Below are 57300 nucleotides of genomic sequence, written 5' to 3'. Positions count from 1 at the left end.
TTGTCCTTTCACCTCATTCGCACGTTGGTTTTTATGTGCAAATCGACGCACATCGACCAATCCCGAGAAAATAGAAAAGCAGATGGGAGTAACTCCCACCTGCCTGACTTTTCTACATAGTTTCCTTCTGGTCTTTTTTCTCTTTTTCATGTCTCGGGAAAACGACTTTTTCAAAGCTGCCATCCACCATCTTTTGCACCATCGCAGTCAATTCCTCGCTGCGCTTGTCAGCTTGCTCTTGTGTGAGCTTGCCTGCCTTAACTGCTTCTTTTAGCTTGGTTTCGTGCTGACCTACCAAGAGCTTGATAACGTCATCCACTTCTACACCTTGCTCCTTAGCGATAGTCGCCAACGATTTTCCTGCTTTTTGCTCTTCCTTCAGCTTGTCTGCATCCAGCTTGAGGAGGGACAGCAGTTCTTCATTTTTCTCGATACCCATTCCTTTACCTGGTCCACGTCCATGATGCGTATTTTGCACCATTTCTTTTACTCGCTCACTGGCATTCTCATTCATTTTGTCGGCTTGTTGCTGTGTCAGTTTCCCGGCGGTTACCGCCTCTTTCAGCTTGGCTTCCTGTTGTTTTACCAACAGAGCCACCAGATCATCCACGGATACGCCTTGGGTCTCTGCGATTGTAGCCAGCGATTTGTCGGCTTTCAGTTCTTCTTGGAGTTTATCGGCATCCAGCTTCAAGAGAGACAGCAGTTCTTCGTTTTTCTCGAAGCCCATTTCTCTACCCGGTCCACGTCCGTGACGCGTATTTTGCACCATTTCTTTTACTCGTTCGCTCGCTTTTTCATTCATCTTGTCGGCTTGCTCCTGAGTGAGCTTGCCTGCCGCTACTGCCTCTTTTAGCTTGGTTTCCTGTTGTTTTACCAACAGAGCCACCAGATCATCCACAGATACGCCTTGGGCTTCTGCAATTGTAGCCAGCGATTTGTCGGCTTTCAGTTCTTCTTGGAGTTTATCGGCATCCAGCTTCAAGAGAGACAGCAGTTCTTCGTTTTTCTCGAAGCCACCGATGAAGCCTCCTCTGCCGAAGCCTTTATCCGGTTTCGAGTTTTCTACCTGTTCTTTTACGCGGTCGCTCAGATTTTCAGACAGCTTATCTGCCTGCTCCTGCGTGAGCTTGCCTGCTGCTACTGCTTCCTTCAGTTTGGCCTCTTGCTGGTCAACCAGAAGTGCCACGACATCTGCAGTGTCAACTCCTTGGGCTTTTGCAATCGCTGCGAGTGTTTTCCCTGCCGCAAGCTCTTCTTTCAGCTTGTCAGCATCCAGCTTTAACAGCGAGAGCAGCTCTTTATTTTCTTTGAAGCCCATCCCACCGTGGTGGCCCATCTTGCCGGTTTTGAATTTTACTTCTACGGGTTTATTCAATGAAGTTGGTTTAGCTGAATCGGCTGCCATTGCTCCGCCTATGCTACCCAGACTCAAAACTACTGCCATCGTACCCATCAGCATTCCCATTTTCGTTTTGCTAAACATATACACTCAACCCTTTCGTCTATGCTCGTGTAGTGTGCTTGTTCTTTGTTACAAGACCAAGTGTACATGGGTATTTTTAGATTCCCGTTTGAGAAAAAAGGAAAACTTGAGGGAAAATCGTAGAAAACTATGTCAACATAGTGGAGGAAAAGAAAAAGCACAGTTCTCTTCGACTCTGACACGCCAACTGGGGGGATTCACTGGCCGTCTCCACTCCAAAAAGGGGACCGTCGATCCAAAGCCACCCTACGGGCGGAAGTTTCTCAGGGAGGAAGTGTTCGACAAGCGTGGTCCCCTTTTTGGAGTTCCGACTGGGTAGGCGTTGTCAAGGTCTGAACTACTCCCCTAGAAATAGACAGTATTTAAAAAGAGCCTGTTGCAAATTAAGCAGCAATGAGATGATTCCTGGTTTCATCAGGAGTCATCTTTTTTAATGTCCACTGATAACGCTCTGAATTGTAATAGGTTACATATTCGTTGACGCGTTGACGCAACTCTTGAAGTGAAACACAGTCCTTATATTCGAGTTCGTCTTTCATATGACCGAAGAACGATTCCATTGAAGCGTTGTCCCAGCAGTTACCTTTGCGAGACATCGACTGCTTAAAACCAGCCTCAGCAATAAGGCGCCTCGTTGTAAGATGAGTGTAGTGCATTCCTTGATCCGAATGAAAAATAGCATCAGGATGGACGTTACCGTCCAATCGTTTGATTAATAAGTCTAGTGTCCGTTTCACTAGTGATAACTCCAATGTCGAAGACAGATAGTGTGCCAAAATCTGTTTGGTCGCCCCATCTTTTACGCAAGACAAATATGCCCATTGACCAGTACCATAGCGCAAATAAGTAATGTCAGTAAGTAGAACCTTCTCGGGTATACCTTGATCAAACTGACGTTTAAGTAGGTTTGGGCATGTGCGGTGTTCCTGAGTAGCCTTGGCCATTTTTCGATACGGATTCGCTTTCCGAATAAGAGTGACTAGCTTAAACTTTTGCATAAGACGACGAATCTTTTTATGATTCATCACGACACCGTTCATTCGCTCCAATCTCATTTTAATGACCAGCACTCCTGCTCTCCCTTTTCGAGTTTCGAAATGCTCCTTGATGAGCAGGAAGTCTCGTTCGTCGGCTTCTTCTCGAATTTGTCGCTGTTCCTCAGCACTACACCAGCGATAATAGCCACTTGAGCTCACTTCAGCAATCTGGCATAGATAACGGGTTACACGCTTCAAGCCATGTTTACGAAGAACTATGCTAATAAGCTGAAAGCGCTCGGGAGACGATAACGTCTTATTGGTTTGTCTTTCGAGCGCTTCTAGCTTTTTTAAAAGTTCGTTCTCTGCTTCCAGAAGCCTAATTCGTGCTTCAGCACGTCTCAGTTTTTCTTTTGCTGATAATTCTCCCTCTGACTTTCTACCGGTGCTCCCCTTGCCTCTGCGCTCCTCAATTAATCCAGCTTCACCAAAAGTCGTACATACTTTTCTCCATCGATGTAAGCATTTTTTTGGTGTATGACGACCCATTATTTCTAAGGGGAAACCTGCCTGAAGAAATATCTCAATCGGCGTTTGTCCCTCTCGATATGCCTGTACAGCGGTAAATTTGAACATAGGAGAATACGTGATGTTTTTCCCTGTTACTCGAAGTACATTTTGATTTTTTTCTAACATATGTATCTCATGTTCCGTAAAACTTATTCTGTTTTTACTCATCTAACATATCCCCACTCATTTCTCGTTAATGATGATTAAAACACAAAAAACCGTTAGACGGTCACTTTTTTCAAAGTGTCCATCTAACGGGTAGTAGTTCATCAGTCTGCGAGCCCTGTGCTTTTTCTTTTCGCCAGCTTTTTGGGTTCATCGATTCTTTAAAAACTTAGGAAGATCATCCTTTGAGTTTCAACAGGGGGGATTTTTCTTAGATAGTAGAACAAAGCCGCTTGGGAAGAAGTGTATTTCCAGTCCAAGCGCCTCTGGAGCCCGACCCAGTTTCGAAATAAATGACGGGGGTTTTCAGCTTCAACCTCTGCGAATCCTTCATCGAGATGACTACTTTTGAAGCGCTCCCGTCATTTATTTCGGAACGGACAGTCCAACCTACAGCGGGGCGTAGACTGGAAATGCGCTTCTTCCCCTCCGCTACAGCCACTTTCTAATGCGAAAACAAAAGAGGACGGCATTCACCGTCCCCTCTCCCACGCTTTTATTTCGCGCTGAGGCCATATGTCGACTGTGCGACATTCACCATTTCTTCCTCAGGAAGATCCCCCGCGATTGTATATTCGATGCCGTCGAGCTCCCACGTCAGAAGTCGCTGATTTTCACCTGTCTGCGCAAGCACACCAACCGTAAAGCCGAGGTTCACAGGCATACCTTGCTCATACGATACAGATGCTGCTGTCGGGCGACCTTCGATTACCTTGTAGTTGTAAGTCCCTTTGTAGGTTAAGATAACCTTTCTCTCTCCATCACGGGTGACTGGCTCGATATCTTTTTGCTTAACCCCTTCTGGCATATACGTAGGGACGATAACACCGAATTGGCTGTTCGGTTGCTTTACGACCTGTCCATTTGTTTGCGCCATTGTTGGGATCGTTGTCAGCGAGCTTGTTGTCATATTGCGCTCTTTGTCAAAGGCGTCTTTGTCAAACATAGGGTTGAACGAAAAATCAGTGAAATCAATTCGTACGAGCGGATTCATGCTAGCATCCATAATTTCGGCGTGCGTTGGTTTGAAATCTTCTGTCAGCCAAATTTTTTGTTTGGTCAAAGAACGATTGCCGCTGTAGTTCGCTTTCACTTCGAATACATACTGTTTTTCATCCATCTTCATTTGGCGCTCAGTGTCATCGATAATGCTCTTGGCCAGCGTTTCGTATAAATATAACGGTCCGTTGTTCTCAGGCCAGCCACTTTGGAAGCGGAAGCTCTTGTTCAGATGCGGGGTCAGTACAAAGACTCCTTCATTGTTTCGCAAGATGATTTGTGTAATGCCACGCTGCTTCGAGGTGAGAGCTACCCGATAGTTGGTTGGCTTTTCGTACCAGACCTGAACATCGTACTCCATGGGGGTAGAGCCTGTCTGCATGGTCAAAACTGCCTGAGACTTGTACCCAGTCATTTTTCCCAGCGCACCGTTCAGGTCGCTCACCACATCTTCTGGTGTTTTCTGACCAAAACAACCGCCGAGGAACAGGGTGAAAACCAACAATAACACCAGTGGTAAAGCTACCCGTTTCATTCAATGAACTCCTCCTTGTCAATATTTTCGACAAAGAAGGGCATCCCTGTCTATTTCCTGGGAAATCTGTCAGTCTCTCGCCCATGCAGCGCACATCGTGTCAATAGTTGCAAATGGTTACGAAGTTGGCGACATATCGCTTGGATCGGCTACAGACTTAGCCTTCCTGTGTAAGAGCAGGTAGTCCCTCCTGATCTACGCGATATAAATGTATGTCCATCCTCGTCCCAATATGCAGACAAGTTTATCTGTTTTTTTCAGATATCTATTGTTCTTCTACAATGACTTGCGCAATCGCATGCGACTGGCTATGCGAAATGCTCACATGAATATGAACCCGAGTGGGGTCCAGATCAAGTTTGCTGTACACCTCGTTATTTATGGTCATGACCGGCTTGCCCAAATGATTCGGGAGGATTTCCATATCCAAAAAGCTGAGTATAGCACCAATGCCTGTGCCAAGAGCTTTTGCTCCCGCTTCCTTGGCAGCAAATCTGCCTGCAACCATTTCCGCCTGTCTCGTCTCTGATTTTCCATGCAGGAGCTGTTGTTCATCTGTGGTCAAAAAGTGTTTGATTGCACGCTCTTGTCTTTTTATCAAAGTAGCGATTCGCTCTATTTCCACAATGTCTACGCCTGTTCCAATGATCATGAGCATTTGCCTCCTAGTGGGCTGATTTACGAATCACAGTATCATCCACTTCCACGCTTTTGCAAGTGCGAGGATAGAGACCACATTGCATGCATAGACTTTACATAAAAAAATAAAACCCCCGCAAATTGCGAGGGCTTTTGTCCGCTGGCTCCTATTCAGTAACTTGGCCAGAAGATTGTTGTGCAGCCGATTGTTGGTTCTGACGGCGAACTTCCGCAACATTTGTCTCACTTGCGAACTCAGTCGCAGCGCCTTGGGAAGCAGCGCGTTGTGCGGATTGTTGGTTCTGACGACGAACCTCTGCTGCGTTTGTTTCACTTGCGAATTCAGTCGCAGTGTTAGCTGCTTGGCTAGCTTGGTTCGCTTGGCCCATACCCGCTTGGTTGTTTTGTTTAGGCATCGTTAACATTCACCTCCTCGACGTCACTGAATATAATTTGTACAGCCCCCTACATGCGTATCCATCCTCATTTTTCCAAATCATGCTGTTGTTTACTTGCTTTGTCTCGACCGATCATTCATATTGGAAAGGCAAGGCTTTTACTCTGCTTTTGAAAGGAGCAATTCTGTATGGCTCACAAGGTTATTATCTATACCCAAGTCACTTGCGGTCCTTGTCAGGAAGAAAAAATGTGGCTGACTTCAAACAACATTGCTTTCGAAGACAGAGACATCCGTCAAAACGAGGCTTTTTTCCAGGAAGCGATTCAGTTAGGCGCCAGCATGACACCTGTAACCTACATTGAAAAGGAAAACGGCGAGCAAATCGTTATCCATGGATTTGACAAGGAAGAACTAAAAAAAGCGTTGGATCTCAATTGATCCAACGCTTTTTACGACTGATCAGCCAAATGAAGGTTCACTTGCAGCTGATTTTTGTTTGACGACTGGCGACATGTCCGGCAAGTTAGACAAAATTTGCTTCACTTCAGGACTGCATTCCGTATTAACGGAGTAATAAACCCATGGTCCTTTCCTGCGCTCTTTGACCAAACCATGCGTTTTTAACTTAGCCAGGTGCTGGGAAACAGAAGGCTGGGAAGTTTGCAAAATTTCCACGAGATCACGGACACATAAGGACTGTACTTGCAGGAGAGCCATGATCGTCAAGCGCGTCTTGTCACCAAGTAGCTTATAAGTCTCTGACAAAAACAGAACCTGCATCAAATCCATTTCCATAAGGATACCCACCTTTGCCTTACATATCTGTTTATCAGTATACTATATGGCTTATATGATGGGGAAGATAGAACGCAAAAGTTATGTGAACCCCGCCTATACATCTTGCTTTTTCATTGCCTCAATGATCTTGTCTGCAGTGCGAGCAGCCAGCGCCATGACTGTATTTGTGGGATTGCTACCACTTGAGGTAACAAACGTAGAAGCACCTGCTATGAAAAGATTGGGTATGTCATGTGACTGCCCGTATTCATTCACAACAGAGGTTTCCCTGTCATTCCCCATTCGGCATCCCCCCATGAGATGAGCGGTATCAGACACCACATGCTCCGGATGTCCCCCCATCGCTTCAATAATCCGGTTCATTTGCCCAATGGCGTGCTTGTAAAGCTGTTTGTCGTTCTCCTGATAACTGAACGTTACCGTAGGGATCGGCATTCCGTATTCATCCTTTTCCCCTGAGAGCGTCACTCTGTTATCAGGATGAGGCAGTACTTCCCCTACCAAGGTGATTCGCGCATACATATTGTAATCCAGCATGGTCTCTCGAAGCTGTTTTCCCCATAAATACGAGCCGTCTTCCCTCTCGGCAGCAATGGCAGAAGCCATCCCGACCGGACGTGACCCGTGTGCACTCAATGTATATCCGCGGGCAAATCCTCGTTCCCGGTCCGTCTTATAAAAATGCTGCGTCAAGGCAAGGACAGGTGTTCCTTTATACAATCGCACTTCCTCCGGGAGTCGTCCGTATACATCATGACTGGAGTGGGGCATAATTGCTTTTCCTACCCATCCGCTCGAATTCGCCAGCCCTTGCGGAAACTGAGCATTCGCCGAACTGAGCAGCAATCGGGGAGTCTCCACCACAAACCCGGCCAAAATGACAACACGAGCCATCTGCTTGTGCGTCAAGCCATTATGGTTAAACAACACACCGCTGACCCGGTCGCCTGCCATCAAAATTTCCGTCACCATGCAGTCGGACAGTACCTCTACCCCCTCCGCTATCGCTTTGGGGATATGATGAATCAACCCGCTGTACTTGGCATTCGGCATGCACCCTTGATTGCAAAAGCCACGATTGATACAGGGGGGACGCCCATCAAAAGGCCCCGATAAAATCGCCAGAGGGGCGACCACACTCTCGATCCCCAGCTTCTCGCACCCTTCGCGGAACAGTTGAGAATTGGCGCTGATGGGCTCCCGAACCGGGTACGGATACGGGCCTTGAAAGGAACCCCATGGAAAATGATTAGGACCTGAGACCGCAATCTCCCGTTCGATCTTGTCGTAGTACGGGGCAAGATCCTGATATGTAATCGGCCAGTCCTCCCCTACACCGTCTACGGTCTTCGTCTTAAAATCACTCTCGTGGAAACGCAGAAACACCCCCGTAAAATGCACGGTGCCTCCCCCAATTCCCCGTCCTGAGTTGTTATGCCCCAAACGCAGCGGGTCTTTGCCTGCTACCAGCCTCGTTTCCTGCCAGGCTAATCTCCGCATCGACAGCTCATCACTGGCGAAATCGTGCTGCGGGTCCCAAAACGGCCCCGCTTCCAGTACGACAACGCGCAACCCGGCCTTTGCCAGCTCATAAGCCAGCACGCCACCTGCCGCTCCAGCACCTACGATGCATACATCTGCGTCATTGGCGTATTTTCTTTGATCCACAGGAGTGGGGCGATGAGTAATCGTATGATGGTCATGACTCGTCATTTGTTTTCGCCTCCCATGGGTCCGTCAATCCTTTTTCCACCCGTACATAGCCACGCGGATATGCTGGTCCGCCATAGCCGATATCCGACCAAACTAACGGATGTGAATAGTACGCACTGACTGTGTCATGCAGCAACCGCTTGAAAAAATCTGCGGGAGCAAAGTCTTTCCACGCCTCCTGGTTTTGGATGCCTCCATTCGCGACGTGCTGGAGAACGGCTTCTTGCTGGTCTAGCTTCAACGCAACAAAATCAGTTCCATAAGCGGCATGACTCTCCGCATCAATCCCTTTCAAGCCCGAGCGATAGAACTCTTTTTTGGGTGGAATTCCGACCTTTCGCTGTGATTCGCCGATATTACTAGCCGTCGTATTATCCAGATGCTCCACAACAAAGGTCAGCACCTCCAAACGGTGATCATTGACCAATACGCCTACGACTGTCTGCAAAAGCAAGGATTCAGGCTTCGTAAAAAATTGATTGGCAATCGCGGGCATTCGTCTGGCGCCTACCACTTTCCTGGTGTGAGCATCCCACTCTGTATGCTGGCCCCAAACATCATAGGATGGGTAACGTTTAGGCTTTTCCATGTCCTCTCACCCCTTTGAAAACGATTTTTACCAAAACAGCGCAAGAAGCCCCAATGCAGACATGGCCGTGATCAGTAAAGGAAGAATCACAGGAGGACCGACGAGAAAATTTTGACCTTGTGAATAACCTCCCACACGCTGCCCAACCCCGACCGTATGCAAATAGGCCCCGTACAAACCACCAACCATGCCGACTACCATCATCAAGGCAAACACCCAACGCAGCCACCCCGCATTCACAAACGATAAAACAATAGCAGTAACCGCAAATACAGGGAGCTCAAGCACGGGAATCCACATTGCCCAATGGCGGAAGTTTTGTCTTGAGTGAAAAAGTGTGACCTGAACCGCAATCAGGGCGAACGCCAACCCAGCAAAAAGTATCAGTACGCGTTCGATCGGCCAGCCATGCCACATGGAAACATCCTCCTTTTTACGTACATTGCGCCTATTTTTTCCGTCCTTGTCAGGTCCTATTCTGCCTATTTCACTACAAGCAGCATGATGAATAGAAAAAAGCCTGCTACTAGCCAGCAGGCTTTTCATTCCCTATGAAAAATAAACCAATGTCAAATACAAACCGAGCAAAGTGAACATCAATGTCGGTACGGTCAAAATAACCCCCGTCCGAAAATACTGCCCCCACGTAATCGTCACGTCTTTGCGTCTCAAGACGTGCAACCAGAGCAAGGTCGCAAGCGATCCGATCGGCGTCATTTTCGGCCCCAAATCGCTTCCGATCACATTCGCGTAGATCATTGCTTCCCGCAACACTCCATCTGCTTGTGTCCCTGCAATTGCCAACGCGTTGAAGATGACTGTCGGTAGGTTGTTCATGACAGAGGAAATAGCAGCAGCCAGAAAGCCTGTTCCCAAGGTCGTTGCCAATAAACCATGCCCCATGAACCAATCCAAGGCGTCCTTGACCAAGTCAGTCAATTTCGCGTTGTGCAGCCCCCACACCACCACATACATGCCAATTGAAAAAACAACGACTACCCACGGTGCTTCTTTCATAATCCGCCGCATGGCGATCGCTTCACTTTTTCTTGCAGCCAAGCATAAAATGATGGCTGCCCCCGCAATGATGATAGAAACGGGCGTATGGATGGACTCGCTAATAAAAAAACCAATCAACAGGACCGCAAGAATCGGCCACGCCAGGCGAAACATTCTGTGGTCGCGAATCGCTTCCTCCGGATTTTTCAGATGGGAAAGGTCGATCTGCGCCGGGATGCTTTTGCGAAAATATAGGTACAAAACCAGCAGGCTTCCACCAATCGAAAACAAAGTCGGAATGATCATTTTGGCCGCATACGCAGCAAAGCCAATATCAAAATAGTCAGCAGAAACAATATTCACCAGATTGCTAATCACAAAGGGCAATGAACTCGTATCTGCAATGAACCCGCTCGCCATGACAAATGCCAAAACTGTTTTCCCATCCAGCTTTAGTGCCCTCACCTGTGCCAACACAATCGGCGTCAAGATTAGGGCTGCCCCATCATTCGTAAACAAAGCGGATACGAGTGAACCAAGCAGGATCACATAAACGAACATCAACCGCCCATTCCCTTTGGCAAAACGGGCCATATGGAGCGCAGCCCATTCAAAGAAACCGACTTCGTCCAATACGAGCGAGATGATGATAATCCCAATTAACGCGAGCGTCGCATTCCAAACAATGGAGGTTACCTCTGCAACATCACCAATCGTGACTACCCCAATCGCCAAGGCCAACAGTGCACCACCGACAGCCGGATAACCAATTGACAGCCCCCGCGGTTGCCAGATAACCAATGTCAACGTGATCAGAAAAAGGAAAAATGAAATCCAAACCACTGCAAGTACCTCCTTTCCAAAAACCAAAAAGAGCGGGCCTCAAAAAGTCCGCTCTCCTACCATACTACAAATTGAAATGATCTGAAACGTCAAGAAATGGAATCCTTTAAAGTAAAATGTGGCCACCTTCTACATGAAGTACAGTTCCGGTAACAAAACTATTTTGGAGCAGGTATAGTACGCTTTGTGCGACGTCTTTCGCTTGTCCAACTCTCTTCACAGGGAGTTTGTCTGCCAATGTTGCATAGAAATTTTCGCGCACATCTTCAGGCATTTTACTCCGTGATGGCGTATCAATAATGCCAGGTGAAACGATATTCACTCGGATTGGTGCCAGTTCCAAGGCGAGGGTTTGCCCCAGATTCGAAACCGCCGCATTGACTGCACCTAGGGCAGACGAACCAATCATCGCTTTGTAGGCGACAACCCCGGAGAATAAGGTGATGGAACCGTTTGTGGAAATCTTCGGCGCTCCGTACTTCGCCGCGTAGTATTGACCCCAAAATTTGTTGTCGAACAGCTTCCGCGCTTGGGCTGTATCCGTTTGAAGGAATGAACCACCCGATGTTTCCGCTGCGCTGACGACCAGATGATCAAACGTGCCTACTTTTTCAAAAAAGGCCTGAACCTGCTCCTCATCGGTGGTATCTAGCGTATACGCCGAGGCTTTGGAGCCAAGACTCTCTTTTGCCTTCTGCAATTTATCTTCGGAGCGGCTGGCAATGATCACTTCTGCTCCTAGCGCTACTGCCTGTTTGGCTGTCTCCAAACCAATTCCGGAGCTTCCGCCGATGATGACTATCTTTTGATTGTGCAACATGATAGGATCTTTCCCCTTTACTGTGAGATTTTCATTAGAAGCTCAATACCTGTTTGAGATGCGCCTCGAGTTCGGATACAAATCGGTCGATCTGCGGATTTTTTATGACATCATAGCAAGCAAAGCTCTTTACAGGTTGCATGCCTAAAAATTCGTGTACGCGGTGCAAATGGCTGATTGTATCCTCCAGGCTTTCCCCTTTAAAAAATTGGGTCGGATCGTTAAATGCTTTTTCTGGGGCATTCCAAGTCGTCGAGAACATATATTTTTTGTCGGTTAATAAACCGCCTCTACCGTACTGATTAGCCCCCTTGAAAAACAAACCGTATGCATATACTTCATCCATATAGCTTTTCATTAACCCAGGGACACTGAACCAGTAGATAGGGGTTTGATAAATGACCATATCTGCCCAGAGAAATTTCTCGTGCTCTTCTTCGATTTGGTATCCGTTTTGAATAATGGTAGTTCGTACATGGTTCTCTTTTTCGAGCAGACTCACCATATGATCCGTCAACGTTTGGTTTAGTTTTCCCTCTGATGAGCCATATTTTTGGTGGCCATTGATAATTAGGATTTTTTTCATTTTTTCCATCTCCTTTATGTTAGGACGTTCAATTTTCCGCTAAAACACCAATTTGTTGCATAAAAGTTAAATTGTCTTCCAAGTGCCAGTCTTCAACGAGTTTCCCATCCTTGATGCGCAAAACATCAATTGCCATAAATTGAATGGGCTTCCCGGCCAGAGGTTTTCCCATAAACTCGCCTTTGCTCGAACCCGTAAAGGAAAGACGAGCTGTCACCTTGTCCCCCACTACCAGTAAATCCTCAATCTTGCATTGCAAGTCGGGAACTGCTTTACGGAAGTTGCGAGAAGCAAATAACAAGCCATCGGGGCCTTGAGGTCTTCCTTTCGGCAACGTGTTATCTATGAAACTTGGGGAAACGGTTTGTGCAATGAGATCCTCATTCCCCGTGTTCCAGAATCCGTAGAAACGTTGTGCAGCCTGTACCATCTCGGTAGCTTTCGTTGAACCCAAAGAGGAATCAATCGTCATCGAAACGGGTTGAGGAAGATCCTTCAATAGTTGTACGTCTGTCTTGGCGGACAACACAGCCGTTTGTTTATCATAAGCAGACGTTTTCGAATCAGTAGCGCATGCTGTCGTGAGCAGCATCGTCCCAAAGATGACAGCAATACCAGCTATCGAACTCATTTTTTTGGTAAGTGGAATCATGTCGTTCTAATCAGCTCCTTATTTAGAGGGGAAGTATCGGTTGATATTGCTATTGTAATGACACTAACTTCATTTATGGAAGTAGTGATATTTATTTCATATAGTTTCCCAAAAGATACTATTGCGCTATAATAGCCAAAAACCCTAATAATTTTTTTGGAGGATATTCCGATGAACGTTCTTGAGCCAATCGAACTGAACAAAGGAACCCCAGGGCAACCTTGCCCCATTGCCAAGACGCTTGACGTAATCGGGACCAAATGGACCTTTTTAATCATTCGGGACCTGCTTATAGAAGGAACGCTGCGTTTCAGCGACCTGCTGAAATCCATGGATGGGATTAGTCCAAAAACACTGTCGCTCAGACTGAAGGAATTGGAGGAGCACGGTATATTGGAGAGAAAGGTGTTTCCGGAAGTACCTCCGCGCGTGGAATATACGTTAACGGAGAAGGGGAAACGATTGGAAGGTATTTTCATTGAGTTAAAGAGGTTTGGCTTGCATTTATAAACGTTTTTCAAATCAAAAAGAGCGGACCTCGAAAAGTCCGCTCTTTTACCATCATGCTTATTGAATTATCCGAAACGTCCGGTAATGTAATCCTCTGTTCTTTTGTCACGAGGATTTTGGAAGATCGTCGGGGTGCTGTCAAACTCGACTAGCTCTCCATTCAAGAAAAACGCAGTCTTATCGGAAATACGTGCCGCCTGCTGCATGTTGTGCGTCACGATTACAATCGTATAACGGTTCTTCAGCTCTTCCAACAGCTCTTCGATTTTGGCTGTCGAAATCGGGTCTAATGCAGAGGTTGGCTCATCCATCAAAATGATCTGTGGCTGAACAGCGAGTGCCCGTGCGATACAGAGGCGTTGCTGCTGTCCACCGGAAAGCCCTGTTGCTGGCTTTTTCAGTACATCCTTCACTTCATCCCAAAGGGCTGCTGCCTTGAGGCTTGTCTCTACCAGCTCGTCCAGCTTGTTACGATCATTCATGCCGTGGAGCCTCGGCCCGTACGTGATGTTATCATAAATGCTCTTCGGAAATGGATTCGGATGCTGAAACACCATGCCGATATTTTTGCGAAGTCGCTCAACTTCTACACGAGAGCTATAAATATCCTCGTCGAACACTTTTACCGTTCCCGTAATTTTGGTGTTCGGTACAGAGTCGTTCATTCGGTTCAACGTCCGTAAAAATGTAGATTTACCACAGCCAGACGGACCAATTAAGGCTGTAATGGAATCAGACTCTACATCCAGATTTATATGATAGAGGGCTTGCTTATTACCGTAGAAGAGATTCAACTCTCTCACCGAAATAACACTCATACGGTCTTCGCTCCTTCGTGGTTGTTACGTCCTTTTACTTCCCCACTATAGCGCACCAATGTTAGGTTTCCGTGTGGTGTTTATTAAGTTTCGATAAAGATTTCGACTTAGGACTTTTTACATAGGTCATCTTACATTAATTTATGGTAAATCTTGTCGATAAAGCATATACGCTCCTCTAGGTACCCCCTACAATAAAGCTGAACGTTTTGTTAAGGGGAGAACAATTAATGCCAGACATAAGAAAACCGTGGGGTCGCTCGTCGTTTCATTATCGTTCAATTTTCACCAGGCTGTTCGCAGGAATCATGGGAATGGTTATCTGCATGATGGCAATTGCCGCTTTCTTCATCAGCTATCAATCCGAAGCCACACTCAATGAAAAAACAAAGCAGCAATTACACGAAGCATCAGGTGCAGCTCTACAGAAAGTACATAGCAGGGTCTATGACATCGTAACAGCCTTGCAATCATTTGCCTCCACTTATAAAAACAGCAAGATCACGAACAGTCAGATCTTTGGCATTTTTACTGATTTGTCCACAAGCAATCCTACGATTTCCGAATTACAGATCGTCACCACAGACGGAAAGTATTTGACCTTTCCGGGATCACCCCTCGACAGTTCCTACGATCCGCGAAAAATGGACTGGTATGAGGGAGCATTGAATCAACCGCAGCAGGGGGTTTTTGTCTCAGATGTCTTCCAGTTTTCCAAGACGGAGTTTCCCAAAATTGCCGTCTCACTCCCTTTGCGCAATGAAGATGAGGAGCCAGTAGGCGTCGTCGTGGCATTCGTCTCTGTTCCGAAGCTGAGCGAATCAATCGGGCAGATTAAACTGGGCGAAACCGGGTATGCCATGATCGTTGATCAACAAGGCAAGCTGGTCGCTCATCCCGATCAATCCTACGCGTTGCAGCGCCCTCTTCTCTCGGAGCTTGCTATCGTGCAAAACGTCATCGCTGGTCAATCTGGGTACGAGCCGAGCAGGATCAATGGTGTGGATTCTTTTGCCGCCTATCAATTTGCCCCTTCTCTAAAATGGGGAGTGATCGTGGCACAGTCGGTATCCGAGGTAAAGCAAGAGGTTCGCCGCCTTCAGTTAACTATTTTGGCCGTCTCACTCGTCGGACTTGCTGCACTCGCACTCATGTTGTATGTGTATGTTCGCCGAATCATCAAGCCGATTAAGGAAGCACAACAAAAAATGTCCGCCTTTAGCGAGGGTGATCTGCTGCAAACCATGCACGTTCAAAGTAATGACGAAATTCGCCAGCTAGCTGACAGCTTCAATCGAATGAGTGAACAAATCCGGACGATCATCGGTAAAATCCAGTACGTCATCTCAGACGTCAAACAAGTAGCCGATCATGTAGGAAAAGGCTCCCGCCATTCTCACGCCATGCAGTCAGAAGTCGTATCCGTAACAGAGCGGCTTGCCCAAGAAATGGACAACCAGCAGGAGCAGATCGATGATATCCACGCCACGATGGCCGGCATTACACAAGAAATGTCTCGGATCACAGACTCCATGGAAAAAGCAATTGTACAAAGCCAGGAATCACGTCAGCAAAATGCAAAAGCAGCAACCTCCATCGATTTACTAAAAGAAAATATGTACAGCATCTCAGAAGATATGAAGGCATCTATGCATGCCATGTCTTCCATGAGAGAAAGCATGGGCGACATTAACGAAATGCTCGGTCTGATTTCCGCTATCTCCAAGCGAACCAAGCTTTTGTCCTTCAATGCTCGAATCGAAGCTTCCAGGGCTGGACAAGCCGGAGTCGGCTTCAGCGTCGTAGCAGACGAAATTCGCTTGCTGTCCGACCAGACAGAAGAGGCATCCTCCCGTATTCAAAAGGTAATTGAATCAGGGGAAGAACGAATGGAGCATGTAGCCGCCTGCTTGCAGACGACCGATCATGCTACTGTAAATGGCATTCAAACCTTGCACCAGGCCGCTTCTATCTTCCACAATACAATTCAGCTCAGCGAAGCGTTGACTGCCCAATTTGAATCGATCAGAATGCTCACAGGAACAATCTCGACACAGAGCCTAGCCATTTCACAGCGGGTAGACAATCTGTCTGCCTCTGCACAGCAAGTAGTATCAGGCACACAGCAAGCTGTAGCCGCCAATCAAGAAAGCCTATCTTTATCGGAACAATTTCTCGATGACTCCCTGCGCCTGACAGAAATCGTGGAGGATCTGGAGCAAACCATCAAATTTTTCCGAGCGGGAGAAACAACCCCTTCTTTGAAAAATTCATGATATCATAAAGTGAATGGGAACTTTTCACAAACCTATCCTACGAAAGGGGATGTCTGGGCCTTGGATAAGCGTTCCATTCACTTTTATGTCATTGCCCTATTTGTACTGCTAGCAATGTCCCTCGTAACCTTTATCAAGGTCTTTGTTCATAGCCACTATCTGCGTTACTTGTTTGTGGCGATATTTTTTGTTGGCTTGATCGTCGGTTATGTTCGATATTTGATGAAGGTCAAAAGCGAGAACATGAAGCATCAAAGCAAATGGTACAGGTATGGATTTTTACTTGCTTTTGCCCTTATCTATATGGCTATCAAATATGGTGTAAAAGCTGTTGTAGGCTATGAAGCTTCCAGCGAAGACTACGGCACTGTCATCGCGTTCTTCTTCTTGGGTCTGTTTATTACCTATTATGGTTTTTATTCACGATATCTACGGAAAGCCTGAAGAACACGAAGCCCTCCTGCAAGCTGATTTGCTTGGGAGGGCTTCGTGTTCTTGTCTATTCACTCTTAGCCAAAACGTCCGCTAATATAATCTTCGGTTTTTTCGCTTTCAGGTGATGTAAAGATTTTTCCTGTCTCATCCATCTCGATCAGCTCACCCATCAGGAAGAAGGCGGTTTTCTCAGAAATTCGCGCTGCCTGATGGAGGTTATGGGTAACGATCACGATCGTATATTCATCTTTTAGCTGCATGACCAGCTCTTCGATTTTCATGGTAGAGATCGGATCGAGAGCGGAAGCCGGTTCGTCCAACAGCAAAATAGTTGGCTGCATCGCAATTGCACGCGCGATACAAAGCCTTTGCTGCTGTCCACCAGAAAGGGAGAGCGCTGAGTCGCGAAGGCGATCCTTTACCTCATCCCAAAGCGCTGCTTTTTGCAGGCTCGACTCAACCAATTCGTCCAAATCACGTTTATTGGTCATCCCGTGGAAACGCGGTGCAAATGCGATGTTTTCATAGATCGATTTAAAAAATGGATTCGCTCGTTGGAACACCATTCCTACCACTTGGCGCAGGCTCTCGATGTTTACTTGCGAGCTGTTAATGTCGATACCATCAACAATAATGGAACCCTCTACCCGACAAGAAGGAACCAGATCATTCATCCGGTTCAAGCTCCGCAGAAGCGTCGATTTGCCGCATCCGGATGGGCCGATAAAGGCCGTCACGGAGTTTTTTTCAATATCCATGGATATATTTTTTACGGCGTGCTTCTCTCCGTAGTATACATTCACGTTATTCGTATGAATGATCGTTTCTTGCATGGTCAGTACGGACATGGCTGCCACCTACCTCTTCTTAGTTTGATCCTGACGTCATCTTTTTGTAAACCCAATTCCCGAACCAACGAGCGGAAAGGTTAAAGAGCAAGACGGCAATAATCAGAACAGCAGCCGCGCCATCTGCGACATCACGTGCATCCGGTGTCAGCCCCTCGCTGTTTACCTTCCAAATATGAACGGCCAGGGTCTCGGCAGGACGGAACGGATTCAGAGGTGATGTTGTACTGTTCATCGAGAAGTCGGTGAAATCCAGATTCGGTGAAGACATCCCTGCTGTAAACAGCAAGGCAGCCGCTTCCCCAAATACACGGCCAGAAGCCAGAATGGCCCCCGTAAGGATACCTGGGAGTGCTGCTGGAAGGATGACAGACACGATGGTACGCCATTTGGTAATACCAAGCGCGAGACTCGCTTCCTTTTGACTGCGTGGTACGTTGCGCAGTGCATCCTCTGTTACACGAACCAAGAGTGGCAGGTTAAATACCGTCAGTGCAAGTGCCCCACCAAACAGGGTATAGCCCCAGCCTGTCATATTTACGAACACGAGCAATCCAAACAAACCAACTACGATAGACGGAAGGGAAGACAAAACTTCTATACTCATGCGGATAAACTGTGTAATCTTGTTATCCGGCGCATATTCAGCCATATAAATGCCTGCTCCGATCCCGAGTGGCAACGCGATCAGCATCGTCAGGACCAGCAAGTACAACGAGTTGAAAAGCTGTGGTCCAATCCCGCCACCCGCATTGACAATATCCGGCGGAGAGGTCAAAAAGTCGAGATTCAGCTTATGCCAGCCTTGTGAGAGAATGAAGCCCAATAATCCCACCAAGGTACCGATAATCAGTACGGCAATCAGTGTCAAAACAACAGTAGCAGCGCGGTCCATCAGTCTCGCTTTCATCTATTTTGCCAACCTCTTTCTGCCCAACAGGCGCAAAATCACGATAAAGATGAAAGACATCGCCAAGAGCAGCAAAGCCATTGACCAGAGAGCATTGTTATACGGAGTTCCTTGAATCGTGTTCCCCATGTTCAATGTAATACCGCTAGTGAGCGTACTGATTGGTTCGAGCAAACCGCTTGGCAGCTTCGTTGTGTTACCAATAACCATCTGCACAGCCAAAGCTTCTCCAAAGGCGCGAGACATACCCAAAACAATGGCCGTCAAACAGCCAGGAAGTGCGGAATGCAACACGACATTCCAAATCGTTTGCCAACGAGTAGCACCCAGTGCGAGCGAAGCATTGCGCAAATCTTGCGGAACTGCCTCAATTGCATCTGCTGCCACACTCGTAATGGTTGGCAAAATCATCAGGGCAAGAACAAGTCCACCTGCCAATAAGCTGAAGCCAAGAACATCAAATTGTTCGCGAATAAAGGGAACAAGTAAAGTTAGTCCAACATAACCGTAAACGACCGATGGAATACCAACCAACAGCTCGATAACCGGCTTCAATACTTTTTTTCCGAAGCCAGGAAAGATCTCTGTCATAAAAATAGCGGCGCCGATTCCGAGTGGCGCGGCAATCAAAGCAGCCAGTGCCGTTACGAAAAACGAACCGAGGATAAAGGGCAACACACCATACGAGGATGGCTCGCCTTCTGGGTCCCATTTAACATGGGTTAAAAATTCTTTGAAGCTTACTCCATCGACAAAGAACGTCGACAGCCCCTTTGAAGCAATAAAATAGGTGATCGATAAAACTACAATAACGAGCAAACCCGCACAAATCATCGCGATGGTTCTGCCGGTAATATTCTCTGTTTTTTGACGCTTGTTCGTTGTCAGCATTTTTTGCGCAATCATCGATTGACGCTCTGTATTTATCCCTTCAGTACGATGGCTCATGTTCTCCCTCCTGGAAAGAAAACGACTGTACGCAAGCAAAATGAGGGGAAGGCCCCCCTACCCCTCTATTTTGCTGTTGACGATAACGCTTATTTTTGAGTTACTTTGCCTTCTGCATCACGTTCCACTTTCATGTCTGTGATTGGCAAGAAGCCCAATTCTGTAACAGTTTTCTTTTGTACTTCGTCAGTCAGGATGAAGTCGAGGAATGCTTTTGCATCGCCAGTTGCTTCACCTTTGGTGTACATATGCTCGTACGCCCATACTGGATATTTGTTCGTTGTAATGTTTTCTGCGTTTGCTTCCACGCCATCCAATTTCAGAGCTTTTACAGTGTCATTGAAGTAGGACAGTGCCAAGTAACCAATTGCACCTGGTGTTTCTGCAATGATTTTGCGAACAGTACCGGAGGAATCCTCTGTGATACCTTCTGCTTCTTCTTTGCCATCCAAAGCGAATTTGCTGAATGTCGCGCGAGTTCCGGAAGATTTGGGACGGTTAACCAGCGTGATCTTCATATCATCGCCGCCAACTTCTTTCCAGTTCGTGATTTTTCCAGTGAAGATGTCGATCAATTGTTGCTTGGTCAAGTTGTCCACTTTTACTTTTGGGCTTACCGCTGCTGCCATTCCGACAACCGATACTTTGTGGTCTACCAGTTCGTTTGCTGGAATGCCTTTTTTCTCTTCTGCAAAAATATCGGAGTTACCAATCGTTGCTGCACCACTTGCTACTTGGCTCAAGCCTGTGCCGCTTCCTCCGCCTTGTACTTGGATTTGTGCGCCTGCATTTTTTGCCATAAAGTCTTTGGCCGCTTGCTCGACCAGAGGTTGTAAAGCGGTAGAACCTACTGCTGTGACAGGTTCACCGGAAGTTTTTGTTGTCGAACCAGAGTTGCTTTGCTCCTGGGCTGGTTGTTGCGCTGGTGCTGGTGTTTGCGTTTGTGTCTGCGCAGTGTTGCCACTTCCGCACCCCGCGAGTAATGCCCCTACACATGTCAGCGCAAAAAACATTTTGCTGAGTTTTTTCATTGGATGAAAATCCTCCTTAAAAGGTTCGGTTTGTTTTTTTCTCTCTTACAAGTACAAACTATACAGCGGGAATGTTGTCGTATTATGTTGTGAATGTAAAGCTTTCTTAAAGATCCCGGATTCCTGTTGTAAAACGGCGCAAACATGGGAATAATGTCCCTATTCTTTTGGTGGGGGTGTTCATGTGGAACGTCTGGCCTTGCTTTTTGTGATCATCGGAGCCCTGAACTGGGGGTTAATCGGGTTATTTCAATTCGATTTAGTCGCAAGCTTGTTTGGTGGAGCGGAGTCTATCGTAAGTCGAATCGTGTATACGTTGGTAGGCTTGTTTGGGGTATATGCCATCAAGTTTCTATTTACGGATCGGGAAGAAACACCGACAACATAAGAAAACTATGTTCGGCTGTTGCGGAGAGGAGGAAACAGGAGAAAATGCTTAGCTTCTTGTCCCACCCGCTGAGGGATTCACTGCCCGTCTCCATGAAAAAAAGCGAAACCCGCGTCCAAAGTGGTCCATTCAAGAGGTGTCTCAGAGGTGGACGCTAAAAGCTTGTTTCTCTTTTTTTCATTCCGCCTCGGTCGGTGTACCAAAGATCTTCGCTTATTTCTCCTGTTTCCTCTACGAGCTTTCCGTGCTATTCGAGGTTTTAAAATCCTTAACAGATGGAAGAATGTAATCAGTCACGACAGAGAAGAATATTGCCAGACGTAGCGACTTGTGGAGTCCTACCGAGCGGAGAAGCGATTAGCGGGCAAAAGAAACGCAACGTGCCCAAGCGACGTAGCGGCTACCACTTTTGCGTTTCCCCGCTAATCGCTTCGGAGCGGACAGCCTCAACCCTCAGCAGGACGGAGCCTGGAGCCTAGACTGGAAATGGTCTTCTCTCCACCGTAGCTACATAATTAGAGACCTTAGGTTGTTGCTGTAGTGCTGGGGAGGAAACAGGAGAAAACGCTCAGCTTCTTGTCCCACCCGCTGAGGGATTCACTGCCCGTCTCCATGCAAAAAGCGAAACCGCGTCCAAAGTAGTTCTTTCAGGATGTTTTTCAGAGGTGGACGCTTAAGAACGTGTTTCGCTTTTTTCATTCCGCCTCGGTCGGTGTACCAAAGATCTTCGCTTATTTCTCCTGTTTCCTCTACGAGCTTTTCATCCTATTCGAGGTTTAAAATCCTTAAAAAATTGAAGAACGTATACAGTCACGACAGAGAAGAATATTTCCAGACGTAGCGACTTGTGGAGTCCTACCGAGCGGAGAAGCGATTAGCGGGCAAAAGAAACGCAACATGCCCATGCGACGAAGCGGCTACCACTTTTGCGTTTCCCCGCTAATCGCTTCGGAGCGGACAGGCTTAACCCCCAGCAGGACGGAGCCTGGAGCCTAGACTGGAAATATTCTTCTCTTCACAACAGCCTCTGTAATCTTAACCACAAAAAAAAGCGGCACATCCTGATAAACTGATATGCTCCCCATACAGTAGACAGGCGAAATAATAAAAAGCTTGCTATTGTTAGGGGCTGTTGACAAATTGCCGTAGAGATAGGAGTTTCTGGGAATCGTGTAGAAATCATTTCTATACGGTTCTTTTTATTTTGGAGGGCTATCTCATGATGGGAATCGATGGAGACAAACAGCACCAGTTTATGTTCTTAAATTTGGATGATCTTGTACCCGAGAATCATTTTTTACGTGTTGTTCGTAATAAGATTGATTTTTCTTTTATCTATGAGAAAGTGCAACACTTATACTCGCCTGTAGGTCGTCGCTCAGTTGATCCAGTTTTGTTAATGAAAATGATCCTTATCGGGTATCTTTATGGCATCCCTTCCGAAAGGAAGTTGGAACAAGAAATCCAAGTGAATTTGGCCTATCGATGGTTTTTAGGATTGGACTTAACTGACACTGTTCCCGATCATTCCACACTGAGCCAGAACCGCCGTCGTAGATTTAAAGAAAGTCATATTTTTCAGGAGATCTTCGATCACATCGTCTCGGAATGTATTCGAACTGGTTTAGTTACTGGGGAAATAATTGTTGTTGATTCTACTCACATCAAAGCGAATGCATCGATTAATAGGTCAGAAAAAGTTTTAGTGGAGAAAAAGCCTACTGAGTACCTTGAAGAGCTAGAAAAGGAAGCACGGAGAATTAAAAAAGACAGAGATAACGATCCCACTAGGAAAAAACGAGGAAGAAAACCTAAAACCTCTCCTCCTGAGAAGGAAGTAAAACAGAGCACAACAGACCCGGAGTCAGGTTTATTGAACCGTCCTAATAAACCCAAGGGATTTCACTATTTAGCGCATACCAGTGTGGACGTTAAGCATGGAATCATAACTGATATACACGTTACGGCTGCTAATGTGAATGACCACGAACCATTTATAAAGCGATTACAGATACAAAAAGAGAAATTTGGTTTACATATTGGCAAAGTAGGCGCAGATAAAGGGTATGATCGCTCTGGAGTACACCATGAATTAGAAAATTTAAAGATAACCGGTTATATCTCTCCGATAAAAGGTGTTATTGATCAGACCGAAAGGTCAGTACAATTTACATTTGATGAAATGAACGATGCCTATTATTGCTCGAATGGCAAGGCACTTCAATTTACTCATGTTAAGTGGCACAGTTGGAAACAAAGTTATAGCAAAATTTATGCTGCCCAAACAAAGGACTGTAAGTCCTGTGAGTTACGCCAACAATGTTTTGGACAAACCGCATCTCGCAAAACAATAGAAAGACCATTATTCCAAGAGGCTAAAGAACGCAACCAAGCAAGGAAGCAAAGCCAAGAGTACAGTGTTATCCAAAGGCAAAGAAGAATATGGTGCGAGGGTACCTTCGGTACAATGAAAAGGCAGCATAACTTAAAAGAAACATACAAAAGAGGCATTCGAAATGTATCCGAACACTGCCTCTTTTCTGCAATGGCAATTAACATTAAACGAATGATAAAAGCAAACTAATCACAGGTTACGAAACAAAACAATCCGACGACGTATAAGTGAAAAAACGGCAAAAGGGTTAGGGCATTGGGTCCCTAACCCTTTTTGTCAACAGCCCCATTGTTAGGGGAGCTTTTTCATGTCTAGAGGTAAATATAATGCTTTCGAGAAACTAGCCATTCTCGAAGAAGTATCAAATGGGGAAATTGGTTTCCTGGCAGCTGCGAAGAAATATGAGATTAACAAGACAACTTTAATGAAATGGCAACGTCGGTACAAGATGTATGGATATGAAGGGTTAGAGCGTCGTACGCATCTTCAACGCTATAGTGCTGATCTTAAGCTCCGAGCGGTAATGGATTACCTTGAGGGGGGATTGTCTCAGTACCAAATCATCGATAAATACAAGATTGCTAGCACGAGACAGCTTTTTAATTGGATCAACAAGTATAATGGTCATAGCAGCTTAAAAGCCTATAAAGGGGAAGCAAAAGCTATGACAAAGGGTCGCTCTACGACTTGGCAAGAACGGATTGAGATTGTGCAGTATTGTCTGGCACATGAACATAATTACCAAAAGACATCTGAACATTTTCAGGTCTCCTATCAGCAAGTATACCAATGGGTGAAGAAATTCGAAGATGGCGGTCAGGATACGTTAAAGGATGGCCGAGGGAGAAAGAAAACTCCGGAGGAGTTAACAGAGGCCGATCAACAGAAACTCAAGATGAAGAAGATGGAGTACGAAATTGAGCGACTTCGGGCGGAAAATGCATTCTTAAAAAAGTTAGAGGAGCTAGAAAGAAGGCGACGCTAAATCAGACACGGCAGGAAACAATTTACCTTGCCATCCAAGCGCTTCAAAAGGATGCATCAATTAGCGTTCAACTCCTATGTAAAATTGCAGGAATTGCACGCTCAAGCTATTACAAGTGGCTAAATCGCAAACCCAGTGCTCGAGAGATGGAGAATGAGAAGTTTACCCAGGTGATGATGACCATCTATGAGAAAGTGGAGCACACCTTTGGATACCGTCAATTAACCTTGCATATGCGAAAACAAACCAGAAAAACCATTAACCATAAGCGCGTAGAACGGTTAATGAAGGTAATGGGAATCCAGTCTGTTATCCGGAGAAAGAAAAAGAAGTACACAAACGCCACGCCGCAACAGGTGGCGGAAAACCTACTAAACCGTAAATTCCATGCTGATGCACCGAATGAAAAGTGGCTCACCGATGTAACGGAATTCAAGTACGGTAACGGCCAGAAAGCGTATTTAAGCGCTATTCTCGACCTTCATGATAAATCCATCGTCGCCTATGTATTAGGGCGTTCCAATAACAATCCACTTGTATTCCAGACGTTGAAACGTGCCTTGCAGGCAGCACCAGGAAGCAGCCCCATGCTTCATAGCGACCGAGGCTACCAATACACCTCCTTGGGCTTTAAGAAACTTTTGGATGACAACAACATAATCCAGAGCATGTCCCGTGTGGGACGATGTATCGATAACGGCCCAATGGAATCTTTTTGGGGGACCCTCAAATGTGAGAAGTACTATTTGCACACGTACCATACTTTTGAGGAACTTGAGAGAGATATTGAGGCCTATATCCACTTTTACAATAACGAACGATTACAAGCAAAACTAAACGGCCTCAGTCCGATGGAGTTCAGGACCAAGGCCGCCTAAATTTTATTATTTGTACTGTCTACTTGACGGGGTGCAGTTCAAACAGGGTGTGCCGCCTTTATGGTGATAATTAATTGTCTCGTTTCAGTGGCTCGGAGAGATCTACGTGCCCCATCAGCGTTTCTACTTTCTTGCCATCCTCCAAGAAGACAATCTCCTTTACTTCCGAGAATTGAAAGAAGGTATTCTTCAACGCATCCAAAGCCATTGTCTCGCCGCTTGAACCCATGTTGAACTTATTTTTGCTATCTGCATCAATCGTCAAGGTTCCTTTATCGATTGTAATGGAATGGTACTTAAAGTCTCTCCACAGTGGAACGTGCACGTCTTGCTTTACAGGCTTCTCCAACAGGGCAAGTGTCTTTTTGTACTTCTCGATATCTTCTGCAAACGTGATCTCTTGCTCTTCTTTTTGCAGCTCCATCACATTATTATCCGAATAGTAAACGGTGACCATTTGCTTTTTTAGAGTCGGCTCTGTTGTCGATGGATCAGTGTTTGAACCAGATGGCTGTTCTACTGGTGTGGTTGGTTGTGGTGTTTCTGTCGCGTTTTGCCCACATCCGGCCAAAAGCAGCATCACTAACGCTGCCATCCAGATCACTCGACTTTTTTTCATCGTGAAAAGCCCCCTTACTGATAAGACTCGTAGTATTCACGAATAGCCGCAACAATGGCTTTCGCGATTTTATCTTGGAATGCCGGATTCGTTAGCTGCGCGTTCTCCTGTGGATTGGAGAGGAAGCCAGTTTCGGTCAATACAGCAGGCATTTTCGCGTTTTTGATCACATAAAAGCCGCTCTTCTTGAAGCCTCGATCCGGGAACTGCGTTGCCCCACGTAAATATTTATGTACCAATTGGGCAAAGTCTTTACTGTTTTCATTATAATAGAAAGTTTCTGTTCCTGCAGCCGCCGGTTTCTCGAATGCGTTGGCGTGAATAGACAAGAACAAGTCGGCATCTAACTCATTGGCAACAGCGACACGCTCTGACAGTTCATAAAACACATCTGTTGTGCGGACAGGAACGACTTGAAACTCTGGGTATTGCTTCAGCAAAGCCACAATCTTATTGGAGACAGCCAAGTTGTAATCTTTTTCATTGTTGCCAGCGGAGCCCTTCGTACCAGGGTCTTTCCCCCCATGACCGGCATCAACGACGATCAGGTAGCCTGTTTTCTTCGGTTTTGGCGTCAATTTTACTTCGATACCATCCTTCGTGTAAGCCAGCTCATACGTGCTCTTTTGGTTCAGCTCAATAACGACGCGAACTGTGTCAGGAGACGCACTGTATTGGCTGTAACGCAGGTTAGTGATGAGAGGTTCTTCTTTTGCTTGTTCTGCCTGATTCAGTCCGTCAGAATCTGAATCTGTGCCTTGGTCTTCATCAGCAGCGGAGGCCGTTTCCTCGGATTCGCCTACGCTATCATTTTTCTCGTCTTGACGCTTCAGATCATCGATTAAATCATCATCTAATGCGGTTTGTGGGAGATCCAAGACGATCCGGTGTGGTCCTGTCATCACAAAGGACTGAGGAATGACAGGTATGGTCGTTTCAATACGAACACGGTCGCCGTTCTCAGATACACCTTTCAAAATATTGAGGCGATCGATCTCAACCTGATTATTCTTCTTGTCCCACGTAAATGACCCTCCAAGCTCGTCCTCCAATTGACGTAATGGGAGGACCAACTGATCATCAATCGTCATCCCGCGCTCAGGTCTTTTCCACGTAAAGCCTTTTTGTCCCACTTGCTCAGCTACGGCCTGTGCGGACGCGTACATCGTGTCTTCCACTTGATACAGCTTGATTGGCTGGGTTGGTACCGTGCCATTCAGCTTGACCTGCGGTGTTTCGTTCGCAATGACAGTACGTGTGCTGTTGTCCCACCCAACTGTAACACCAAGTGACTCCCCGACAAAACGCAGTGGCAGCAGCATACGCTTTTGTGAAATAACAGGCGGCGTATCAAGTTTCACTTGTTTGCCGTTCAACACTGCTGTACGGGAGTCAAGTGTAAGGGAGAGTTGCTGTGTGCCTTTGGTAATGACAGCTGTTCGAGTAGCCTCATTCCAATCCACATTTGCACCTAGCCCTTCAGCGATGACACGAACTGGTACCAACGTGCGCCCATTCTTGATGACTGGCGGCACTTCAGCATTTACTGCTTGTCCACCAATCACGAGATTGACAGCTTCCTCTGAGGCACTGCTTGCTGCAACCGCCCAACCGGGGATTAGCAACAGGACCAGCAATGCAAAAAGCAGAGGGTAAAATCGTCTCTTCATCCTGACCTCCTCCGTGATGTCTGTATTCTTCGTTATGTGGCGTCAGCCAATGTGCAACGTTCACCATTCTATTAGACGCTAGATGATCTGTAAAGTTTATAGTCTTTTGGTACCAAAATGAAAAGACCGCCTCCGCAAGCCCCGCGAGACAGTCTTTGTAACTGAGCATTTGTTACCGAAAAAATCCCCTTCTCTCTTGCCTACTTACTTGTTGCACCGGTTTTTTTATCATGTTCAAGCCCCCGTTAGCAAGAAATTGCTGGATCAGCGATATCACAGCTGGATTCGACAATACCTTAATGGAGTCGGCTACCTTGGGGTTTTTCAATTGGGGAATAGCGTCGCCTAGATGCGGTAAAAGCGGCAGTAAATCTTCGATAGAAATGGCAGGCTTTTGTGGTGGGGGTACAGCTTCCACTTGGGCGGTATTCCGTCTTCCTCCAAACAGCAGACTTCGCCGTTCTCCTGTAGCTTTTGGAGGTGCCTGTTTGAGGCGCCCCAGTGTATTTTTCATATCCTGTAGCTCCTGTCGCACCTGACTCATTTCTTTCATCATTTGGGCATTGTTTGCATGCTGCGCATCCGCAAGTTTGTTGATCGATTCTAGCAAAGGGTTCCTGGGGACAGCCTGCTTCTTTTTCGCTTTCATTTTCTCAACGATAATCCCACCTCCCTCCTCACTCTCCCCCCTTATCTAAAACGTTTTTTTATATTTTCCAAATCCTTTGCAGTGACACCTTTTTTCGAAAGCTTATTCAACAAGCTTCCGACGTTTTCTGTTTTCTGCATCTGACGAAACTGCGCAGCATAACTGTTAACCTCTTGCTCGGTCAATTTTTTCCCTGACTTTCTGGCCATTTCACGAATGACTTCCTTGATTCCCGCATCTGTCCTCAGCTTTTCCTTAGGAATGGATTTCACAATGTTGAGCAAAGAACCAATATCCATCAGTATCCCCCCTAATTGCAGTTAGTTCCTTTTTACTCTATGTAGCCAAGGACGTAATGGATTGGTCATTTGTCCATGAGACAGAAAAAAAGAAGAGGGCACGAAAATAGCCCTCTTCTCCTGCATTTTTATTTTTTGGTGAGATCTGCGTATTTGAAATCGATAGCACCCAGTCCATCGATTACGACATCCTTCAGATTCTCGTTTTGCACCCAAGAGTTCACGTAGAAGTAGATTGGCATGATTGGCATTTCATCCATCAGGATTTGCTCAGCCTCCATGAGAATTGCTTTGCGCTTCTCTGGGTCTTGCTCCAGAGCGGATTGGTTCAGGAGCTCCTTGTACTTTGGATTTTCCCAACGTGTATCGTTGTTTCCGCCGTCTTTTTCCTGGAACATTTCCAAGAAGTTGATGGGATCATTGAAGTCACCCAACCAGCCTCCACGAGCGATTTGATAATTACCTTGGTGTACGTCATCTAAGTATACCTTCCACTCTGAATTTTTGAGCTTGATATCTACGCCGAGGTTCTTCTTCCATTGAGCCTGTATTTCTTTTGCGATCTTTTTATGACCTTCGGATGTGTTGTAGCTGAGTGTAATTGGAGGGAGTTTGGAGATACCCTCTTCCTTCATACCTTCTACCAGTAATTTCTTTGCCACTTCAAGATCATTGTCTTTGAAGTAACCGTCTTTGTTCAACGCCATGCTCGGTGGTACATAGCCTGTTGCCGGCATTTGACCCGCTTGCAGGACATCGGCGGTAATACTTTCGCGACTAATTGCATAGGCGAACGCCTTACGAATTTTTGCGTTGGAAAACGGTGCTTGCTCTGTATTGAATCGATAAAAGTAGGCACCAGCGATTGGCTGTGTCTTCAAGACGCCAGCTTCCCTCAAAACCGGAAGTGCGTCGATTGGCAGCCCGGACGTTGGAGCACCTGCCCAATCCAGCTCGTCGTTATCAAACAAGGACAATTCCGTATTCTCATCCTCTATCATGGAGAATTCGATCTTATCCAATTTTACATTGGCTTTATCCCAGTACTTCTCGTTCTTTACGACAGTCAGCTTGCTCTTGTGTTCCCATGTTTCCATTTTGAATGGTCCGTTGCCAACTACCGTCTTTGCATCGTCAGCCCATTTTCTGTTGCCTTCAACTACCTTCTTGTTCACCGGGTAGAATGTTTTGAAAGCAACCAGCTCCGGGAAAAATGGTGTCGGGTTTGTCAGTTCCACTTCCAGCGTCTTATCGTCAATCGCCTTTACACCAACGTCTCCCGCTTTACCGATCCCTTTGTTGAAGTCTTCTGCACCTGTCACATAATACATCTGGTAGGCGTAGTTGGAAGCTGTCTTTGGATCGAGCACGCGTTTCCAAGCATATTCGAAATCATGTGCCGTTACTGGGTCGCCGTTGCTCCATTTTGCTTCACGAATCTTGAATGTATAAGTCTTCCCATCCTTAGAAACGGTATAGCTCTCTGCCGCGGCTGGGTGTACCTCTCCGTCTTTTCCGAGACGTGTCAGACCTTCGAATATAGCCGTGACGATCGTTCCAGAGGTAGTATCCTCTGCAATTCCTGGGTCTGCTGTAGGCGGCTCCGATTGTAGATTCATCCTTAAAACCTTCGGCTCAGCCGCTTGGACAGCACCTTCATACCCTGTCATCAATCCACTGAAAACGAGGGCCGAACTCAATACCATAAAAACACTCTTCTTCATCATATACCCTCCAATATACCCTAATAGAATCTTCCGAAAATAGTATACAATAAAAAGTAAAAATTTGGATGTTAAATAGATAAAAAAAGAAGAAAGGTGAGTATAGCACCTCTCTTCTTTTATATGCACAGCTATTATTTCTTTTCTACGAAATCTGCGTATTTGTAGTCTACAGCACCCAGACCATCGATGATAACATCTTGTACTCTGTCGTCCTTAACCCAAGATTGAGTATAGAAGTAGATTGGCATAATCGGCATTTCATCCATCAGGATTTGCTCAGCCTGAGCCAGGATTGCTTTACGTTTTTCTGGGTCTAGCTCCAGAGCGGATTGGTTCAGGAGTTCTTTGTACTTCGGATTTTCCCAACGAGTATCGTTGTTTCCACCGTCTTTTTCCTTGAACATTTCCAAGAAGTTGATTGGATCGTTGAAGTCACCCAACCAGCCTGCACGAGCCACTTGGTATTTACCTTGGTGTACATCATCCAGGTATACTTTCCACTCTTTGTTCTCGAGCTTCACGTCTACGCCGAGGTTTTTCTTCCATTGGTCTTGGATTGCCTCAGCAATCTTTTTGTGACCTTCGGAAGTGTTGAAGGAAAGAGTAAGTGCCGGGAATTTGGTAAGGCCCTCTTCTTTCATACCTTCCTCGAGCAATTTCTTCGCTGCTTCGATGTCGTTATCCTTGTAGAAGCCGTCTTTGGTCAGCGCCATGCTTGGTGGTACATAGCCTGTTGCAGGCAATTGACCAGCTTGCAGGATGTTGTCGATCAGGCTTTGACGATCGATTGCGTACGTAAATGCTTTACGGATTTTTACATTGTTAAACGGTGGTTTTTCTGTGTTGAAACGGTAGAAGTAAGTACCTGCGATTGGCTGTGTTGTCATTTTGCCGGAGTCTTTCAAAGCCGGAATCGCGTCAGTTGGTAGTGCAGAAGTTGGAGATCCCGCCCAGTGCAACTCACCATTTTCCCACATGGACAGCTCTGTATTCTCATCCTCTACCATGGAGAATTCGATTTTGTCCAATTTTACGTTGTCTTTATCCCAGTAGTTATCGTTTTTGGAAACAACGAGCTTGCTCTTGTGCTCCCAAGAATCCATTTTGAATGGACCGTTACCAATAACTGTTTTCGCATCGGTAGCCCATTTCTCGTTGCCATCCACTACTTTTGGATTAACTGGGAAGTATGTTTTGAATGCAACCAGCTCCAGGAAGAATGGAGTTGGGTTCGCCAATTCTACTTCGAGTGTTTTATCGTCAATTGCTTTTACGCCAACGTCTTCTACTTTACCTTTGCCCTTGTTGTAGGCTTCTGCGCCCTTCACATAGTACAGTTGGTATGCATAGTTGGAAGCTGTTTTTGGATTAAGAGCGCGTTTCCAAGCATATTCGAAATCTTTTGCGGATACTGGATCGCCATTGCTCCATTTGTTATCACGAATTTTGAATGTATATTTTTTACCGTCTTCAGAAACAGTGTAGCTCTCTGCTGCTGCTGGATTGTATTTACCGTCTTTACCAACGCGAGTCAGACCTTCGAAGGTAGCAGTGATGATGGTGCTGGAAGTTGTATCTTCCGCGATACCTGGGTCAGCTGTTGGTGGCTCGGAGTGCAGGTTCAGTTTCAGTACTTTAGAGCCAGCTGGTGCAGAATTTTCTGTCTTTGCTCCGGAAGCGTTATTATCTGCCGGTGCCGCCTGGTTTCCGCCACCGCATCCTGCGAGTGCCGCGCCAAGAACGAGGATAGAACTCATTGCCACGAAAACATTCTTTTTCATACAAGTAATCCCCCTTTTCTAAATCTTTTATCAATATACATGGTTTTATATATTTTTTAAATATGTTTTAGAATGATTTAATAAATTTTTATTTATTTATAAAGAGAATTAACGAATTATAAAACACATTGATCGATAAATAAAATTTCCAGAACATCCCTCTTTTGATATCTCTAAGAAAAACCGCATAAAATCAAGCTTTTTCAGAGTTGAATATTCACCACTCATTTATTTATATATTTTTTTGTTCACCCAATTTTATCCACGTTCAGTAAAATGACAATAGTAATTTAATTTATAATTTTATAATTTCTATTATCACCTTCCATCCTCTGTTCCATTGTTCTCTCTTAAAATGGTTTACAAAAAAAAAGAAGAGTGCCGTAGCACCCTTCTCAGCCTGAAGAGAAACCCCCTTTTGGGGGATTTCTTTTTAGTATTGTTCAGCACGAAGTGCTGAAAAAAAGGATAGCCTGCACCTAACTTGCTTTCGCTAGGTGTAGCGCTATCCTTTTAATGTTTTGTACTGTTGCTGTCATCAATACCTGCTCTTGGACATTTTCACGTCCGCGTAACCTACAATAGCGAAGCCCATGCAGTTCTTTAGCATCTGCAAAGCTTCGCTCTATGGTTTGGTATCTTAATCTATATAAATATTTCCCCGATTTACTTAAACGGTTCTGTCGAACCCATTCCTTACTCTCTTCCCAAACGTGCCTGCTTATCACCTTTTGGTGATTTTTAGATCGGGTACACTCAGAAAGCCTTGGACAAGTTTTACATATTTCTTTATTGGACTTATACATCCTGTATCCGTTTCGATCGGTAGTCGAATAAGTAAGCGTATGTTTTTGAGGACATGTGTACACATCGCACTCCAGATCATATTTAAAGCGCCATTTAGCAAAAAGACCTTTAACAGGTGTAAAGGCACGATGACCGATGACAGCAAATACATTTATATCGTGAAGTGCCTTGCAGATTGGAGTAGTTAAATAACCAGCATCTAATGCAATAGCTTCAATTGTATCCTGAAACCCAAACTTCTCGATTTGGAGATTCAGCCTATCTATGTAAGGAACGGAATCATGGACATTGCCAGCAGTGACATGGACATCGGTAATAATATTGTACTTATGATCGACAGTCCGGTGATCGAGATAGAAAAAGCCTTCGGGCTTGCTGTCTCGAACCATGTAGCCACTTTCCGGATCAGTGGTACTCACCTTGATTTCCTTTTCTTCCTTCACACCCTCTCTAGGCTTCAATCCTTTTTTCCATGTACCTCACGGTCTTCATTAATTGCTACCTCTAAATCTTTGAGATAGGCACGACTCGTTTTCTCGATGACATGCTTCTTAAATTTTCGTTTATTCGCATTTGCTTTAAGATGCGTGGAATCACTTATCAATACACGGCCAGCGACCATTCGATGCTGAATCGCCAAGCGCACAATTTCATCAAAAATCTCCTGAAAAACATTTGTATTTTTAAAACGGGTTCGACGATTCCAACTGATTGTTGTGTGATCTGGAACTCGATCTGTTAAAGAAAGGCCAAGAAACCAACGATAGGCGATATTAGTCTGGATTTCTTTTTCGAGCTGCCTCTCTGAGCGGATACCGTAAAGGTATCCAATGAAAATCATTTTAAATAAAACAATAGGATCAATGGAAGGTCTACCGTTATCCTCGCAATAATATTGACGTACTTTTTCTCGGATGAAGGAGAAATCTATATGTTTCTGGATGACCCTTAATAAATGGTCCTCTGGGACCAATTCATCAAGACACACAAATTCGTAATGCATTTGTGGATTTTTATCATTGGAGGTAAGCACAATAATCACCTACTATAAAATGTAATTATAAGAATTATAACAAATTAACGCGGTGTCGCTTTAAAATTAAGTGAAATAAAAATGGCTGTCGACTTTCTCGACAGCCTGAGAAGAGTGCCGTAGCACCCTTCTTTTATTACAACAAGCTATGCGCTTTTTCTTATTGAATGTCTGCCCATTTCCAGTCTGCGAAACCGAGACCGTCGAGTACTACACCTTTTACTTTGTCTTTTTTCACATAAGAATGTGTGTAGTAGTAGATTGGAGCTGCTGGCATTTCGTCCATGAAAATAGCTTCTGCTTGTGCCAGGATTTGTTTGCGTTTTTCTGGGTCCTTTTCCAGAGCAGATTGGTTCAGCAGCTCTTTGTACTTCGGATTTTCCCATTTCGTGTCGTTGTTGCCGCCATCTTTGTCCTTGAACAGGTCCAAGAACGTGTATGGATCGTTGTAGTCACCAGTCCAGCTGGAACGTGCGATTTGGAATTTACCTTGGTTCACATCTTCCAAGAATACTTTCCACTCTTTGTTCTCCAGCTTAACGTCTACGCCGAGAGCTTTTTTCCATTGGTCTTGGATCGCTTCAGCAATTTTCTTGTGACCTTCAGACGTGTTGAAGGAAAGAGTCAGCGTAGGCATTTTGGTAATGCCTTCTTCTTTCATACCTTCTTCCAGCATCTTTTTCGCTGCTTCTACATCGCCGTCTTTAAAGTACGGGCTTGTTGCCACTGCCATTGTTGGCGGGATCAGACCCATAGCTGGCTCTTGGTTTGCTTGCGTGATGTTGTCGATGATCGATTTACGATCGATAGCATAAGCAAACGCCTTACGGATTTTCGCGTTGTTGAACGGCGGAACTTCCGTATTGAATTTGTACAAGTAGGTACCCGCGATCGGGCGTGTTTGCATTTGACCGGATTCTTTCAATGCTGGAATCGCATCGGTAGGAAGTGAGCTCAGAGGCGCTCCGGACCAATCCAAATCGTCATTGTCGAACATAGACAGCTCTGTATTTGCATCTTCAACCATGGAGAAGTTGAGCTTGTCGAGTTTTACAGCGTCTTTATCCCAGTAGGTATCGCTCTTCACGAGAACCAATTTGCTCTTATGTTCCCATGTTTCCATTTTGAATGGACCGTTACCCACGTGAGTTTTTGCTTCGCCTGCCCATTTATCGCTGCCTTCTACTACTTTTTGGTTAACTGGGTAGTACGTATAGAACGCAGTCAGCTCCAAGAAGAATGGTGTTGGATTCTTCAAAGTCACGACGAGTGTTTTATCGTCTTTCGCTTTTACGCCAACATCATCAGCTTTTGCTTTACCCTTGTTGTATTCTTCTGCATTTTTCAGGTAATACAATTGGTAGGAGTAGTTAGATGCTGTCTTCGGATTGAGCGCTCGCTTCCAAGCGTATTCAAAATCCTTTGCAGTAACTGGCTCTCCATTGCTCCATTTGCTGTCACGCAGGGTAAATGTATAAGTAAGGCCATCTTCGGATACGTCAATTTTTTCTGCTACAGATGGATGTGGTTTGCCATCTTCGCCAATACGAGTGAGACCATCAAATGTTGCACGCAGAACCGCACTGGAAGTAGAATCCTCAGCCAATGCAGGGTCAGCAGTTGGTGGCTCGGACATCATGTTCATTCTCAATTCTTTAGGACCGCTTGTTTGCTCCTTAGAAGCACCGCCTTGCTCGCCTGCTTTCTCACCACCGCCGCCACAACCAGCCAGCGCCGCACTAAGAACCAGGATAGAACTCATTGCTGCAAAAACGCTTTTTTTCATGGTGTTGACCCCCTCTTTTTCTATCGGTAAAGATTCCTTGAAAGCTACTCCACAAATATACTGCATTTTTAGTAATATTGAAGACATTTTAAGTAAAATTAATTATGTTTTATTCAAACATCAAATTCTATTAAAGGAAATAAAATTGGTAGTTTCATCATGATGAAGTATGCCTCGTACATAAAAATTTATGCAGCAAGAAACAACCCCTCCAGCCAGAAGGCGAAGGGGTTCACTATGATTAAATTTGGGCTCGTCGATACTCGTTCGGCGCTACACCGACAATTGCTCGAAAATCTCGAATGAAGTGAGAGTGATCGTAGTAGCCTAGAGAGGTAGACAGGTCCAGCCAATCTCGGACCGTTCCTTGGTCAATCTGCTCCGCTGCTTCATGCAATCTGTATCGTTGGATGACCGACTTCGGGCTAACCCCTACATAGCGGTCAAACAAGCGCTGCATGGTCCTCATGTTCATACTGGTCAACTGTACCGCATCCTCTACCCTGAGTACGGATCGATCTGCCTGGATCATCCTGACGATTTCACTGATGCGCGCAACATTCGGGTCAGGCTTCGGCAAATGTTCGAATAGAAAGGCTTCTACCCTTTTCATCATTTGCTCATCATTTGGCAGGCTTAGCACTTCTTTCTCAAGCTGGTCAGTGGCAACACCAAACACGGCTTCCAGACTGGTAGAAGTGCCGCTCAGCTTTGATATCGGGGCATTCAGAAACGGATAAAAACCTCCGGGCCTGAATTTTACTCCGAACACCTGACCTTGTCCCTTTAAAAGATGCGAGGAAGTCGTGCGGGCTACACCAAAAATACCAGTTGCTCCTTTTTCAAACACCAGATTCACATTGGGATGAGCCAGTACAGTTTGCAAGTAAGGTGGTTCCGTACGTAAATCCCACCGGACGACCCAGTAATGCTGCACGAAGTAGCTGATTTCAGCAGATGGCTCGTATCTGGCTAGCGAAAACTTCTTCTGTCCAATCATGGCATGCAGTACACCCTTTGGGAGCTTGGTAGTCTGATTTTCCAAGATGCGCCTCCTGTCGTGTTTTTACAATACACGCTACCTATTTCTTCTTATAGTAAGAGTAGTAGTTGGGAGACTTGATTACAATTCCCAAATGAAAAAATCAGGGGGTAAAACGATGGATCTTCGCTTCGATTTCTACATTGGTGCTACGCCAGAGCAGGTCTGGCATGTCCTTACTTCCGATGAAGGCGTAAAGAGTACTTTCTTTGGCTGTACGATTCGCTCAACTTTTCAAGTAGGCGATGAGATGGCTTACGTTGGTCCGGGAAAAGCTGGTGACGACACGGTGCATGTTTACGGGGAAATTTTGCAGTTCGAACCTCATCACATTTTTAGTTTCACTGAACATCCTGGCCCTGCCTATTACGAGAATCATGCGGAATTGCAATCTCGTGTCACCATTACCTTAGAACCGGTTGGCGCCTGCACCAAGCTGACGCTGATTCAGGATCAATGGACAGAAAACCATCCCTCCCACGCAAGTGCCAGCAACAATTGGCCGATGATGCTCTCGTCGATCAAGACGTATGCGGAGACAGGCAAGACACTTGATTTTGGCTTCTAATACAAAAGAATCCCGAGACCAGCAATTTCGTTGGCCTCGGGATTTTTGTTCGATTCGTTACTCCGTCATTTCTGCCCACTTGAGGTCGATAAATCCGAGCCCATCTACTTGAACGCCTTTTACCTTGTCACTTTGCACCCACACATCCACATCCGTGAACAGCGGAATCAATGGCATGGCATCCATAAAAATTTGCTCAGCCTCTGCAAACAGCTGCTTGCGTTTCTCTGGATCAATTTCTACCGCTGACTGTTTCAGCAGCTCTTGATAGCGCGGATCTTCCCAGCCCGTGTCGTTGTTGCCTGTTTTGCCATCTCGGAACATTTCCAGGTAGTTCATCGGATCATTAAAGTCTGCATTCCAACCGATACGGCCCATCTCGTAATTGAGTTCATGCATATCCTGCAAATGAACGGCAGCCTCCTTTACCATGATCTTTATATCAATGCCTAGCTTTTGTTTCCATTGGTCCTGAATCGCTTCGGCAATTTTCTTATGTCTGTCGCTTGGATTGTAAGACAAGGTGATTGGAGGCAGCGTTGTCACGTTGAGCTCCTTCATGCCTTCTTCCAGCAGTTTTTTCGCTGTTTCTACATCATTATCCTTGAAGTATCCGTCTTTTTTGATAATCATGGACTGCGGCAACATCCCCATCGTTGGCACCTGTCCGACTTGTGTGATGTTATCTACGATGGTTTGACGATCTACCGAGTATGCCAATGCTTTACGAATTTTCACATTGCTGAGCGGCCCTTTTGTCGTATTCATCTTGTACCAGTACATCGTCGCTTTAGGATGAACAACGAGTTTTCCCGCCTCTTTTAGTGTCGGAATCGCATCGGTGGGAAGTCCGCCGAGTGGCTGGCCTGCCCAATCCAGCTCACCGTTCTCGAACATGGACAGCGCTGTATTATCATCCTCGATCATCGCAAACTCAATGCGATCGAGCTTTACTACGTCTTTATCCCAGTAGTGCTCATTCTTTTCAAGCACGATTTTGCTCTTGTGCTCCCACGCTGTCATCTTAAATGGACCGTTGCTTACGTGCGTGGCCGCTTCGTTTGCCCATTTTGGATTAGCCTCCACTACTTTTTGGTTAACTGGGTAGTACGTGTAGAAAGCCGTCAGCTCCAGGAAGTAAGGCGTTGGATTCTCCAGCGTGACTTCCAGTGTTTTGTCATCGATTGCCCTCGCACCGAGTTCGTCGGGGTTCGCCTTGCCTTCGTGAATCGGCTTCGCATTTTTGATGTAGTACAGCTGATAGGCATACTCAGCACCAAAGGTCTTGCCGAGTGCACGCTTCCATGCATAAACGAAGTCATGGGCAGTTACCGGGTCTCCATTGCTCCACTTGGAGTCGCGGAGCGTGAACGTATACACCAGTTTGTCATCTGAGAGCTTCACATCGGATGCTACTGAATTCACTGGCTTTGCGTTTGCATCAAAGCGAGTCAAGCCATCAAAGGTAGCACGAATGATCGCTCCCGAAGTGGCATCCTTCGCAAGACCAGGGTCAGCTGTCGATGGCTCACTCACAATGTTCGCCCGAAATACCTGCGACTTTGCATTTGCAGGCTTTTCAGCGGGTGCTGCATTTCCCTCTGCTGGAGGGGTTGTCGTCGATGGCGTACTCGTGGAGCATCCAGCTAACACGCTTCCAGCGACCAGCATCGCACCGAGAAACAATTTGAGATTTCGTTTCATCAGAAAATTCCCCCTTATCTGTATTTTTCTGTTTCTAACACAATATACGCGACCGGAATTGGGTTGAAAACGGGGTTAGTATAGATTTAATTTAATTTTATGAAAATTCACCATATTATAAACAAAAGTAAAACCCAACCAGCTTTTCGGCCAGTTGGGCTTTTGTTGATCGATCAATGATTTCTACATTAGAACGCTGGAATAATCGCGCCTTTGTATTCATCTTCAATGAACTTTTTCACTTCAGGTGAGTTCAGTTCTTTTGCCAGCTTTTGAATGGCTTCGGAATCCTTGTTGTCAGGACGAGCAACCAAGAAGTTTGCGTATGGCGTATCTTTATCTTCAATAAACAGAGCGTCTTTGGTTGGAACAAGCTTTGCTTCCAGCGCGTAGTTCGTGTTGATCAGCGCCAAATCTACTTCTTCCAGAACGCGCGGCAGCATTGCTGCTTCTACTTCTTTGAATTTCAGGTTTTTCTTGTTCTCAACAACATCTTTCACTGTACCGCTGATGCCAGCGCCTTCTTTCAGCTTGATCAAGCCGTTTTTCTCCAAGAGTGCGAGTGCGCGACCGCTGTTTGTCGGGTCGTTTGGCAGCGCGATTGTTGCGCCATCAGCTAATTCATCTACAGATTTAATTTTTTTGCTGTAAGCGCCGAATGGCTCGATGTGTACAGCCACTACTGGCACCAGGTTCATGTTTTGTCCTTTATTGAAGTCTTCCAGGTAAGGCTTGTGCTGGAAGAAGTTTGCGTCGAGTTGTTTCTCGTTCACTTGAACGTTAGGTTGTACGTAATCAGTGAACTCTTGGACTTCCAAGTTCACGCCTTGTTCTTTCAGTTTTGGTTGAATGAACTTCAAGATTGCTGCATGTGGAACGGGAGAAGCGCCTACCTTCAATGTTACTTCCTGTTTTCCGCCTTGTGCGCCGCCTTCAGCTGGAGCAGGTGCTGTTTCGGTTTTGCCTCCGCAAGCTGCCAAAGAAAATGCCAACACAGTAGAAAGTACAGATACGACTAGCTTTTTCATGAATGATTTCCCCCTTGCATGTATTTCATCTTATTTTTTGAAAATCTATATGGAAAGATCCTACTTACGGCTGAATTTCAGAACCAGACGGTCCCCCAGCGATTGTAAGATCTGTACCATCACCAGCAAAATAACCACAGTCACAACCATAACATCGGTTTGGAAACGCTGATAACCGTATCGGATCGCCAAGTCACCCAAACCACCACCGCCAATTACCCCAGACATCGCCGTGTAGGAGACCAGTGTTACCGTCGTGATCGTAATACCCGCGATCAGACCGGATCTAGACTCTGGCAAAAGGACGTTCCAGACGATCTGCCAATTGGAAGCACCCATAGATTGTGCGGCCTCAATCACGCCCTTATCAATCTCACGCAGGGAGGTTTCCACCAAACGTGCGAAAAACGGAGCGGCACCAAATACGAGCGGCGGAATGGCACCCAGTACACCAAGTGAAGTTCCTACGATCATTTTCGTTACTGGAATCAGCAAGATCATCAGAATAATAAATGGTACCGAGCGCAATACATTGACAACGAATGATGCAATCGTATAAAAAGTGCGGTTTTGCAAAAGCTGTCCGCGAGAAGTCAAAAACAAAATGATGCCCAACGGCAAACCAATCAGGACGGTAAACAGAGTGGAGAAGCCCAGCATCGTGAGGGTGTCCATCGTACCTTCGCCGATTTCAGCCCAATCCACATTTACGAATGTCCAGTCCATTTATATCACCTCTACTTCCAAGCCACGTTGGCGCAGCGTCTCGATGGTCTTTTGATTCTGTGTGACATCGCCTTCCAGCTCGATCACTAGCTGACCATACGGCGTATCTTTCATGCGAGAAATCGTTCCCTGCAAAATACTGAATACCGTACCAGTCTCTTGCATGGTTTGGAAAAGGATCGGCTGGTATGTTTTTTCTCCAAGGAAGGTGACACGAGCAATCGTGCGGGTCCCCGAAGCCTTTTCGTGCTCGACCGCTTCGCGCAGCTCTGTAGAATCGGCTACTTGCTCCACGAATTCTTGTGTCGTTAGATGCTTTGGACGAAGGAATACATCCAGTACGTTACCCGACTCGACGATCTTTCCTCCATCAATCACGCCGACACGATCACAAATGGAGCGAATGACGTGCATCTCGTGGGTAATCAACACAATGGTCAGGCCCAGCTTGCGGTTGATGTCCAAGAGCAGTGCCAGAATGGAGTTCGTCGTCTGCGGATCGAGAGCCGATGTCGCTTCGTCGCAGAGCAGCACTTTTGGATCATTCGCGAGCGCACGGGCGATCCCGACACGCTGCTTCTGTCCGCCAGACAGCTGAGACGGATATTTGTCCTTATGTGCCTCCAAGCCAACCAGCTTCAGCAGCTCGTTTACTTTCTTATCAATCTCTGCCTTCGAACGCTTTGCCAGCTTGAGCGGAAAAGCAACATTTTCGCCGACCGTCGAAGAAGACAGCAAGTTGAAATGCTGAAAAATCATGCCGATTGCGCGGCGCTTTTCTTGCAGCTTTCCTTCATCCAGCTTCGTCAAATCGACGCCGTCCACAATAACTTCCCCCGAAGTTGGGCGCTCCAGCAAATTGATGCACCGGATCAACGTACTTTTCCCTGCACCAGAGTGTCCGATAATCCCGTATATTTCGCCTTGCTCTATGGAAAGGTCGATCCCCGTTAATGCTGGGATGGTTTTACCTTGTACTTGATAGCTTTTATGCAAATGACGCAGTTGGATCAACGCATCCACCTCCCGACCATAATCTTGATAAAAATATAAAAACCCCTTTTTCATAAACGAAAAAGGGGCTGCAACGCAATGTATACGTTCGCATCCACCCTTCTCATCTACACAAGATCCAAAAATCCTGTAGGAATTGGCACCGCGACGTTCATTCGAAAATGAACCGGCTGCCGGGCTTCATAGGGCCTGTCCCTCCGCCTCTCTTGATAAGAAAGATATCTACGTATATTATGTTCGTTTTTTCTATTTCTTGTTGATACAAAACGGATTATATCCTTTTTGAAAATATCACGTCAATAGTAATAGCAGGAAAAAGTTTTTTAATCCATGACGCCGTTGCGGATGATGGTTGACTTTACGTGAAAGCGAAATGTCGCGTCTTTGAACATCTTTCTCCATTCAGCCTGCGTCATATTTGCCTTCCCTCTTCTATTTGAGCGATACACGATCCCGAAACCAGCGGGATCGACATTGAGATCCTGCAATTTGTGGACTACTTTCTGCAGTTCTTTTCCGAGCTCTTCTTCCAGTGCATGTTCCATGATTTTCATCAACCTGGCATTCTCTAGTTTCAGCGGGAGGGTTAATTCCAAAATCCGCGCATTTAATCGGATGTGAATATCAAAGATCGGGGGAGATACTTGGGTCAGCTCGATTTTTGAATGGCTGGAAATCGTATCAAAGACAAGCTGCACACGGTCTTTTTTACTTCCGCGATTCTTGGTTACCTCACCAAAAATATGAGCAGGGACAGAAGTATCGCCAATGCGGAATTTTCCATGCATGAGCTTGATTAAAAAGGCTTCCTTGGGTGTGATCCACCCTACATAACGCTCCCCTCGAAATAATGCGATCCCCTTGATTTGCAGCTCATTTCCCTTTCTTGCAATGAACGGCATGATCGGGTCGATTCCTTTGTCATAATAAGACCGAAAAAACTCATGCATAGTGGGAGACGGAATTTTTTCCCCTTCAATATTTTGCTCAATCATACGGTTTGACACTCCCCATGCCTAAAGGCGGGGGATTCTTGGGTAGTCACTCCTAACGGAGTGAATTTTACCAAGCTATCCCTGTGTGTCCCACAGTTTAGTTGACTACGCCAACAATCGAAGTCCTTCTTGCTCGATATTGATCGCAGCGTTTTGGTCACGATCATGTTGCACGCCACAGTGCGGGCATATCCAACTGCGCAAGTTGAGACTTTTCACTTCTTTGTTGCGGTATCCACAGTTTGGAGTTGAGCAGAGCTGGCTTGAAGGAAATTGTTTTCCAACAATAGAGACCTTTCTTCCATACCATTCTGCCTTATACTCCAACATCGTACGAAACATAGACCACGAAGCATCTGCAATGGATTTGGCTAACTTGTGATTTTTGACCATATTTTCCACTTGCAAGTCCTCCAAACAGATCACTTGGCTCTCGTTGATCAGCTTGGTTGACAGCTTATGTAGGAAATCGTTACGGGTATTTGCAATTTTTTCGTGGAGTATAGCTACTTTGGTACGCGCCTTGTTCCGGTTGTTGCTGCCTTTTTTTCTACGAGATTGAATCCGTTGCCACTTCGCCAGTTGTTTTTCATACTTGCGATAGTATTTGGGATTTGCCACCTTCTCACCAGTAGAGAGAATGGCGAAATCCTTGATTCCAAGGTCAATCCCAACTGTTCGTTCTACTTTTGGGAGTAAATTACTCTCTGTTTCACACAATACGGATACAAAGTATTTACCTGAAGGATTGCATCTAATCGTAGCCGATAGGATTCGCCCTTCCACTTCTCTGGATTTAGCAAACGATACCCATCCTAGCTTAGGAAGTTTGATGCGATTCCTTTCTATTTTGATGTTCATCTTGCATGTATAGGATTGCTTTGGGTTCTTCTTGCTCTTGAATTTGGGATAGCCTTTTTTCTCTTTGAAAAACTTTCTGTATGAGGAATCCAAATCTTTTAAGGTTGATTGCAGGGCAGTGGAGTCCACTTCTTTCAACCATTTGATTTCTTTTTTAAGTTGCGTGAGCAAAGCAGAGCAGTCGTTGTAATTCAGCGTTTTGTTTTCTTGTTCGTAAGCATCTTTTCGTTTCGCAAGAAAGTGATTGAATACAAAGCGAGTACATCCGATTGTCTTGTTGATGAGTGTTGCTTGTTCTTTGTTTGGATACAATCGAAATTTGTAGGCTCTATGCAAGTTCAATCATTCCTTTCTTTTTGAGACTCAATGTAGTTCTTAATCACATCGAGTTGCACCGTGCCAACCGTTGCTACAAAGTAGGAGTTTGTCCATAGCGAGGGAAGTCTACTTTTGAGATGTCTAAATTCCATCCGCAACACTCTAGAGGTATAGCCCTTCAAATGTTTTACCACTCGGTGGATTCCGAATTGCGGATCGCATTTGATGAGCAAATGAACATGATCAGGCATGATTTCCATTTCAACAACTTCCGCACGTAACTCCGCTACCTTTTCAAGAAGCAACTCTTTTAATCGAATGTCTACTGGCTCTTTCAAAACCTTTTTACGATACTTCGGACAGAAAACAACGTGATATTTACAGTCAAATACGAGATTGTGGTTACTTTCCGCTGATCTATTCAAAACCATCACCCATGGTTAATTATACCACTTCGTTAGATAGAGGGGAAATATCTAACAAAAAAGAACTATTTTTGTTTGCTCTTAGCACCCCCTACAGGGGATGCAGAGCAAAGTGCCTTATATCCCCATAGCTAAAGCAAGGGGTTTTACGGCACGAGTGATAATCCAATACAACGAATGACGTAGATTGAATCCGAACAAGCGCTTGAGACCTCGGGCAGAAGCCCACAAATACAGCATAATATTCGGCAAGATCACGAGAAGCCATAACGAAATGACAACCAGTTCAAACCTTTCCAGAATAGGGAGGTACACCATCTTTTGCATATTGAGTGTCGCCCAGATCGTTCTCATGAGCTGACCCTGACTAAAAAAGACCAGCGCCACAATCATGACAAACAAATAGATCAGATACGTTCACCAACACCGCCAACTGTACACTTTTGTGTACCCTCTCTTTATTTTGTACATAAGGATAGACAACGTAGAGAATCTCAAAGCCGGCACTGGTCAAAGACATGGCAATCATTCCATTGAAAAGGTTCTCCAAGCTGGTGTCCATGACAGGAAACAAATATTCCCACCTTGCAAATTTCAAAGGAAAATATAACTCAAATATCATCCATATCGTGACCATAAAGGAAAAAAACGCATAGCCTGCGATGACTCTTATCCCCCCTACGACTGTGTAAAACGCTAGAAACAGGATAATCCCTGACAGAACCCACGTAGGTAAATTCGGAAACATCCAGGTTTGGACAACTTCAATGTAGGTACGTAAAATGACTCCAGCGGACACAAAAAAATAGGTCAAATAAATGATGCTAATGGCTGTACCCAGCCACTTTCCATACAAATCTTCCTGAATTCCGTAAATATCCGCTGAGGGGTATTTTTGTAAGGTCTTGTTAATGGTCATCACCGTAAGATGAGTAAACAAAGCTGCGAGTATGACAGATATCCAAGCATCGTGCCCCGCTTCCCTGGCAATGATTCGTTGGAAGCCCAAAATGCCCATCCCTACCTGCGTGCCATGCACAAGAACCCCTGCAAGAAATGCCGTTATCGTATTATCCTTACTTACATCGATGTTGATCTTCATGGCCGCCTCGCTTACTCGTCAATGTCTTTCTTCTCTTTGGCTCTACCCCTGTCAAAGCGCGATATTCGTTTTGGGTTAAAAAACTTGAGACGTTCCGAAAGGGAGGATAAGGGAGCCCGTATAAAGCCATCCTTCCAATCTGAAAATCGCACGGGATAAATCGGATACATATACGGACGCCCCAAGCTGGTCTGGCGAAGCAAGTGACTGGCCAAAAAACTAAATCCGACCACAATGCCTAATGCACCTAGCACACCTGCCAGAAAAATCATCGGAAAACGAACCACCCGGATTGTAGAACCGATCATATAGCTAGGCGCAATAAAGGATGACAAAGCGCCGAGGGCAACGATAATAATCAAGATATTGCTCGTGAATCCGGCCTGAACGATAGCTTGTCCGATAACAATACCGCCCACAATACCAATCGTCTGACCGACCTTGGTCGGCAGTCTCGCTCCCGCTTCCCGCAAAAGTTCAATGATCAGCTCCATCAAGAGGGCCTCCCACAACGGCGGGAACGGTACCCGAGAACGTGATTGCGCGAGCGTCAGCTGGAACCATCTCCTAATGATAGGTCAAGGCTGCCACATAGATCGGCGTGAGGATCAGGGACAAAATCATGGCAAAGATGCGCATGAGCCTGTTGAAGGTAGCAAGACTCCAACGCAAGTAATAGTCATCTGGCGACTGAAAAAATTGCAACAGGGTGGTAGGCCCGAGCAGAGCAAATGGGCTCCCCTCCACGAGTACGGCAATCTGCCCTTGTCGCAAACCGTGTATAGCACGGTCTGGACGCTCTGTTTGCTGAAGAGTAGGGAATAATGATTTCTCATTGTCCGCGATATGCTGAGCCAGTATGGTGGAATCCAGACTGGTGTCTAATTCCAGATCATTAATCCGTTGACGTACCGTATTCACATTTTCCTCATCGGCCGTCCCACTCAAATACAGCATCGACACATTCATCGGTATGGTTTTCCCCACACTCAATCGTTCATGGAACAGTCTTGGGGTAGACATATATTTGCGAATGATACAGATGTTCACATTCAGCTCTTCTACAAAGGCGATCTGTGGGCCGAGTACAACAGTTTCGATTTCCGGCGCTTGAATGTTTCTGCCAACTGTGCCATCACTGGGGAACGCCAAGCCATAGGACGATTCCTCCACTCGAATAACAATATGACCGCTGAGTAAACGCTCAATGGCTTCCCCGTCATCGAAGACTCGGTTGCTGCTAGACACTCCCAGGTGCTGTGCAATCACTTCAATCCTGCTTTCTTCCAAACAAATCTCGCGCAGCTTCGGGATGAGTTCACTGTAAACAACCTTGGCGTCCGCCATAGTCGATAAATAGAAAAGGCGCACGCGGCCTTCTGGCTCATCGATTTGTTCAGTGACCAAGTCGCTTGTATGTGTAAACCAATTCTGTGCACTCTCCCGATCCATCGACACTGTCACCTCAGCACTTAGAAAATCATGGTTAGTCTTTCCTAAAAAACACAAAAAAACAGCACGCTTAGTTTTGCGTGCTGCTTTTCTTTTCTCCCACGGGTTGATCTGTTGCTTCTGTAGGAGGTGTGATTTTTTCTTGGATAAACGACTGAACCTGATCGACATCCGGAACCAGAACTGAACCTGCACGGTGGGACTCACGGAACATCCCCATTGGTGGCAATTGATAGTTACCTGGCTCTAACGTATTCAATTTTAATCCGAGTGCAGACAGCTTCAGCATGTCCACCGAACTAATATTGGTTTGAACATACGGTGTTACTTCCTTCAGAATTGTAGGAAGCTGCATCAGCGTCGTACCATTTTTCATCTGATCCACGACTGCCGTCATTAATTTCCGCTGACGCTCCGTCCGTGTATAATCGGAGGTCGCATCATGGCGGAAACGAACATATTGCAAAGCTTTGTCTCCATCCAGCTTTTGCAGACCTTTTTTCAGATTAATATCGTAGACACCTTTGTCTGTCGGGTCATGATAATACATATTTTTTTCTACATCGATCTGGACTCCACCTACTGCATCAATCAAAGCCTTGAAGCCTTCAAAGTCAGTAATGACGTAACGATCTACTGGAAGTCCAGTGAACTGACTAACCGTTTCCATTGCCAACTCAGGTCCACCTTCTACAATTGCAGAGTTGATCCGCGAGCTACCTCTACCGGGAATATCTACATACGTATCACGCAGGATTGAAAACATGTCATAACGTTTCCCCGTAGGATCGATGCTGACCAGCATCATAGAGTCAGAACGAGGCAGCCCGTTATTTTTCATTCCTCTACGGTCTACTCCCATCAGCAGGATATTGACACGTTCCTTGCCATCCCACTCTGGTATTTCCGCTGCTTTGGTGGAATTCCCACCACTAGGCGGTGCGATGTTAGGCTCTTGAATATTTTGAGCAAATTGATAAAAAGAGTATCCGTAATATCCAGCTGTCGTAGCTATCACGACAAGCAAAAGAAGCAACACTCGTTTCCATATTTTCATAAAGTCCACCTTTATTCTCTCTATCCTCAGTTGATGTCATCTCTCCACTTTGATTAGTATACTCGAATTTGCGGAAAGTGGAGCAGCCTTTATTTGGGTACCTGTGACATTGTAAACATTTTATTTTACAAAGTTTATAATATTCGTTATACTGTTCTTATCCTTACTGATAAGGGGTGCATTCGCGTGATATCACCGTCAGTTTTCCTCAATCGCTATCCACGTGAGGCCATTTTCTTCCTCATCGCCAGCTTTATTAACTCCTCCGGGAGCGCTTTTATGTGGCCACTTACTTCCTTATACGTACATACCATTTTGCAACGCTCGATGACAGAAGCCGGATTCGTCCTGATGATCCAATCTCTGGCTGGCATCTTCGGCCAATTCATCGGCGGATCGTTGTTTCATCGACTAGGTGCCAAGCGGCTTATTGTCGGCGCATTGATTTTTCAAGGTCTTATTCAATTTTCCATTCCTTTCGTTCAGAGTTGGCCTGCCTACCTGATTCTCATGATGGGGCTTGGCTTTACCTTCAACCTGTCGTTTCCAGCGATTCAGGCATTTATTGGTTTCCGCTGGAAGGAACAGCGTCGCGAATTATTTAACATCGTCTACGTCGGCAATAATTTGGGGATGGCAATCGGAACCGCGTTGGCTGGCGTCATTGCCACTTTATCCTTCCAGCTTACTTTTTGGTTCAACAGCACGAGCACCTTATTGTTTGCCTTGTTCTTCTTCCTTTTTATGAAGAATATATCCCATCAGGAGCTGATCGGAGAAAACCTGGAAGAACAGCAAAAGCATCGCGTGAAAAACAACTTTACCCTGCTATTCCGCTACCAATTGTACTTGTTTATGGCATTGGGCGCAGCATTGATTTTCTTTTCCAATACGGTATGGAATACAGGCGTTGCTCCTTATATTACCGAACAAGGCATGCCGCTGTCTTCGTATAGCTGGCTGTGGACCATCAACGGGATTATCATTTTTGCCGGGCAGCCTATCACGTCTTGGATCAAGCGGCTGTTGAATCAGAGCTTGTCTGCCCAACTCGTCGTCAGTGCCATCGCGTATGCTGTCGGTTTTGGGTGTATGCTTGTCTACCACGGTAGTTATTACGCATTTGTTGTCGGAATGGTTATCACTACATTTGGAGAAATGCTCATATCGCCGACTATCCCTACTTTTATATCGGAAAAAACCGGAGAGAATGCACCATTTTATTTGGGGGTCGTAGGGGCGATTACCACCGGCGGAAGGCTCTTGGGGCCGCTGGCTATGGGGTTTATGTATGACCATGGTGGCATTCATCCAACTTTGTTCTTGGCAACGCTTGTCTCTGCGGGTTCGGTCCTGCTCTGTCTGTTACACGCTTATTTTCATCGGGAAAATCGAGCAGAGGTTGCTAAATACTGATTTCAATTGCAAAGAAGCCGCCCGATCCTTTTACAGAATCGAGCGGCTTGTTCATTACACTACTTCTTTTCTCCCTTGATTGGCACTTCCCAATCGACTTTGTTCTCTTTTATTAGACGATCTAGCACAACTGATATTTCCTTCACATCTTTTTTCTCAAAGCGCACATCTAGCTTCCCTTCGAGTTTTATCGTACCATCTGGGTTTTCTTTTTTGTTGACCCTTAACCATACTAGTTCGGCATCATTCCCGTTTTCGTCCTTCACCGTCCATCGCTCTGGAAGTCCCACAATATCTTTGGCAAGAATGGCTTCCAATGGAATATCGAATGAGGTACCCTCATCATCATCTTCCATTTTGATCGATTGAAACGTGATTTGGTTCCCAGCTACATCCACTTTTTTTGGATTTTTCTCCAGTTCAGCAAGAGATAGCTTGGTTTGAGAAGAGACCTTCTCTCCTGTATAAACAGCATCGAGCTTCATTGTCAAGTTTTTTGCAGGGTCCAGCGGCATGTACGTATGGACAAAACTCGTACTTGGCTGCCACTTCTCTGTGAAGTCAACCGACGCGCCATGACTCATGCCTATGATATTGAGAGTGCTGTTCATTTCATCTGATTCGATCATATCATCCCATTTGCCCACTACAGTACCCTTTTCATCGATAAGCTCGTAACGAAAACCCTCCACTACTTTCTCATTCGGATTGCTGTTTGAAAACTCTAGCTGCGTAGCAGTGGGAAAGAAGCGCGCTTCTTTTAGCTCTACTGTTGCCCCTGTTGGCGTTTCTAGCTCCTTGTTCAACGCTACTGTTTTCATGGCTGCTTTTGCTGGTCGCATATCAATCGGGATATCGAAATTCCACGTGCCTTTCGTATCTGTCAGGCGCTTCACGCGCATTTCCAAAATCAATTCGTCCGGCATTGGATTCGCTTCATTAAAGAATTGGTCCATACCACCTCCGTAGCCGTAGGCGAAGTTTTCACCGTTCGGCAGCGGCAGCCACCCCAGCAATTCTGATTGATCATCTAATCGCTTGATTACTTTGCCATTTTTATCTTTCAGTCGAACTTCCCTGAATTCATTCACATTGTCGCTTGAAATGATCGAGAATTGATCCTTCCAGAACGAAGGAATTTTTTTGCCTGACTTGTCGGTCACCGAGCCTAGAATCATGATTCGCAACGGATCGGCTACAACCGCATTGATTTCCATCGTCAGCCCTTGGTCTGTCACCTTCATGTCAATCGGCTGTACAAAGCCGTTTTCTGCCGCTTTCTTCACGCCAATGTCTGTCTGCTTTTTGTCAAACAGGTTGACTGTTTGTTTCGCATTGTATGGCCCTTTTGTTACTGTTATCTCGCTCGGATTGATCGATGCATAGATCCCATTCATATAGCTCGCAAACGTAGGCGAAACTGCTGTTCCGAATGTTACTACCATAGCCAACCCTGCAACTGCAATCGTCGTTTTCTTCACAATATCCACACTCCGCTTTTTCCAATTTATTTGAACCGGTTGTTTTTGTATTGGTTTGAGTTTGAGTACGTTCATCGGGTAGGCGGGGAGCTTTTCCATGACATTTTGAATGGTTGCTTCAGTCTGCCAAAGATCTTCGCCTTCATCATCGGATGTATCCAGCTCATCGAGATATTTTTCAAACTTGATCTGGCACGCGCTGCATGTATCCAGATGCCGTTGTACGTCTTGTTTCACTCGCAAAGGAAGCTTGTCTTCCAAATACGCGTTTAGCATGGATGTATCCAAGCATGTCATAGGTGGAGGTCCCCTCCTTTCCCCGAATTCGTAATGGCATTTCTGAGCTTGGCCCTGCCTCTGGAAAGACGTGTTCGCACTGTACTAATGGGAACATCCAGCTCCTCGCTAATTTCCTCGTAGCTCAAAAATTGGAGGTAACGCAGTTCCAGGACGACGCGGTATTTGGACTCCAGGGTCATCATTCGATTTTGCAAAAAGACTTTCTGCTCTTTCGCAAGGTATTCGAGCTCAGGTGTATGACTGGTAGCCAGCTCAATCTCTGCTTCTGCAACCGGAATGGATCGTTTCCGGTTTCGCAGTTCATCGAAGCAATAATTGGTGGCAATCCTGTAGAGCCAGGCACCAAACTCATAGTTTTTGCTGTAGTCACCCAGATGGTAATACACCTTGATAAAGATCTCCTGAGCCATGTCCTGCTCAAGATGCGGCTGTCCGATCATCTTGCGAATGAGCAATCTGACCCTTTTGTTATATTTTTGTATGATCTGAGAATACGCCTCTTTGTTCCCTTGAAGGACCTCCTCAATGATCAGCCTGTCGTCCTGCATCTGTCTTCCTCCCCATATCAAAACCTGTATCGAGGGCTACAGGTTCAAAAAGGTACGCTGCGCAGCTATCACCTTTTTGCTTGTACACCTTAATACGACGGAAAATGGTGGAAAAAGATCGCAACTTTTTTGAAAACGGGAGATTTTTTCATACGAAAAAAGCTGCCGAGGGCATCTCGACAGCTAATGAAACAATGACAACGATATTCAGTTAGTTCTTTTTCTCACGGGTGGGCAGGTAAGCGACTTTCCATTGTCTTGCGGACCAAGTCCGATAATGTACGGTACCGCCACACGGCTCCACTCTACCGGATTTGGTGCGGTGTCCACATCTTCTGGTGAGCATGAACGGAGCATAGCCGTATCGATACTGCCTCCTGGATCAAGTGTCACGGCGGCCATTCCCTCAGGCAATTCGGCTGCCAATGATTGCGTCAATCCTTCGATGGCGAACTTCGAAGCGCAGTACGGCGATAAAAACGCTTCCCCATATCTTCCCCAGTATGAGCTGATATTGACGACGACTCCGCCATTTGCGTGCTGAATCATAAACGGTAAAAAGGCGCGAATCACATAGAAAACTCCATTCACATTGATGTCCATGACTCTCGACAACTCATTTGGCGCAAGACCAATGACTGGACTGTTCCGGTTTATAATAGAAGCGTTGTTAATCAACAGATCGGGAACGCCCACCTCGGCTCTGACTTCCTCTGCCCACTTTTCCACTTGCTCCATGACCGAAACATCGACAACAGAAAAATGATGCTGTTCTCCGAATTGCTGACGCAGTCTTTGCACCTCTTTTTCCGAACGACCGCAGCCTGCAACTGTCCAGCCTGCTTCGTGAAAACGCTCGACCATTTCCCTGCCCAAACCACGTGTCACGCCTGTAATCACTACCAGCTTGTTCATTTTCTCTCCCTTTCCATTATTATACTTATTAAATATTTTAGTATAATAATGAAAGGGAATCAATCCCAATAAACTTAAGTTTGGGCTGTAGTGTTGGGGAGGAAACAGGAGAAAACGCTCAGATTCTAGGGCCACCCACTGGGGGATTGACTGCACGACTCCATGCAAAAAGCGAAACCGCGTCCAAAGTAGTTCTTTCATGATGTGCTTTCAGAGGTGGACGCTTAAGAGCGTGTTTCGCTTTTTGCATTCCGTCTCGGTCGGTGTCCCTAAGATCTTCGCTGTTTTCTCCTGTTTCCTCTACGAGCTTTCCTTGTTGATCGGTTTTTAAATACCTTAAAAGAATGTAAAGATACCATCAGTAACGACAGAGAAGAATATTTCCAGGCGTAGCGACTTGTGGAGTCCTACCGAGCGGAGAAGGGATTCGCGGGCAAAAGAAACGCAACCGTGCCCATACGGCGTAGCGGCTACCACTTTTGCGTTTCCCCGCGAATCCCTTCGGAGCGGACAGTCTTAACCCTCAGATGGACGGAGCCTGGAGCCTAGACTGGAAATATTCTTCTCTTCACTACAGCCCCATTTCAAACGATTACTAACACCAAGTCCATCAAAAAAGACGCCCGTTACGGGGCTGTTGACAAAAAGGGTTAGGGACCCAATGCCCTAACCCTTTTGCCGTTTTTTCACTTATACGTCGTCGGATTGTTTTGTTTCGTAACCTGTGATTAGTTTGCTTTTATCATTCGTTTAATGTTAATTGCCATTGCAGAAAAGAGGCAGTGTTCGGATACATTTCGAATGCCTCTTTTGTATGTTTCTTTTAAGTTATGCTGCCTTTTCATTGTACCGAAGGTACCCTCGCACCATATTCTTCTTTGCCTTTGGATAACACTGTACTCTTGGCTTTGCTTCCTTGCTTGGTTGCGTTCTTTAGCCTCTTGGAATAATGGTCTTTCTATTGTTTTGCGAGATGCGGTTTGTCCAAAACATTGTTGGCGTAACTCACAGGACTTACAGTCCTTTGTTTGGGCAGCATAAATTTTGCTATAACTTTGTTTCCAACTGTGCCACTTAACATGAGTAAATTGAAGTGCCTTGCCATTCGAGCAATAATAGGCATCGTTCATTTCATCAAATGTAAATTGTACTGACCTTTCGGTCTGATCAATAACACCTTTTATCGGAGAGATATAACCGGTTATCTTTAAATTTTCTAATTCATGGTGTACTCCAGAGCGATCATACCCTTTATCTGCGCCTACTTTGCCAATATGTAAACCAAATTTCTCTTTTTGTATCTGTAATCGCTTTATAAATGGTTCGTGGTCATTCACATTAGCAGCCGTAACGTGTATATCAGTTATGATTCCATGCTTAACGTCCACACTGGTATGCGCTAAATAGTGAAATCCCTTGGGTTTATTAGGACGGTTCAATAAACCTGACTCCGGGTCTGTTGTGCTCTGTTTTACTTCCTTCTCAGGAGGAGAGGTTTTAGGTTTTCTTCCTCGTTTTTTCCTAGTGGGATCGTTATCTCTGTCTTTTTTAATTCTCCGTGCTTCCTTTTCTAGCTCTTCAAGGTACTCAGTAGGCTTTTTCTCCACTAAAACTTTTTCTGACCTATTAATCGATGCATTCGCTTTGATGTGAGTAGAATCAACAACAATTATTTCCCCAGTAACTAAACCAGTTCGAATACATTCCGAGACGATGTGATCGAAGATCTCCTGAAAAATATGACTTTCTTTAAATCTACGACGGCGGTTCTGGCTCAGTGTGGAATGATCGGGAACAGTGTCAGTTAAGTCCAATCCTAAAAACCATCGATAGGCCAAATTCACTTGGATTTCTTGTTCCAACTTCCTTTCGGAAGGGATGCCATAAAGATACCCGATAAGGATCATTTTCATTAACAAAACTGGATCAACTGAGCGACGACCTACAGGCGAGTATAAGTGTTGCACTTTCTCATAGATAAAAGAAAAATCAATCTTATTACGAACAACACGTAAAAAATGATTCTCGGGTACAAGATCATCCAAATTTAAGAACATAAACTGGTGCTGTTTGTCTCCATCGATTCCCATCATGAGATAGCCCTCCAAAATAAAAAGAACCGTATAGAAATGATTTCTACACGATTCCCAGAAACCCCTATCTCTACGGCAATTTGTCAACAGCCCCGTTACCGGGCGCCTCGTGATGTTTCGTACTTTCTTATTTGTAAGTGTCGTAAGCATTTGTCAACAAGCCAGCGATTGTTGCCAGTTCGTTGTTCTCGATTTGATGGCGCTCGATCATAGTCATGATTTTGCCGTCTTTCATGATCGCGAAGGATGGAGAAGACGGTGCATAGCCTTCGAAATACTCACGAGCTTTTGCTGTCGCTTCCTTGTCTTGACCTGCGAATACCGTGAAGATGTTATCCGGTTTTGTAGCGTGATTCAAGGAATGTACAACTGCTGGACGAGCGAGTCCTGCTGCGCAGCCACAAACCGAGTTCACGACAACAAGTGTCAGGCCTTTTGCATTTGGCAGTGCTTGCTCTACTTCTTCAGCAGTGCGAAGCTCTTGAAAACCGTTGCGAGTCAACTCATCGCGCATTGGTTGAATTACTTGGCTCATATATGCTTCATAAGACATCATTGGGCAACTCTCCTTTTTATCACGAAGTTCAACTTACTTATTATTATACCCCGACTGCGTCTACCCGAGAAAGCAGAAGCTACACTTCCATCAAAATGGTAAGAATCATCGGGTTACGGCCTGTTTTTTCATAAATGAACGGCTTGATCACTTCATTAATCTGTGACTTCAGCTCAGACCATTCCTTGATTTTCTTATCCAATGCTTCTTGCAGACGCCCACGAACGAGCTGTGTCGCTTCCTGAATCAAGGATTCTGAACCGCGTACGTAAACGAAGCCGCGGCTCACGATATCTGGGCCCGTCAAAATTTTGAAGTTCTTCATATCGAGGCTGACAACCACAACCATCAAGCCATCCTCAGCCAAATGCTTGCGGTCACGCAGAACGATATTGCCGACGTCGCCGATGCCACTTCCATCAATGAGTACAATCCCTGCTTGTACTTTACTGAGCCACGCTTTTTCGCGGTTGCAATTCAGCACTTCGCCGTTGTCCATAATAAAGATGTTGCTCTCCTCGATCCCAACCTGTTGGGCCAGTTTGGAGTGAGTCTTGAGCATCCGGTATTCCCCGTGGATCGGGATGAAATATTTCGGACGGATGAAGTTGAGCATGAGCTTCAACTCTTCGCTACTGCCATGACCCGATGCGTGAATATCAAATTCGTGACTCAATACCACGTTGGCACCTGCGCGGTACAGCTTGTCTATCGTGCGGCTTACGTTGATCGTATTTCCTGGAATCGGAGATGCAGAAATGATCACCGTATCTTCCGGATAAATGGAAACCGTACGATGCGAACCGGATGCAATCCGGGTCAGCGCTGCCATCGGCTCACCTTGACTACCTGTGCAAATAATCAGCACTTGGTTGTCCGCGTAGTTGTCGATGTGCTTAATATCAATCAGCATGCCCTCTGGCATCTGGATATAGCCCAGCTCTTGTCCAATCAAGAAAACCTTTTCCATACTGCGGCCAATAACCGCCACTTTGCGATTGCACTGCTCTGCAGCATCTACCACCTGTTGCAGGCGATGTACGTTGGAAGCGAAGGTAGCCAGAATGATGCGTCCACGCGCTTTGCGTACCACATCGAGAATTCCTTCCCCTACCGATCTCTCTGACATCGTAAATCCAGGACGTTCACTGTTCGTACTATCAGACAAAAGCGCCAAAACGTCGCCACTCGCACCAAAGCGTGCAATTTTTCCGTACTCCGTTGTTTGTCCGACTGGTGTCATATCAAACTTGAAGTCACCCGTGTGAATGACCATTCCCTCTGGTGTATGGAGCACAATTCCCAGAGAATCCGGAATACTGTGGTTCGTCCGGAAGAATGTCGCCTTCAGCTTCGCAAAAGGAATTTCCGTATCTTCCGAAATCGGAATCAGCTTCACTTCATTTTGCAAACGGTGCTCTTCCAGCTTCGCCTTGACCAAGCCCAGGGTCAGACGACCACCGTAAATCGGCACCTTGATTTGCCGTAAAATATAAGGAATCGCACCAATGTGATCCTCATGTCCGTGCGTTAACAAAAGTGCTTTGATCTTGTGCTGGTTGTCCACTAAATAGGAAACATCCGGGATAACCAGATCAATACCGAACATTTCATTCTCAGGGAATTTCACCCCGCAGTCAATGATGATGATTTCGTCCTCATACTCGACGCAGTACATATTTTTTCCGATCTCGCCGAGGCCGCCCATCGCGAAAATCTTAACGTCGCTCAATCTCTTTCCTCCTAACATCGTCGTGCATGATTATGGGAATCCGAACCAAGCATGCCATTCTTATTATATCACAACGTAAGACGTTCGTTTCACCCAGTCTTGTCTATTCCACACATTCATCTTCGGTCAATAATCGAATACTGATACTCCAAATCGGCAACTCGTTCATCGGTAACAGCACTAGCTCTCGCCCAGAAATCGTGCTTCGCATAAGAATCGCCTGTCCATACCTCCGTTATTTCTCCTGAAGAGAGCTGTAACGGTATGGCCTCGATCTCTTTTAATACGTTGCCGCTTTTGTTTTTCAATCGCAGCTTTAGATCGATCTCCAACGGCTGGTCCGACTGATTTCGTACCAGGATGAGACTTGTATACGGATACCCGACACAATTTTTGGTACACT

General features: G+C 45.7%; 56 protein-coding genes and 1 riboswitch (1 of these 57 running past the window's edge). Of the genes, 10 read left to right on the top strand and 46 right to left on the bottom strand.

What is annotated here, in order from left to right:
- Positions 1-112: 112 nt before the first annotated feature.
- The 5 genes from ACUUHJ_RS03045 to ACUUHJ_RS03025 all read right to left on the bottom strand — a co-directional run bounded on the left by ACUUHJ_RS03045 (position 113) and on the right by ACUUHJ_RS03025 (position 5787).
- The gene (locus tag ACUUHJ_RS03045) at positions 113-1486 is read right to left on the bottom strand and encodes a hypothetical protein (RefSeq protein ID WP_289675964.1); all 1374 of its coding nucleotides are present in this window, start codon (positions 1484-1486) and stop codon (positions 113-115) included.
- A 383-nt stretch (positions 1487-1869) separates the two neighbouring features.
- Positions 1870-3159, bottom strand: a complete 1290-nt coding sequence (locus ACUUHJ_RS03040; RefSeq protein ID WP_289673973.1) for an IS3 family transposase — start codon at positions 3157-3159, stop codon at positions 1870-1872.
- A gap of 535 nt (positions 3160-3694) precedes the next feature.
- Positions 3695-4732 carry a DUF4367 domain-containing protein gene (locus ACUUHJ_RS03035; RefSeq protein ID WP_472298226.1) on the bottom strand — a complete coding sequence of 346 codons (1038 nt, stop codon included), beginning with the start codon at positions 4730-4732 and terminating at the stop codon, positions 3695-3697.
- A gap of 265 nt (positions 4733-4997) precedes the next feature.
- Entirely contained in the window at positions 4998-5384 is a 387-nt protein-coding gene (gene acpS, locus ACUUHJ_RS03030) for a holo-ACP synthase (protein ID WP_472298225.1), read from the bottom strand.
- Positions 5385-5538: 154 nt separating this feature from the next.
- The gene (locus ACUUHJ_RS03025) at positions 5539-5787 is read right to left on the bottom strand and encodes a gamma-type small acid-soluble spore protein (RefSeq protein WP_289675962.1); all 249 of its coding nucleotides are present in this window, start codon (positions 5785-5787) and stop codon (positions 5539-5541) included.
- Between the two features lie 170 nt (positions 5788-5957).
- On the opposite strand from ACUUHJ_RS03025, the gene ACUUHJ_RS03020 reads away from it, so the two are divergent.
- Positions 5958-6209, top strand: coding sequence for a glutaredoxin family protein (locus ACUUHJ_RS03020; RefSeq protein WP_012684236.1), 252 nt, complete (start codon positions 5958-5960; stop codon positions 6207-6209).
- Positions 6210-6230: 21 nt separating this feature from the next.
- Here the strand turns inward: ACUUHJ_RS03020 and ACUUHJ_RS03015 are convergent, their stop codons facing one another.
- The 8 genes from ACUUHJ_RS03015 to ACUUHJ_RS02980 all read right to left on the bottom strand — a co-directional run bounded on the left by ACUUHJ_RS03015 (position 6231) and on the right by ACUUHJ_RS02980 (position 12771).
- Positions 6231-6566 carry an ArsR/SmtB family transcription factor gene (locus tag ACUUHJ_RS03015; protein WP_012684235.1) on the bottom strand — a complete coding sequence of 112 codons (336 nt, stop codon included), beginning with the start codon at positions 6564-6566 and terminating at the stop codon, positions 6231-6233.
- A 96-nt stretch (positions 6567-6662) separates the two neighbouring features.
- Positions 6663-8282 (bottom strand): GMC family oxidoreductase, encoded by a 1620-nt coding sequence (locus tag ACUUHJ_RS03010; RefSeq protein WP_472298224.1) that lies wholly within the window; start codon positions 8280-8282, stop codon positions 6663-6665.
- Complete coding sequence (locus tag ACUUHJ_RS03005; RefSeq protein ID WP_472298223.1) at positions 8269-8871, bottom strand: gluconate 2-dehydrogenase subunit 3 family protein; 603 nt, start codon at positions 8869-8871, stop codon at positions 8269-8271. Before ACUUHJ_RS03005 ends, ACUUHJ_RS03010 begins: the two co-directional genes overlap by 14 nt.
- A gap of 27 nt (positions 8872-8898) precedes the next feature.
- Positions 8899-9288 (bottom strand): hypothetical protein, encoded by a 390-nt coding sequence (locus ACUUHJ_RS03000; RefSeq protein ID WP_007721110.1) that lies wholly within the window; start codon positions 9286-9288, stop codon positions 8899-8901.
- A 132-nt stretch (positions 9289-9420) separates the two neighbouring features.
- Positions 9421-10713 (bottom strand): arsenic transporter, encoded by a 1293-nt coding sequence (locus ACUUHJ_RS02995; protein ID WP_289675959.1) that lies wholly within the window; start codon positions 10711-10713, stop codon positions 9421-9423.
- Positions 10714-10819: 106 nt separating this feature from the next.
- Positions 10820-11533, bottom strand: a complete 714-nt coding sequence (locus ACUUHJ_RS02990; RefSeq protein ID WP_289675957.1) for an SDR family oxidoreductase — start codon at positions 11531-11533, stop codon at positions 10820-10822.
- Between the two features lie 34 nt (positions 11534-11567).
- Positions 11568-12119, bottom strand: a complete 552-nt coding sequence (locus ACUUHJ_RS02985) for an NAD(P)H-dependent oxidoreductase (RefSeq protein ID WP_289675955.1) — start codon at positions 12117-12119, stop codon at positions 11568-11570.
- A gap of 28 nt (positions 12120-12147) precedes the next feature.
- Positions 12148-12771 (bottom strand): ester cyclase, encoded by a 624-nt coding sequence (locus ACUUHJ_RS02980; RefSeq protein ID WP_472298222.1) that lies wholly within the window; start codon positions 12769-12771, stop codon positions 12148-12150.
- 171 nt (positions 12772-12942) lie between these two features.
- On the opposite strand from ACUUHJ_RS02980, the gene ACUUHJ_RS02975 reads away from it, so the two are divergent.
- Positions 12943-13281, top strand: a complete 339-nt coding sequence (locus tag ACUUHJ_RS02975; protein ID WP_007721121.1) for a winged helix-turn-helix transcriptional regulator — start codon at positions 12943-12945, stop codon at positions 13279-13281.
- Positions 13282-13346: 65 nt separating this feature from the next.
- On the opposite strand, the gene pstB (ACUUHJ_RS02970) is transcribed toward ACUUHJ_RS02975, so the two are convergent.
- The gene (gene pstB, locus ACUUHJ_RS02970; protein WP_012684227.1) at positions 13347-14099 is read right to left on the bottom strand and encodes a phosphate ABC transporter ATP-binding protein PstB; all 753 of its coding nucleotides are present in this window, start codon (positions 14097-14099) and stop codon (positions 13347-13349) included.
- 230 nt (positions 14100-14329) lie between these two features.
- Here pstB (ACUUHJ_RS02970) and ACUUHJ_RS02965 point away from each other — a divergent pair, with 230 nt between their 5' ends.
- The gene (locus ACUUHJ_RS02965) at positions 14330-16375 is read left to right on the top strand and encodes a methyl-accepting chemotaxis protein (protein WP_289675951.1); all 2046 of its coding nucleotides are present in this window, start codon (positions 14330-14332) and stop codon (positions 16373-16375) included.
- Between the two features lie 60 nt (positions 16376-16435).
- Complete coding sequence (locus tag ACUUHJ_RS02960) at positions 16436-16819, top strand: hypothetical protein (protein WP_472298221.1); 384 nt, start codon at positions 16436-16438, stop codon at positions 16817-16819.
- 65 nt (positions 16820-16884) lie between these two features.
- Here the strand turns inward: ACUUHJ_RS02960 and pstB (ACUUHJ_RS02955) are convergent, their stop codons facing one another.
- The 4 genes from pstB (ACUUHJ_RS02955) to ACUUHJ_RS02940 all read right to left on the bottom strand — a co-directional run bounded on the left by pstB (ACUUHJ_RS02955) (position 16885) and on the right by ACUUHJ_RS02940 (position 20547).
- A complete protein-coding gene (gene pstB / locus ACUUHJ_RS02955) occupies positions 16885-17658 on the bottom strand; it encodes a phosphate ABC transporter ATP-binding protein PstB (protein WP_016740801.1) in 774 nt (257 codons plus the stop codon).
- Between the two features lie 19 nt (positions 17659-17677).
- The gene (gene pstA / locus ACUUHJ_RS02950; protein ID WP_012684223.1) at positions 17678-18568 is read right to left on the bottom strand and encodes a phosphate ABC transporter permease PstA; all 891 of its coding nucleotides are present in this window, start codon (positions 18566-18568) and stop codon (positions 17678-17680) included.
- Positions 18569-19516, bottom strand: coding sequence for a phosphate ABC transporter permease subunit PstC (pstC, locus tag ACUUHJ_RS02945; protein ID WP_289675947.1), 948 nt, complete (start codon positions 19514-19516; stop codon positions 18569-18571).
- Positions 19517-19605: 89 nt separating this feature from the next.
- Positions 19606-20547 (bottom strand): phosphate ABC transporter substrate-binding protein, encoded by a 942-nt coding sequence (locus tag ACUUHJ_RS02940; protein WP_289675945.1) that lies wholly within the window; start codon positions 20545-20547, stop codon positions 19606-19608.
- A gap of 184 nt (positions 20548-20731) precedes the next feature.
- Between ACUUHJ_RS02940 and ACUUHJ_RS02935 the strand changes: the two genes are divergently transcribed.
- The 4 genes from ACUUHJ_RS02935 (at position 20732) to ACUUHJ_RS02920 (ending at position 25193) form a co-directional block, all read left to right on the top strand.
- Positions 20732-20935, top strand: a complete 204-nt coding sequence (locus ACUUHJ_RS02935; protein ID WP_048036205.1) for a DUF378 domain-containing protein — start codon at positions 20732-20734, stop codon at positions 20933-20935.
- Between the two features lie 1219 nt (positions 20936-22154).
- Positions 22155-23519 carry an IS1182 family transposase gene (locus tag ACUUHJ_RS02930; protein WP_472298067.1) on the top strand — a complete coding sequence of 455 codons (1365 nt, stop codon included), beginning with the start codon at positions 22155-22157 and terminating at the stop codon, positions 23517-23519.
- A gap of 118 nt (positions 23520-23637) precedes the next feature.
- The gene (locus ACUUHJ_RS02925; RefSeq protein ID WP_289673542.1) at positions 23638-24315 is read left to right on the top strand and encodes a helix-turn-helix domain-containing protein; all 678 of its coding nucleotides are present in this window, start codon (positions 23638-23640) and stop codon (positions 24313-24315) included.
- On the top strand, positions 24273-25193 hold the full coding sequence (locus ACUUHJ_RS02920) for an IS3 family transposase (protein ID WP_289678118.1): 921 nt from the start codon (positions 24273-24275) through the stop codon (positions 25191-25193). Before ACUUHJ_RS02925 ends, ACUUHJ_RS02920 begins: the two co-directional genes overlap by 43 nt.
- A 70-nt stretch (positions 25194-25263) precedes the next feature.
- Here the strand turns inward: ACUUHJ_RS02920 and ACUUHJ_RS02915 are convergent, their stop codons facing one another.
- The 9 genes from ACUUHJ_RS02915 to ACUUHJ_RS02875 all read right to left on the bottom strand — a co-directional run bounded on the left by ACUUHJ_RS02915 (position 25264) and on the right by ACUUHJ_RS02875 (position 36609).
- Positions 25264-25812 carry a GerMN domain-containing protein gene (locus ACUUHJ_RS02915; RefSeq protein WP_289675943.1) on the bottom strand — a complete coding sequence of 183 codons (549 nt, stop codon included), beginning with the start codon at positions 25810-25812 and terminating at the stop codon, positions 25264-25266.
- A 14-nt stretch (positions 25813-25826) separates the two neighbouring features.
- Positions 25827-27482, bottom strand: a complete 1656-nt coding sequence (locus ACUUHJ_RS02910; RefSeq protein WP_472298220.1) for an N-acetylmuramoyl-L-alanine amidase — start codon at positions 27480-27482, stop codon at positions 25827-25829.
- Positions 27483-27654: 172 nt separating this feature from the next.
- Complete coding sequence (locus ACUUHJ_RS02905) at positions 27655-28131, bottom strand: hypothetical protein (protein WP_289675940.1); 477 nt, start codon at positions 28129-28131, stop codon at positions 27655-27657.
- A 41-nt stretch (positions 28132-28172) separates the two neighbouring features.
- On the bottom strand, positions 28173-28430 hold the full coding sequence (locus ACUUHJ_RS02900) for a hypothetical protein (protein ID WP_007721136.1): 258 nt from the start codon (positions 28428-28430) through the stop codon (positions 28173-28175).
- Positions 28431-28558: 128 nt separating this feature from the next.
- Entirely contained in the window at positions 28559-30154 is a 1596-nt protein-coding gene (locus ACUUHJ_RS02895) for a peptide ABC transporter substrate-binding protein (RefSeq protein WP_289678033.1), read from the bottom strand.
- 134 nt (positions 30155-30288) lie between these two features.
- The gene (locus ACUUHJ_RS02890; protein WP_289675936.1) at positions 30289-31938 is read right to left on the bottom strand and encodes a peptide ABC transporter substrate-binding protein; all 1650 of its coding nucleotides are present in this window, start codon (positions 31936-31938) and stop codon (positions 30289-30291) included.
- Between the two features lie 479 nt (positions 31939-32417).
- A protein-coding gene (locus ACUUHJ_RS02885; RefSeq protein ID WP_472301132.1) for an IS1182 family transposase occupies positions 32418-33748 on the bottom strand; the annotation gives its coding sequence in 2 pieces (ribosomal slippage) (positions 32418-33208 and positions 33208-33748; 1332 coding nt in all).
- 190 nt (positions 33749-33938) lie between these two features.
- On the bottom strand, positions 33939-35564 hold the full coding sequence (locus tag ACUUHJ_RS02880) for a peptide ABC transporter substrate-binding protein (protein ID WP_289675935.1): 1626 nt from the start codon (positions 35562-35564) through the stop codon (positions 33939-33941).
- Between the two features lie 241 nt (positions 35565-35805).
- The gene (locus tag ACUUHJ_RS02875) at positions 35806-36609 is read right to left on the bottom strand and encodes a helix-turn-helix domain-containing protein (protein ID WP_289675934.1); all 804 of its coding nucleotides are present in this window, start codon (positions 36607-36609) and stop codon (positions 35806-35808) included.
- 115 nt (positions 36610-36724) lie between these two features.
- On the opposite strand from ACUUHJ_RS02875, the gene ACUUHJ_RS02870 reads away from it, so the two are divergent.
- Entirely contained in the window at positions 36725-37174 is a 450-nt protein-coding gene (locus tag ACUUHJ_RS02870; RefSeq protein ID WP_289675933.1) for an SRPBCC family protein, read from the top strand.
- 57 nt (positions 37175-37231) lie between these two features.
- Here the strand turns inward: ACUUHJ_RS02870 and ACUUHJ_RS02865 are convergent, their stop codons facing one another.
- The 12 genes from ACUUHJ_RS02865 to ACUUHJ_RS02810 form a co-directional block, all read right to left on the bottom strand.
- Complete coding sequence (locus ACUUHJ_RS02865) at positions 37232-38878, bottom strand: peptide ABC transporter substrate-binding protein (protein WP_289675931.1); 1647 nt, start codon at positions 38876-38878, stop codon at positions 37232-37234.
- A 188-nt stretch (positions 38879-39066) separates the two neighbouring features.
- Positions 39067-39906 (bottom strand): MetQ/NlpA family ABC transporter substrate-binding protein, encoded by an 840-nt coding sequence (locus ACUUHJ_RS02860; RefSeq protein ID WP_173627316.1) that lies wholly within the window; start codon positions 39904-39906, stop codon positions 39067-39069.
- A 60-nt stretch (positions 39907-39966) separates the two neighbouring features.
- On the bottom strand, positions 39967-40632 hold the full coding sequence (locus ACUUHJ_RS02855; protein ID WP_289675928.1) for a methionine ABC transporter permease: 666 nt from the start codon (positions 40630-40632) through the stop codon (positions 39967-39969).
- Entirely contained in the window at positions 40633-41646 is a 1014-nt protein-coding gene (locus ACUUHJ_RS02850; protein WP_289675927.1) for a methionine ABC transporter ATP-binding protein, read from the bottom strand.
- Positions 41647-41746: 100 nt separating this feature from the next.
- Positions 41747-41862, bottom strand: a riboswitch (SAM riboswitch).
- A 107-nt stretch (positions 41863-41969) separates the two neighbouring features.
- On the bottom strand, positions 41970-42641 hold the full coding sequence (locus tag ACUUHJ_RS02845; RefSeq protein WP_472298219.1) for a Ger(x)C family spore germination C-terminal domain-containing protein: 672 nt from the start codon (positions 42639-42641) through the stop codon (positions 41970-41972).
- A 105-nt stretch (positions 42642-42746) separates the two neighbouring features.
- Positions 42747-43838 (bottom strand): IS200/IS605 family element RNA-guided endonuclease TnpB, encoded by a 1092-nt coding sequence (gene tnpB, locus ACUUHJ_RS02840; RefSeq protein ID WP_472298218.1) that lies wholly within the window; start codon positions 43836-43838, stop codon positions 42747-42749.
- Between the two features lie 2 nt (positions 43839-43840).
- On the bottom strand, positions 43841-44251 hold the full coding sequence (gene tnpA, locus ACUUHJ_RS02835) for an IS200/IS605 family transposase (protein WP_289678032.1): 411 nt from the start codon (positions 44249-44251) through the stop codon (positions 43841-43843).
- 111 nt (positions 44252-44362) lie between these two features.
- Complete coding sequence (locus ACUUHJ_RS02830; protein WP_472298217.1) at positions 44363-44599, bottom strand: GerAB/ArcD/ProY family transporter; 237 nt, start codon at positions 44597-44599, stop codon at positions 44363-44365.
- A gap of 13 nt (positions 44600-44612) precedes the next feature.
- Positions 44613-45347, bottom strand: a complete 735-nt coding sequence (locus ACUUHJ_RS02825) for a GerAB/ArcD/ProY family transporter (protein WP_472298216.1) — start codon at positions 45345-45347, stop codon at positions 44613-44615.
- A gap of 11 nt (positions 45348-45358) precedes the next feature.
- Positions 45359-45841, bottom strand: a complete 483-nt coding sequence (locus tag ACUUHJ_RS02820; protein WP_472298215.1) for a spore germination protein — start codon at positions 45839-45841, stop codon at positions 45359-45361.
- Between the two features lie 73 nt (positions 45842-45914).
- Entirely contained in the window at positions 45915-46799 is an 885-nt protein-coding gene (locus ACUUHJ_RS02815; RefSeq protein WP_472298214.1) for a spore germination protein, read from the bottom strand.
- Positions 46800-46869: 70 nt separating this feature from the next.
- Positions 46870-47856 (bottom strand): LCP family protein, encoded by a 987-nt coding sequence (locus ACUUHJ_RS02810; RefSeq protein ID WP_289675921.1) that lies wholly within the window; start codon positions 47854-47856, stop codon positions 46870-46872.
- Positions 47857-48042: 186 nt separating this feature from the next.
- Between ACUUHJ_RS02810 and ACUUHJ_RS02805 the strand changes: the two genes are divergently transcribed.
- A complete protein-coding gene (locus ACUUHJ_RS02805; RefSeq protein WP_472298213.1) occupies positions 48043-49272 on the top strand; it encodes an MFS transporter in 1230 nt (409 codons plus the stop codon).
- A gap of 59 nt (positions 49273-49331) precedes the next feature.
- Here the strand turns inward: ACUUHJ_RS02805 and ACUUHJ_RS02800 are convergent, their stop codons facing one another.
- The 7 genes from ACUUHJ_RS02800 to ACUUHJ_RS02770 form a co-directional block, all read right to left on the bottom strand.
- Complete coding sequence (locus ACUUHJ_RS02800) at positions 49332-51050, bottom strand: DUF4179 domain-containing protein (RefSeq protein WP_472298212.1); 1719 nt, start codon at positions 51048-51050, stop codon at positions 49332-49334.
- Positions 51047-51601, bottom strand: coding sequence for an RNA polymerase sigma factor (locus ACUUHJ_RS02795; protein ID WP_472298211.1), 555 nt, complete (start codon positions 51599-51601; stop codon positions 51047-51049). The genes ACUUHJ_RS02800 and ACUUHJ_RS02795 overlap by 4 nt, the downstream gene beginning before the upstream one ends.
- A gap of 207 nt (positions 51602-51808) precedes the next feature.
- On the bottom strand, positions 51809-52516 hold the full coding sequence (locus ACUUHJ_RS02790; RefSeq protein WP_472298210.1) for an SDR family oxidoreductase: 708 nt from the start codon (positions 52514-52516) through the stop codon (positions 51809-51811).
- A gap of 728 nt (positions 52517-53244) precedes the next feature.
- Positions 53245-54609, bottom strand: coding sequence for an IS1182 family transposase (locus ACUUHJ_RS02785; RefSeq protein ID WP_472298067.1), 1365 nt, complete (start codon positions 54607-54609; stop codon positions 53245-53247).
- Between the two features lie 127 nt (positions 54610-54736).
- A complete protein-coding gene (locus ACUUHJ_RS02780) occupies positions 54737-55165 on the bottom strand; it encodes a BrxA/BrxB family bacilliredoxin (protein WP_012684201.1) in 429 nt (142 codons plus the stop codon).
- Positions 55166-55244: 79 nt separating this feature from the next.
- Positions 55245-56915 (bottom strand): ribonuclease J1, encoded by a 1671-nt coding sequence (rnjA, locus tag ACUUHJ_RS02775; RefSeq protein ID WP_016740823.1) that lies wholly within the window; start codon positions 56913-56915, stop codon positions 55245-55247.
- 98 nt (positions 56916-57013) lie between these two features.
- Positions 57014-57300 carry the 3' portion of a hypothetical protein gene (locus tag ACUUHJ_RS02770; RefSeq protein WP_289675913.1) on the bottom strand. The gene runs 484 nt beyond the window's last position, so the window shows 287 of its 771 coding nt (coding positions 485-771); its start codon lies off the right edge, out of view; it ends in the stop codon at positions 57014-57016.

This window comes from Brevibacillus schisleri, from assembly GCF_055685845.1.
Note: the sequence above shows the minus strand (reverse complement) of the source record. Positions and strands in the feature narration are given on the sequence as shown.

What these genes read in the sequence shown, in the direction of transcription:
- ACUUHJ_RS02900 (WP_007721136.1), bottom strand. Translation starts at nt 28,430, where the DNA reads ATGGATATTGGTTCTTTGCTCAACATTGTGAAATCCATTCCTAAGGAA.
- ACUUHJ_RS02830 (WP_472298217.1), bottom strand. Translation starts at nt 44,599, where the DNA reads ATGAGAACGATCTGGGCGACACTCAATATGCAAAAGATGGTGTACCTC.
- ACUUHJ_RS03025 (WP_289675962.1), bottom strand. Translation starts at nt 5,787, where the DNA reads ATGCCTAAACAAAACAACCAAGCGGGTATGGGCCAAGCGAACCAAGCT.
- ACUUHJ_RS02890 (WP_289675936.1), bottom strand. Translation starts at nt 31,938, where the DNA reads ATGAAAAAGAATGTTTTCGTGGCAATGAGTTCTATCCTCGTTCTTGGC.
- ACUUHJ_RS02895 (WP_289678033.1), bottom strand. Translation starts at nt 30,154, where the DNA reads ATGAAGAAGAGTGTTTTTATGGTATTGAGTTCGGCCCTCGTTTTCAGT.
- ACUUHJ_RS02905 (WP_289675940.1), bottom strand. Translation starts at nt 28,131, where the DNA reads ATGAAAGCGAAAAAGAAGCAGGCTGTCCCCAGGAACCCTTTGCTAGAA.
- ACUUHJ_RS02915 (WP_289675943.1), bottom strand. Translation starts at nt 25,812, where the DNA reads ATGAAAAAAAGTCGAGTGATCTGGATGGCAGCGTTAGTGATGCTGCTT.
- ACUUHJ_RS02865 (WP_289675931.1), bottom strand. Translation starts at nt 38,878, where the DNA reads ATGAAACGAAATCTCAAATTGTTTCTCGGTGCGATGCTGGTCGCTGGA.
- ACUUHJ_RS03020 (WP_012684236.1), top strand. Translation starts at nt 5,958, where the DNA reads ATGGCTCACAAGGTTATTATCTATACCCAAGTCACTTGCGGTCCTTGT.
- tnpA (WP_289678032.1), bottom strand. Translation starts at nt 44,251, where the DNA reads ATGGTTTTGAATAGATCAGCGGAAAGTAACCACAATCTCGTATTTGAC.
- ACUUHJ_RS02910 (WP_472298220.1), bottom strand. Translation starts at nt 27,482, where the DNA reads ATGAAGAGACGATTTTACCCTCTGCTTTTTGCATTGCTGGTCCTGTTG.
- ACUUHJ_RS03015 (WP_012684235.1), bottom strand. Translation starts at nt 6,566, where the DNA reads ATGGAAATGGATTTGATGCAGGTTCTGTTTTTGTCAGAGACTTATAAG.
- ACUUHJ_RS02860 (WP_173627316.1), bottom strand. Translation starts at nt 39,906, where the DNA reads ATGAAAAAGCTAGTCGTATCTGTACTTTCTACTGTGTTGGCATTTTCT.
- ACUUHJ_RS02990 (WP_289675957.1), bottom strand. Translation starts at nt 11,533, where the DNA reads ATGTTGCACAATCAAAAGATAGTCATCATCGGCGGAAGCTCCGGAATT.
- ACUUHJ_RS02795 (WP_472298211.1), bottom strand. Translation starts at nt 51,601, where the DNA reads ATGCAGGACGACAGGCTGATCATTGAGGAGGTCCTTCAAGGGAACAAA.
- ACUUHJ_RS02780 (WP_012684201.1), bottom strand. Translation starts at nt 55,165, where the DNA reads ATGATGTCTTATGAAGCATATATGAGCCAAGTAATTCAACCAATGCGC.
- ACUUHJ_RS02965 (WP_289675951.1), top strand. Translation starts at nt 14,330, where the DNA reads ATGCCAGACATAAGAAAACCGTGGGGTCGCTCGTCGTTTCATTATCGT.
- ACUUHJ_RS02930 (WP_472298067.1), top strand. Translation starts at nt 22,155, where the DNA reads ATGATGGGAATCGATGGAGACAAACAGCACCAGTTTATGTTCTTAAAT.
- ACUUHJ_RS02820 (WP_472298215.1), bottom strand. Translation starts at nt 45,841, where the DNA reads ATGGAGCTGATCATTGAACTTTTGCGGGAAGCGGGAGCGAGACTGCCG.
- ACUUHJ_RS02985 (WP_289675955.1), bottom strand. Translation starts at nt 12,119, where the DNA reads ATGAAAAAAATCCTAATTATCAATGGCCACCAAAAATATGGCTCATCA.
- ACUUHJ_RS02800 (WP_472298212.1), bottom strand. Translation starts at nt 51,050, where the DNA reads ATGACATGCTTGGATACATCCATGCTAAACGCGTATTTGGAAGACAAG.
- pstC (WP_289675947.1), bottom strand. Translation starts at nt 19,516, where the DNA reads ATGAGCCATCGTACTGAAGGGATAAATACAGAGCGTCAATCGATGATT.
- ACUUHJ_RS03045 (WP_289675964.1), bottom strand. Translation starts at nt 1,486, where the DNA reads ATGTTTAGCAAAACGAAAATGGGAATGCTGATGGGTACGATGGCAGTA.
- rnjA (WP_016740823.1), bottom strand. Translation starts at nt 56,915, where the DNA reads ATGTTAGGAGGAAAGAGATTGAGCGACGTTAAGATTTTCGCGATGGGC.
- ACUUHJ_RS03040 (WP_289673973.1), bottom strand. Translation starts at nt 3,159, where the DNA reads ATGTTAGAAAAAAATCAAAATGTACTTCGAGTAACAGGGAAAAACATC.
- ACUUHJ_RS02785 (WP_472298067.1), bottom strand. Translation starts at nt 54,609, where the DNA reads ATGATGGGAATCGATGGAGACAAACAGCACCAGTTTATGTTCTTAAAT.
- ACUUHJ_RS02815 (WP_472298214.1), bottom strand. Translation starts at nt 46,799, where the DNA reads ATGGATCGGGAGAGTGCACAGAATTGGTTTACACATACAAGCGACTTG.
- ACUUHJ_RS03000 (WP_007721110.1), bottom strand. Translation starts at nt 9,288, where the DNA reads ATGTGGCATGGCTGGCCGATCGAACGCGTACTGATACTTTTTGCTGGG.
- ACUUHJ_RS02925 (WP_289673542.1), top strand. Translation starts at nt 23,638, where the DNA reads ATGTCTAGAGGTAAATATAATGCTTTCGAGAAACTAGCCATTCTCGAA.
- ACUUHJ_RS03005 (WP_472298223.1), bottom strand. Translation starts at nt 8,871, where the DNA reads ATGGAAAAGCCTAAACGTTACCCATCCTATGATGTTTGGGGCCAGCAT.
- ACUUHJ_RS02810 (WP_289675921.1), bottom strand. Translation starts at nt 47,856, where the DNA reads ATGAAAATATGGAAACGAGTGTTGCTTCTTTTGCTTGTCGTGATAGCT.
- ACUUHJ_RS02855 (WP_289675928.1), bottom strand. Translation starts at nt 40,632, where the DNA reads ATGGACTGGACATTCGTAAATGTGGATTGGGCTGAAATCGGCGAAGGT.
- ACUUHJ_RS03010 (WP_472298224.1), bottom strand. Translation starts at nt 8,282, where the DNA reads ATGACGAGTCATGACCATCATACGATTACTCATCGCCCCACTCCTGTG.
- pstA (WP_012684223.1), bottom strand. Translation starts at nt 18,568, where the DNA reads ATGAAAGCGAGACTGATGGACCGCGCTGCTACTGTTGTTTTGACACTG.
- ACUUHJ_RS03035 (WP_472298226.1), bottom strand. Translation starts at nt 4,732, where the DNA reads ATGAAACGGGTAGCTTTACCACTGGTGTTATTGTTGGTTTTCACCCTG.
- acpS (WP_472298225.1), bottom strand. Translation starts at nt 5,384, where the DNA reads ATGATCATTGGAACAGGCGTAGACATTGTGGAAATAGAGCGAATCGCT.
- ACUUHJ_RS02880 (WP_289675935.1), bottom strand. Translation starts at nt 35,564, where the DNA reads ATGAAAAAAAGCGTTTTTGCAGCAATGAGTTCTATCCTGGTTCTTAGT.
- ACUUHJ_RS02825 (WP_472298216.1), bottom strand. Translation starts at nt 45,347, where the DNA reads ATGAAGATCAACATCGATGTAAGTAAGGATAATACGATAACGGCATTT.
- ACUUHJ_RS02845 (WP_472298219.1), bottom strand. Translation starts at nt 42,641, where the DNA reads ATGATTGAGCAAAATATTGAAGGGGAAAAAATTCCGTCTCCCACTATG.
- ACUUHJ_RS02980 (WP_472298222.1), bottom strand. Translation starts at nt 12,771, where the DNA reads ATGATTCCACTTACCAAAAAAATGAGTTCGATAGCTGGTATTGCTGTC.
- ACUUHJ_RS02870 (WP_289675933.1), top strand. Translation starts at nt 36,725, where the DNA reads ATGGATCTTCGCTTCGATTTCTACATTGGTGCTACGCCAGAGCAGGTC.
- pstB (WP_016740801.1), bottom strand. Translation starts at nt 17,658, where the DNA reads ATGTCCGTACTGACCATGCAAGAAACGATCATTCATACGAATAACGTG.
- ACUUHJ_RS02790 (WP_472298210.1), bottom strand. Translation starts at nt 52,516, where the DNA reads ATGAACAAGCTGGTAGTGATTACAGGCGTGACACGTGGTTTGGGCAGG.
- ACUUHJ_RS02975 (WP_007721121.1), top strand. Translation starts at nt 12,943, where the DNA reads ATGAACGTTCTTGAGCCAATCGAACTGAACAAAGGAACCCCAGGGCAA.
- pstB (WP_012684227.1), bottom strand. Translation starts at nt 14,099, where the DNA reads ATGAGTGTTATTTCGGTGAGAGAGTTGAATCTCTTCTACGGTAATAAG.
- ACUUHJ_RS02940 (WP_289675945.1), bottom strand. Translation starts at nt 20,547, where the DNA reads ATGAAAAAACTCAGCAAAATGTTTTTTGCGCTGACATGTGTAGGGGCA.